Annotated in this window: 49 protein-coding genes (2 of these 49 cut by a window edge); 21 read left to right on the top strand and 28 right to left on the bottom strand. The window is 67.0% G+C overall.

Annotation, left to right across the window (positions count from 1 at the left end):
* A protein-coding gene (locus ACSQ12_RS01620) for a PP2C family protein-serine/threonine phosphatase (RefSeq protein WP_436064063.1) crosses the window boundary here: on the bottom strand, positions 1 to 924 show its 5' portion. 129 nt of this gene lie to the left of the window's left edge; 924 of the gene's 1053 nt are visible here — the first part of the coding sequence; the start codon lies at positions 922 to 924; its stop codon lies off the left edge, out of view.
* Between the two features lie 180 nt (positions 925 to 1104).
* Positions 1105 to 1758, bottom strand: a complete 654-nt coding sequence (locus tag ACSQ12_RS01615) for a hypothetical protein (protein ID WP_209747991.1) — start codon at positions 1756 to 1758, stop codon at positions 1105 to 1107.
* A gap of 129 nt (positions 1759 to 1887) precedes the next feature.
* Here ACSQ12_RS01615 and ACSQ12_RS01610 point away from each other — a divergent pair, with 129 nt between their 5' ends.
* On the top strand, positions 1888 to 2625 hold the full coding sequence (locus ACSQ12_RS01610; protein WP_436064062.1) for an ANTAR domain-containing protein: 738 nt from the start codon (positions 1888 to 1890) through the stop codon (positions 2623 to 2625).
* A gap of 42 nt (positions 2626 to 2667) precedes the next feature.
* Here ACSQ12_RS01610 and ACSQ12_RS01605 read toward each other — a convergent pair whose 3' ends face one another.
* The 7 genes from ACSQ12_RS01605 to ACSQ12_RS01575 all read right to left on the bottom strand — a co-directional run bounded on the left by ACSQ12_RS01605 (position 2668) and on the right by ACSQ12_RS01575 (position 9843).
* Complete coding sequence (locus tag ACSQ12_RS01605; protein WP_209747995.1) at positions 2668 to 3024, bottom strand: GNAT family N-acetyltransferase; 357 nt, start codon at positions 3022 to 3024, stop codon at positions 2668 to 2670.
* Complete coding sequence (locus ACSQ12_RS01600; protein WP_209747997.1) at positions 3021 to 4367, bottom strand: acyltransferase family protein; 1347 nt, start codon at positions 4365 to 4367, stop codon at positions 3021 to 3023. The genes ACSQ12_RS01605 and ACSQ12_RS01600 overlap by 4 nt, the downstream gene beginning before the upstream one ends.
* A gap of 83 nt (positions 4368 to 4450) precedes the next feature.
* A complete protein-coding gene (locus ACSQ12_RS01595) occupies positions 4451 to 4843 on the bottom strand; it encodes a DUF1304 domain-containing protein (RefSeq protein ID WP_209747998.1) in 393 nt (130 codons plus the stop codon).
* 90 nt (positions 4844 to 4933) lie between these two features.
* A complete protein-coding gene (locus tag ACSQ12_RS01590; protein WP_436064061.1) occupies positions 4934 to 5806 on the bottom strand; it encodes a class II fructose-bisphosphate aldolase in 873 nt (290 codons plus the stop codon).
* Complete coding sequence (locus tag ACSQ12_RS01585; RefSeq protein WP_209752535.1) at positions 5806 to 7224, bottom strand: GntP family transporter; 1419 nt, start codon at positions 7222 to 7224, stop codon at positions 5806 to 5808. Before ACSQ12_RS01585 ends, ACSQ12_RS01590 begins: the two co-directional genes overlap by 1 nt.
* Before the next feature lie 175 nt (positions 7225 to 7399).
* Positions 7400 to 8299, bottom strand: coding sequence for an NAD(P)-dependent oxidoreductase (locus tag ACSQ12_RS01580; protein WP_436064060.1), 900 nt, complete (start codon positions 8297 to 8299; stop codon positions 7400 to 7402).
* A gap of 35 nt (positions 8300 to 8334) precedes the next feature.
* Entirely contained in the window at positions 8335 to 9843 is a 1509-nt protein-coding gene (locus tag ACSQ12_RS01575) for a four-carbon acid sugar kinase family protein (protein ID WP_436064059.1), read from the bottom strand.
* 152 nt (positions 9844 to 9995) lie between these two features.
* Between ACSQ12_RS01575 and ACSQ12_RS01570 the strand changes: the two genes are divergently transcribed.
* Entirely contained in the window at positions 9996 to 10706 is a 711-nt protein-coding gene (locus ACSQ12_RS01570) for a FadR/GntR family transcriptional regulator (RefSeq protein WP_436064058.1), read from the top strand.
* A gap of 49 nt (positions 10707 to 10755) precedes the next feature.
* Here the strand turns inward: ACSQ12_RS01570 and ACSQ12_RS01565 are convergent, their stop codons facing one another.
* Positions 10756 to 11013 (bottom strand): metal-sensitive transcriptional regulator, encoded by a 258-nt coding sequence (locus ACSQ12_RS01565; RefSeq protein ID WP_011690141.1) that lies wholly within the window; start codon positions 11011 to 11013, stop codon positions 10756 to 10758.
* A gap of 174 nt (positions 11014 to 11187) precedes the next feature.
* Between ACSQ12_RS01565 and ACSQ12_RS01560 the strand changes: the two genes are divergently transcribed.
* Complete coding sequence (locus tag ACSQ12_RS01560; RefSeq protein WP_436066906.1) at positions 11188 to 12054, top strand: SGNH/GDSL hydrolase family protein; 867 nt, start codon at positions 11188 to 11190, stop codon at positions 12052 to 12054.
* Between the two features lie 77 nt (positions 12055 to 12131).
* Complete coding sequence (locus ACSQ12_RS01555) at positions 12132 to 12341, top strand: dodecin (protein WP_011690139.1); 210 nt, start codon at positions 12132 to 12134, stop codon at positions 12339 to 12341.
* A gap of 12 nt (positions 12342 to 12353) precedes the next feature.
* Here ACSQ12_RS01555 and ACSQ12_RS01550 read toward each other — a convergent pair whose 3' ends face one another.
* Positions 12354 to 12551, bottom strand: coding sequence for a hypothetical protein (locus ACSQ12_RS01550; protein ID WP_436064057.1), 198 nt, complete (start codon positions 12549 to 12551; stop codon positions 12354 to 12356).
* 88 nt (positions 12552 to 12639) lie between these two features.
* The gene (locus ACSQ12_RS01545; protein ID WP_436064056.1) at positions 12640 to 13536 is read right to left on the bottom strand and encodes a helix-turn-helix transcriptional regulator; all 897 of its coding nucleotides are present in this window, start codon (positions 13534 to 13536) and stop codon (positions 12640 to 12642) included.
* Positions 13537 to 13723: 187 nt separating this feature from the next.
* On the opposite strand from ACSQ12_RS01545, the gene ACSQ12_RS01540 reads away from it, so the two are divergent.
* The 8 genes from ACSQ12_RS01540 (at position 13724) to ACSQ12_RS01505 (ending at position 22146) form a co-directional block, all read left to right on the top strand.
* Positions 13724 to 14569, top strand: a complete 846-nt coding sequence (locus ACSQ12_RS01540) for an aldo/keto reductase (RefSeq protein WP_209748014.1) — start codon at positions 13724 to 13726, stop codon at positions 14567 to 14569.
* A 29-nt stretch (positions 14570 to 14598) separates the two neighbouring features.
* Positions 14599 to 15570, top strand: coding sequence for an aldo/keto reductase (locus ACSQ12_RS01535; protein WP_209748015.1), 972 nt, complete (start codon positions 14599 to 14601; stop codon positions 15568 to 15570).
* Positions 15567 to 16583 (top strand): NAD-dependent epimerase/dehydratase family protein, encoded by a 1017-nt coding sequence (locus ACSQ12_RS01530; RefSeq protein WP_436064055.1) that lies wholly within the window; start codon positions 15567 to 15569, stop codon positions 16581 to 16583. The genes ACSQ12_RS01535 and ACSQ12_RS01530 overlap by 4 nt, the downstream gene beginning before the upstream one ends.
* A 108-nt stretch (positions 16584 to 16691) precedes the next feature.
* Complete coding sequence (locus ACSQ12_RS01525) at positions 16692 to 17522, top strand: aldo/keto reductase (RefSeq protein WP_436064054.1); 831 nt, start codon at positions 16692 to 16694, stop codon at positions 17520 to 17522.
* Positions 17523 to 17655: 133 nt separating this feature from the next.
* Complete coding sequence (locus ACSQ12_RS01520) at positions 17656 to 17919, top strand: GlsB/YeaQ/YmgE family stress response membrane protein (RefSeq protein ID WP_011690132.1); 264 nt, start codon at positions 17656 to 17658, stop codon at positions 17917 to 17919.
* A gap of 105 nt (positions 17920 to 18024) precedes the next feature.
* Positions 18025 to 18570, top strand: coding sequence for a hypothetical protein (locus ACSQ12_RS01515; RefSeq protein ID WP_436064053.1), 546 nt, complete (start codon positions 18025 to 18027; stop codon positions 18568 to 18570).
* A gap of 344 nt (positions 18571 to 18914) precedes the next feature.
* A complete protein-coding gene (locus tag ACSQ12_RS01510) occupies positions 18915 to 21074 on the top strand; it encodes an amylo-alpha-1,6-glucosidase (RefSeq protein ID WP_436064052.1) in 2160 nt (719 codons plus the stop codon).
* Positions 21075 to 21087: 13 nt separating this feature from the next.
* A complete protein-coding gene (locus ACSQ12_RS01505; protein WP_436064051.1) occupies positions 21088 to 22146 on the top strand; it encodes a glycosyltransferase family 4 protein in 1059 nt (352 codons plus the stop codon).
* Between the two features lie 73 nt (positions 22147 to 22219).
* On the opposite strand, the gene ACSQ12_RS01500 is transcribed toward ACSQ12_RS01505, so the two are convergent.
* A complete protein-coding gene (locus ACSQ12_RS01500; protein ID WP_436064050.1) occupies positions 22220 to 23146 on the bottom strand; it encodes a putative protein N(5)-glutamine methyltransferase in 927 nt (308 codons plus the stop codon).
* A 216-nt stretch (positions 23147 to 23362) separates the two neighbouring features.
* Between ACSQ12_RS01500 and ACSQ12_RS01495 the strand changes: the two genes are divergently transcribed.
* Positions 23363 to 26389 (top strand): alpha-amylase family glycosyl hydrolase, encoded by a 3027-nt coding sequence (locus ACSQ12_RS01495; RefSeq protein ID WP_436066905.1) that lies wholly within the window; start codon positions 23363 to 23365, stop codon positions 26387 to 26389.
* Between the two features lie 106 nt (positions 26390 to 26495).
* Here ACSQ12_RS01495 and ACSQ12_RS01490 read toward each other — a convergent pair whose 3' ends face one another.
* The gene (locus ACSQ12_RS01490; protein ID WP_436064049.1) at positions 26496 to 27539 is read right to left on the bottom strand and encodes an NAD(P)-dependent alcohol dehydrogenase; all 1044 of its coding nucleotides are present in this window, start codon (positions 27537 to 27539) and stop codon (positions 26496 to 26498) included.
* A gap of 48 nt (positions 27540 to 27587) precedes the next feature.
* The gene (locus ACSQ12_RS01485; protein ID WP_436064048.1) at positions 27588 to 27965 is read right to left on the bottom strand and encodes a zinc-binding dehydrogenase; all 378 of its coding nucleotides are present in this window, start codon (positions 27963 to 27965) and stop codon (positions 27588 to 27590) included.
* Positions 27966 to 28098: 133 nt separating this feature from the next.
* On the opposite strand from ACSQ12_RS01485, the gene ACSQ12_RS01480 reads away from it, so the two are divergent.
* The 3 genes from ACSQ12_RS01480 to ACSQ12_RS01470 all read left to right on the top strand — a co-directional run bounded on the left by ACSQ12_RS01480 (position 28099) and on the right by ACSQ12_RS01470 (position 31657).
* Positions 28099 to 28545 (top strand): (R)-mandelonitrile lyase, encoded by a 447-nt coding sequence (locus ACSQ12_RS01480; protein ID WP_436064047.1) that lies wholly within the window; start codon positions 28099 to 28101, stop codon positions 28543 to 28545.
* 160 nt (positions 28546 to 28705) lie between these two features.
* Complete coding sequence (locus tag ACSQ12_RS01475; RefSeq protein WP_436064046.1) at positions 28706 to 30463, top strand: DUF222 domain-containing protein; 1758 nt, start codon at positions 28706 to 28708, stop codon at positions 30461 to 30463.
* Positions 30464 to 30589: 126 nt separating this feature from the next.
* The gene (locus tag ACSQ12_RS01470) at positions 30590 to 31657 is read left to right on the top strand and encodes a quercetin 2,3-dioxygenase (RefSeq protein ID WP_436064045.1); all 1068 of its coding nucleotides are present in this window, start codon (positions 30590 to 30592) and stop codon (positions 31655 to 31657) included.
* 114 nt (positions 31658 to 31771) lie between these two features.
* On the opposite strand, the gene ACSQ12_RS01465 is transcribed toward ACSQ12_RS01470, so the two are convergent.
* The 13 genes from ACSQ12_RS01465 to ACSQ12_RS01405 form a co-directional block, all read right to left on the bottom strand.
* A complete protein-coding gene (locus tag ACSQ12_RS01465; protein ID WP_436064044.1) occupies positions 31772 to 33016 on the bottom strand; it encodes a DUF3500 domain-containing protein in 1245 nt (414 codons plus the stop codon).
* Complete coding sequence (locus tag ACSQ12_RS01460; RefSeq protein WP_436064043.1) at positions 32994 to 34814, bottom strand: FAD-dependent monooxygenase; 1821 nt, start codon at positions 34812 to 34814, stop codon at positions 32994 to 32996. Before ACSQ12_RS01460 ends, ACSQ12_RS01465 begins: the two co-directional genes overlap by 23 nt.
* Positions 34814 to 35728 carry a fumarylacetoacetate hydrolase family protein gene (locus tag ACSQ12_RS01455; protein ID WP_436064042.1) on the bottom strand — a complete coding sequence of 305 codons (915 nt, stop codon included), beginning with the start codon at positions 35726 to 35728 and terminating at the stop codon, positions 34814 to 34816. Before ACSQ12_RS01455 ends, ACSQ12_RS01460 begins: the two co-directional genes overlap by 1 nt.
* A gap of 73 nt (positions 35729 to 35801) precedes the next feature.
* Entirely contained in the window at positions 35802 to 36650 is an 849-nt protein-coding gene (locus ACSQ12_RS01450) for an alpha/beta hydrolase fold domain-containing protein (protein WP_436064041.1), read from the bottom strand.
* 98 nt (positions 36651 to 36748) lie between these two features.
* Positions 36749 to 37750, bottom strand: a complete 1002-nt coding sequence (locus tag ACSQ12_RS01445) for an alpha/beta hydrolase fold domain-containing protein (RefSeq protein WP_436064040.1) — start codon at positions 37748 to 37750, stop codon at positions 36749 to 36751.
* Positions 37747 to 40374, bottom strand: a complete 2628-nt coding sequence (locus ACSQ12_RS01440) for a glycoside hydrolase family 78 protein (protein ID WP_436064039.1) — start codon at positions 40372 to 40374, stop codon at positions 37747 to 37749. Before ACSQ12_RS01440 ends, ACSQ12_RS01445 begins: the two co-directional genes overlap by 4 nt.
* Positions 40375 to 40498: 124 nt before the next feature.
* Positions 40499 to 40858: a VOC family protein gene (locus ACSQ12_RS01435; RefSeq protein ID WP_436064038.1), complete on the bottom strand. Its 360-nt coding sequence runs from the start codon at positions 40856 to 40858 to the stop codon at positions 40499 to 40501.
* Positions 40859 to 40907: 49 nt separating this feature from the next.
* Complete coding sequence (locus ACSQ12_RS01430) at positions 40908 to 41870, bottom strand: alpha/beta hydrolase fold domain-containing protein (RefSeq protein ID WP_436064037.1); 963 nt, start codon at positions 41868 to 41870, stop codon at positions 40908 to 40910.
* Complete coding sequence (locus ACSQ12_RS01425; RefSeq protein WP_436064036.1) at positions 41867 to 44608, bottom strand: family 78 glycoside hydrolase catalytic domain; 2742 nt, start codon at positions 44606 to 44608, stop codon at positions 41867 to 41869. The genes ACSQ12_RS01430 and ACSQ12_RS01425 overlap by 4 nt, the downstream gene beginning before the upstream one ends.
* Positions 44608 to 45615 (bottom strand): oligopeptide/dipeptide ABC transporter ATP-binding protein, encoded by a 1008-nt coding sequence (locus ACSQ12_RS01420; protein ID WP_436064035.1) that lies wholly within the window; start codon positions 45613 to 45615, stop codon positions 44608 to 44610. Before ACSQ12_RS01420 ends, ACSQ12_RS01425 begins: the two co-directional genes overlap by 1 nt.
* Positions 45612 to 47672, bottom strand: a complete 2061-nt coding sequence (locus ACSQ12_RS01415) for a dipeptide/oligopeptide/nickel ABC transporter permease/ATP-binding protein (RefSeq protein ID WP_436064034.1) — start codon at positions 47670 to 47672, stop codon at positions 45612 to 45614. The genes ACSQ12_RS01420 and ACSQ12_RS01415 overlap by 4 nt, the downstream gene beginning before the upstream one ends.
* Positions 47669 to 48622 (bottom strand): ABC transporter permease, encoded by a 954-nt coding sequence (locus tag ACSQ12_RS01410; protein WP_436064033.1) that lies wholly within the window; start codon positions 48620 to 48622, stop codon positions 47669 to 47671. The genes ACSQ12_RS01415 and ACSQ12_RS01410 overlap by 4 nt, the downstream gene beginning before the upstream one ends.
* A gap of 76 nt (positions 48623 to 48698) precedes the next feature.
* On the bottom strand, positions 48699 to 50252 hold the full coding sequence (locus tag ACSQ12_RS01405) for an ABC transporter substrate-binding protein (RefSeq protein WP_436064032.1): 1554 nt from the start codon (positions 50250 to 50252) through the stop codon (positions 48699 to 48701).
* Between the two features lie 294 nt (positions 50253 to 50546).
* Between ACSQ12_RS01405 and ACSQ12_RS01400 the strand changes: the two genes are divergently transcribed.
* From ACSQ12_RS01400 to ACSQ12_RS01380, 5 genes are all read left to right on the top strand, one after another.
* Entirely contained in the window at positions 50547 to 51821 is a 1275-nt protein-coding gene (locus ACSQ12_RS01400; protein ID WP_436064031.1) for a glycoside hydrolase family 1 protein, read from the top strand.
* 119 nt (positions 51822 to 51940) lie between these two features.
* Complete coding sequence (locus ACSQ12_RS01395) at positions 51941 to 52795, top strand: IclR family transcriptional regulator (RefSeq protein ID WP_436064030.1); 855 nt, start codon at positions 51941 to 51943, stop codon at positions 52793 to 52795.
* 8 nt (positions 52796 to 52803) lie between these two features.
* Positions 52804 to 54465 carry a carboxylesterase/lipase family protein gene (locus ACSQ12_RS01390; RefSeq protein WP_436064029.1) on the top strand — a complete coding sequence of 554 codons (1662 nt, stop codon included), beginning with the start codon at positions 52804 to 52806 and terminating at the stop codon, positions 54463 to 54465.
* Positions 54466 to 54518: 53 nt separating this feature from the next.
* A complete protein-coding gene (locus ACSQ12_RS01385) occupies positions 54519 to 56057 on the top strand; it encodes a family 43 glycosylhydrolase (RefSeq protein WP_436064028.1) in 1539 nt (512 codons plus the stop codon).
* A 177-nt stretch (positions 56058 to 56234) separates the two neighbouring features.
* Positions 56235 to 57671: the 5' portion of an AMP-binding protein gene (locus ACSQ12_RS01380; RefSeq protein WP_436064027.1), read on the top strand. Its footprint extends 1227 nt past the window's final position; the window shows 1437 of its 2664 coding nt (coding positions 1-1437); it begins with the start codon at positions 56235 to 56237; its stop codon lies off the right edge, out of view.

Genomic DNA, 57671 nt, shown 5'->3' with positions numbered 1-57671 from the left:
ACCGTGGCCCGCGTCCGCAAAATCCACCCTGCCGGTGGTTTCCTCGAGATGCGCCAGGAACACAGTGACGAAGATGTTGGTCCGCAGCAGGTCGCCGGTGACGATCCGGGCCATGCCGGACATCACCTGGTCCAGCCGGTAGCGGCCGTCGCGGTCACGCTCGGTCAGTTCCGATGCAGTCCGCAGTCCCGCCCGCACGGTGGCGCCCATGATGGCCGCCGCGCTGCCCTTGCCCATCACGTCCGCTACGCCCAGCGCCGTCCCGTAATCCGTCCTGGCCCAGTCATAGTAGTCCCCGCCGACGCTGAACGACGGCGTGCACGTTGCCGCCAGCACGTAGCCGGGCATGCGGGGGGTGCGGCCCGGCAGCAGGGCCTCCTGCACTTCCTTGGCCCGGGCAAGGTCGGTCCGCTCGATCAGTTCAGCCTGCGCCCAGGCTGCGAGCTCTTCGAACAGCTCAAGTTCGTCCGGTTGGAACACCCTGGGCCGGTCATCGTAGACGCAGAAGGAACCCACCACTTCGCCGTTCCTGTCCACCAGCGGTTCGCCGGCGTAGAAACGTATGTGGGCTTCCCCCGTGACCCCGGGCAGATTCCGGAACCGCCGGTCCACTGCCGCATTTTCCACGATCAGGCGTTCACCCGTGTCAGCGGTGGTGCTGCAGAAGACCTGGTTGAGCGGTACCTGGCGCCCGTCAAAGCCGTCGGCGGACTTAAACCAGGCGGTGTCGCCGTCGAAGATGGTAATGGTGGCTATGGGCGTCCGGAACATCAACCGCGCCATCCGGGTGATGCGGTCGAATCGCTCTTCCGGCGGTGTGCCAACAATGTCCAGTCCAGCCACTGCCCGGGCACGCCTGCTGAGCCGGTCCTGCGGAAGTCCCCATGCTTCCGGCCCGGATTCCACCACGTCACGCCCCAGCACGCCCGGCTGTCCCCCTGGATCCTCGTCGGTTCAGTCAGCCGCCCGGTGAGGATCCGGCTCCGGTGTGAGACCGGTGGAGCGGGAAAGGCGGACTGTCCTGAGTCAGTCCAACCTTATCTGCCCGGCACGGAAAAGGGCTAAGGCCCGGAGCGAATTGTGAACCGGAACCGCGGTGCGAGGTCAGCCGGCTGCGACTTCCTCCTGCGATGGCCCCTCGGGTTCGGTCAGGTGCCGTTGATGGAGTTCCTCGGCGGCCAGTTCGTACCACGTGTGCGCGCCGAAGGCGGGGCTGCGGGTGTCCAGGTGCCGGTACAGTGCGTCGGCCAGTTTGCCGAGGGCGTCGTCGGACAACGCCTGGACAGTTGATGCGGGATCCAGGTTCCCTTCGAGGTACTCGGACAACTCCAGTCCGTCAATGGTGCGCTGTTCCCCGGCAACTGCCGGACCGCCGTCGATGTCGAACCCGGAGGTGGCATCAGCATCCAAAAGGGCGTTGATTTCGCCGTCCAGGGTCTCTTCGCCGCCCGCAAGCCCGGCATGCTCAAGGCAGATGGGAAGTTCCGCGGGCTCGGCCAGGGTGAGCCGGAACGCTTCGGCGCCGCCGTCGGCCTTGTGGTCGGCGATGTGGCGCAGGTACATCAGGACCTCAGGGTCCAGATGGGAGGCTTTATGGAGGTCGACGGTAATGTCCTGCTCCGGCGAGAGCCGGCGCCCGCGGCGCATGATGTGCAGCAGCACGGGGTAATTCGACTGAGTCAGGCATCCGGCGACTTCCAGAGTCACCCGTCCGGGATCAACATCCACACGGACCAGCACACGCAGCTTATGGTTCAAGGGTTCTCCCAATGAGACGTCCAAGAGCCAGCTTCATAACTCACCTAAACCATACGAAATTGTTGCCCGCGCCACAAGCTGGCCTTTCGGCCAGAGTCCCACGGCCACGCCCGGATCTAGACTTGAGATATGGACGAGATCACGCTGGACACATCAGTGGCGGGACAGTTGCAGGATCTGGTCATCAACAGCCAGGACGTCAACGGATTCCTGGCCGAGTTCTGTGAGCTTTCCGCCGACTCCCTCTCACGCACCCTGGGCCAGGACGTTTCCTGCGCTGTCACCCTGAACCGGAACCACCGGACCACCACGGCGGCATGGAGCAACCCGGAGGCACGCCTCTTCGACGAGATCCAGCAGAACTACGGCGACGGCCCCTGCCTCCACGCGATGTCCACGGGTACCACGGTGCTGGTCCGGGATACGCGCGCTGACTCGCGGTGGCCGGAATACGGCCTCGCAGTTGCCTCACTGGGGCAGTTGAGCGTGCTGGGCGTCCCCCTCACCCTGGACTCCGGCGCTTCGGCGGCGCTGAACGTGTTCGCTCCGGCCCCGGACGTCTTTAGGACTGCCGCGATCCAGAAGGCTGAGCTCTTCGCTTTGCAGGCAGAGAAGGCGCTTCGCCTCGCGGTAAGGATCAGCGTCCAGCAACAACTGGCTGAGGACCTGCGCTCCGCCATGGAGTCCCGCACGGCAATAGACCTCGCGGCCGGGATCATCATGGGCCAGAACAGGTGCTCGCAGTCAGAAGCGATGGCCATCCTCACCAAGGCTTCCAGCGGCCGGAACTTGAAACTCCGGGTCGTGGCGGAAAAGCTCGTGCAATCATTCACCCCCGGGTCGCCCTCCACGCACTTCGAGGGATAGGCAGCGGGGCCACCGGGCGCAATCCTGGGAAGCGCCGCATTCCTAGGAAGCGGTAACGGGGTCCGTGGGCGGCTGCTCGGGCCAGTCGATGAACTGGCCGTAGGCGTCGTGCTTCTTCAGGTAGCCGTAAATGAAGGGGCAATGCGGGATGATCCGTTTGCCGGCGGACACCACGTCATCGAGGGCGAAATGCGCCAGCACCTTTGCCAGGCCCTGCCCCTTGAACTCCTCGGCCGTGTCGGTGTGGATGAAGTCCACGTGCCCTGGTCTGTCCACGAAACGCGACTGGACCGCCAGCTTCCCGCCGACACGCAGCTCGTAGCGGTGAAGGGCATCATTCCGGGTGGTGGTGACGTCCGGGCTGAACGTGTCTTCAGTGGATACCGTGTTCTCCGTCATGGTTCGACATTGGCACTTAAAGGTCCCGGTGGCAATGGTCCGCCGGGGGCGCCCGGCGCGCCGCCGGGACGCACCGGAATCCGGCCAAGCAGTAGCACGGCCAGCGCAAAGCATGCGGCTCCCCCGCCCAGGAGGGCGAGCGTCAGCCCGTTGATGGCCGCGTCAACCACCGGGATGAAGACCGCCACGACGGCGAGGACCACCGCGGCGGCGGGCCGGCGGCGGGAGTGGGCTGACGCCGTCGGCCGTTCTTCCAACCGCCCGAACACAGCGAGCACAGGTAGCAGGAGCGCCATGACGCCGAGCAGGACCATCGGCCGCGACCACCACCATGCGGCGGTACCGGCCGGCGGCTTGGGGAAATCGGTGAGCAGGAGCAGCCCGGACATCGCGGCCAGCAGGGGCAGGTGCCACAGGTAGATGGTCATGGCGCGCCGTCCGGCCATCCCCACCACGGTCCGGACCCACCGTGCCGAGGCCGCACCGCTGAGCACCGGCCTGGAGAGCTGGAGCGCGGCCGCCTGCGCCGCGCCCAGGAGCAACAGGCAAAGGTTGGGGGGATTCAGGTTCACCAGCATGTTGCCGCGGTACAGCCCCAGGCCCGTCACCAGGCCCAGGATGAGGTTGCTGGCAATGATGACACCCACCAGCGTGGACGCGCCGGGCTTCCCGGGCGGGGCGTCGGCGAGCAGGAACCCCAGTTGCTGGACCGCGCACCAGAGGAACAGGATGTTGGCGTAGGCCAGCAGCGGCAGGGACCCGCGGAAGCAGTCGACGGCCACCACCAGGGCGGTGAGGCCGGCGAGTGTCAGCCAGGGTGCACGGTCATGGAGTGCCGCAAGCCAGGGGATGTTCAGCTGGGCCGCCAGGTACGCGGCCAGGAACCATAGCGGCATCCCGGCGCCGGTGACGATCAGTTCCACCACCTGCGGCTTGACGCCGGAGAGCCGCGCGGCCCACAGCCCGGCGAACATCACGGCCAGCAGCGCGGCGGCGGGGCGGACAAGCCGCAGCAGCCTGGCCTGGGCGAACTCGACGCCGTTGCCGCCGCGGGACTTGAGCCGCCGCCAGGACTGCAGTCCGGTGATTCCGCCCGCCACGAAGAAGAGCGGCATCACCATGAAGATCCAGATGACGGGCTCGAACCAGTCCTGCAGGGCGAGGGTGTTTTCGGTGGTGACGGTGCCGTCGGGGTGAAGCACGGGACTGACCATCATGGTGTGGCCCACCACCACCAGGGCCAGGCAGAAGAAACGGGCAAGGTCGATCACGGCGTCGCGGTCCGGAGCGGGCAGCTCCTGCCCTGCGCCTGCCTGCGGCTTCTGCTGCTGCGGAACACCCATTGCGCTCCTACGGAGGCGGAACGATTCTCTGCGTACTGTCCATTGTCCGCCGGGCCTCCGTCAAGGGCCAGAAGCCATGCCGCTCAGGCGGTGAGCAGCCCCAGGAGGCCGAGCACGACGGCGAGAAGCGGCGTCGTGCCTTGCGTGGCGGCCGCGCGGAGGTACTTGCGTCCGCTCAGCGCCAGGACAGCGGCAGCGAGCAGCATGGAACCGCAGGACGCGAAAATGAGGGTCCAGCCCACCAAGGGCTGGCCCCAAAGGACCGCGCCGAGGCCGATCAGCGCGCCGACGGCCAGGAACAGGTTGTAGAAGCCCTGGTTGTAGGCCATCGGCCGGGTGGTCTCGGCGTCGGCCTGCGAGGCGACACCGAAGCGCTTCCACGTCGCCGGCCGGGTCCAGGTGACGGATTCCATGGTGAAGATGTAGACGTGCAGCAGGGCGGCGATGAACGCAAAAACGAGGGAGGCCGGGATCATGGCTCGATCCTAGCCTCCCCCGCCGGGAGTTTTTGTCCACTTATCGCGAGCTAATGGCCCTCCAACTCGCGATATATGGACAAAAACTCCTTACTTCGTGAGGGTGGACAGGGCCCCGCTGGCGAACTCCCTGGCCGAGGCGTTCCACTTCCCGAGCAAACCCTGGAGGTTCTCGCCGTCCGCACGGTGCGGGCCGGTTTCGGATTCCAGCGTGGCCAGCACGCCGGTGCGGAGTTCGGTGTTGAAGTTCACCTTGCCCACGTTCATGGCGGCGGCCTTGACCAGCTCCTCCGCCGGAATGCCGGAGGCACCGTGCAGCACCAGCGGGATGTGGGTGCGCACCGCGATGTCCTGCAGCACGTCCCACCGCAGCTGCGGCTCGCCCTTGTACTTGCCGTGCACGTTGCCCACGGCCACGGCCAGCAGCTGGGCGCCGGTGCGGGCCACGAAGTCCTCCACCTGGGCGGAATCGGTCAGCCCGGCGGAGCCTTGCGCGGAAGACCCTGTGGCGTCCGCGCCGAACGCGCGGTCCTCGTCACCGGCCAGCCCGCCCAGTTCCGCTTCAATCACGACGTCGGCATGGCCTTGCGCTTCCAGCACGGCGCGCGCTTCGCGCACCAGGGCAATGTTCTCCTCGTACGGCAGCGACGAACCGTCCGCAAGGACCGAATCCGCCCCCGCCGCGACGGCGTCGGCAATCACCCGGAGATCGGACGCATGGTCCAGCTGCACGGCGATCGGGACGGCGGCGGAGTCCGCCAGCCCGCGGAGCGCCGTGATAAGCCGCAGCCCGTTGGGGGTGCCGGCCGTCTTCGGGGCCACCAGCAGGATTGCGCCTCGGCCTGCTTCTTCCGCCGCCTCCACCACGGCCAGGGCGGTGGTGAAGTCGTAGCAGGTGAAGGCCGGGACGGCTGCGCCCTGCTGGAGGGCTGAAACTACCAGGTGGTCGAGTCGGGCACGCATCAGGCGCTCAGGCCTCCCACCAGGATCCAGGCGACGAAGGTCAGCGCGAAGCCGGCCAGTCCCAGGATGGTGGTGAGGACGGTCCAGGTGCGGAGGCCGTCGGACACGGACAGGCCCAGGTAGCGGGTGACGATCCAGAAGCCCGAGTCGTTGACGTGGCTGAGGCCGAAAGCGCCGAAGCCGATGGCCACCAGGATGAGTGCTGTCTGCACCGGTGAGTAGCCGCCGTCAGCCACTGAGGCAGCAAGCAGACCCGCCGTGGTGATGATGGCTACGGTGGCGGAGCCCTGTGAGGCGCGGAGGATGGCGGCGAGGATGAAGGCCATCAGGATGACCGGGAGGCCGGCAGACTGCAGTCCTTCGGCCAGGGCCTTACCGATGCCGGATACTGTCAGGACCTTGCCGAACACGCCGCCGGCGCCGGTCACGAGAATCACGATAGCGGTGGGAGCGAGCGCTGAGTCCATGACTTCACCGGTGTGCTGCGAGGACCAGCCGCGGCGGATGCCAAGGAAGTAGTAGGCCAGTCCCAGCGCCGTGAGCAGCGCGATCAGGGGTGCGCCGATGAACGCGGCGAGCTGGGACGCGAAGGAATCCTTGGGCAGCATGACCGCGCCTACCGTGCCCACCATGATCATGAGGATGGGCAGGACAATCAGGGTGATGATCATGGCCGGGCTGGGCGCCGTTTTGACGGCGGTAAGCACGGACGACTTCGACGTGCCCTGGGGCGCATCCTGTTCAACTTCCGACTTGCCGCTGCCGAAGAGGCGGAACTGCTCGGCCGTGGTGGACAGCATGCTGTATTCGCGGCGGTTCAGCTTCTTGGCCACAAAATAGCCAAGGAATCCCACCGGGATACAGATGAGCAGGCCAAAGATCGTGGCCCAGCCGATGTCTGCTTTGAGGATGCCGGCGCCACCGACGACTCCGGGGTGTGGCGGAACAACGACATGGATGGCGAGCATGATGGCGCCGACAGGAAGTCCGATCTTGACCGGGTTCACGCCAGCAGCTTTGGAGAAGCCGTAGATGATGGGAATCAGGATGATGAATCCGACGTCGAAGAACACCGGTATGGCGAGCAGGAATGCTGCTGCCGTAAGGGCCGCAATAACCCGGCGCGGGCCCAGCAGCTGGGTGAACTTTCCGGCAAGCGACTGCGCCCCGCCGGAGATTTCGATCATCTTTCCGAGCATGGCGCCGAGGCCTACCAGGATGGCCACGGAACCGAGCGTCCCGCCCATGCCTTCCGTAACCGTTTTGATGATGTCCGGAAGGGGGATTCCGGCGACGAGGGCTACGCCGACGCTGACCACGAGCAGTGCCAGGAAAGCGGGAATCTTGAACTTGATCACTGCCACGAGCAGCAGGGCCACGCCTGCTACTGCTATGGCCAGAAGAGCTAGAGCGCTCATTGTGTGTCTCCTTTGACGTCGCCGGCAACGCCCGGCGAGGTGGTTCGACGACGGCGGAGGGGGGACCGCCGTCGTCGGGCTTTAGTTAGCATGGAGTTTTTGTCCAGATAATGGCGCCAAAGAGCGTTCTAAGCCGCATTATCTGGACAAAAACTCCGGGGGAGGGAGCGGGTGGTTAGGCGGTGCGCTTCGTGGGGGCGACGACCTTGATGACGGCGGAGTCGTCGGCTGCGGCGAGGCCCTGGGCCTGGCCCAGGAGGTAGAGCTGCTCTGCTGCGGCGGCGACGGGGGCCGCCAGGCCGGCGGCACGGGTGGCCTTGCCCACGATGCCCATGTCCTTGACGAAGATGTCCAGGCGGCTCAGCACCTCGGCACCTTCCTCGTTGTAGGCCTCGAGGATGCGCGGGCCGCGGTTGGAAAGCATGAACGAACCCGCTGCACCGGCTTCGAGGGCCTTGAGCGTCTTCTCCTGGTCGAGGCCGAGCGCGTCGGCCAGGGCCAGGGCTTCGGCGGCGGCGGCGATGTGGACGCCGCAAAGGAGCTGGTTGACGGTCTTGAGCGCCTGGCCGTCGCCGGGCTTGTCGCCCACCACGGTGAGGGTGGAGGCCAGCAGCTCCAAGGCGGGGCGGGCCTTTTCCTGCGCCTCGGGCGATGCGCCCACCACGATCAGCAGATCGCCTTCGCCGGCGCGCTTGGGGCCGCCGGAAAGGGGCGCATCCACCAGTTCGACGCCGTATTCGGCCAGCCGGTCCACCGTGGCCGTGATGGCGTCGGTACCGACGGTGCTGCCGAGGATCACAACGGCGCCCGGCTTGAGCACGGAGGCCACGCCGTTCTGGCCGAAGAGGACGTCGTTGAGCTGCTCGCCGTTGCGCACTGCCAGGAGCAGGGCGTCGGCACCTTCGGAGGCTTCGCGGGCGGAGGCGAAGGTGCGGATCCCGGCTTCTTCGGCGAGCTTCAGGCGCGGCTCGGCGATGTCGAAGCCGTGGACGGTGAGCTGGCTGGCGAGCCGGGTGGCCATGGGCAGGCCCATGGCGCCAAGGCCCAGGACAGTGATGGTGTAGTTGCTGGTCATGGTGTTCTCCATTGAATCTTGCGGTGGGGGGAGGCTTAGAAGGTGTTGCTGAGCTTGCGGGTGACGTCGGCGAGGGACTGGTCGTCCCCCACATTGCCGGCGAACACGATGTACGGAATGCCTTTGGCGGGACCGTCCACCGGTTCCCACAGGCTCACGATGCCCGGGAGCATGGGGCCGCGGACGATCGCGTGGCGGATTTCCAGGCCGTGCGCAGCGACGTCCGAGGACGTGATGCCGCCCTTGGCGATCACAAAGCGCGGCGGGAAGGTCTTGAGCGTGCGGTTCACGACGGCGACGACGGCGGCGGACACCGTGCGTGCGATCCGCAGGCTTTCGGCGGCGTCGTCGGTCCTGATGAGCAGGCGGCTGGTGTGCACGATGACGTCGCCGCCACGCAGCGCCTCAACCACTTTGTCCACCATCTCGTCGAGGTAGCCGGCTGCGCTATCGCCAAGCAGCTTCTCGACGTCGATCTCCACGATGCGTGCCGCGCTGTGCTGTTCGGTGAGGGCTTTGAGCTGGCGGGTGGTGACGCCGACGTGGGAGCCGACGACGATGAGCCCGCCCGCTTCCGACGGAGTATTGCCGGCATAGGCCTCTTCGCCGCTGAGCTCGGTTCGGATCTCCTGGCCGATCCGGGCGCGGACAAACGGCGGGCCCACCCGGTACAGGAGTTTCTTGCCGCGGCGTTCGGCTTCCTCGAGGCCCAGCGAGAGGGCGCGGAGGTCGTTTTCGGAGACGATGTCGGCCACGATCGGGGTGGAGTCGGTGGCGGACTCGATCGCGTCGGCGATGGCCTTGGCGGAGATCTGAGGATCGGTAGAGGCCCGGATGATGTTCAGGTCCAGGACGATCACGGAATCCGCGGCAAAGCGTCCCTGCGACTTTTCCTCCACGTACTTGGCCATTTCGGAGTTGGCGAAGCCGAAGGAGGCGTCCTTGGCGAACTCGGTCGCGGCCACCGGTGTCAGCGTGCCGGTTTCTTCCCCCGTACCGCGCATGTAGTGCACGCCGCCGATGGTGACCCGGCCGGCATCGGGAAACGCCGGAATGATGACGACGCCGTCCGTCGCCTCGCCGCTGACAGCGGCAACGGTGGCGGCGATGACGTCCGGCTCGAGCGGGTAGTGGCCGCGGAGGGTGGAGTCGCTGCGGCTCACGAACCCGAGCCGGAGGCCGGAACCGGCGCTGCCGGCTTCCGCCTGGAATGAGCCTGCCGCGGCCAGGGCGTTGCGGACGATTTCTTCGTTCCGTGCAGCAGCCTCGGCCGCGTCCAGGCTACGGGTGTTGGTCAGCACGTAGACCGCGGGCTTCGTCTGCTTCTCGCGGATGTGGGCGAACGCCCAGGTGAAATCGGCCACGTCCCAGCGGGTGAGGACAGGCAGGTCCGCAACGGACTGGGTGCCGGTGGGATCGTCGTCGAGCACTACGAGCACTCGGGGGGAGGCTGCCGAAGACGCCGCTACAGCGTCGGCAACAAGCTCAGCGGGAATCTGGACCTCTGCCGGAAAGGCTGCCAGCACATCTGCTTCAAGGGGCACTTTGCACTCCGTTGTGTATGAAATCTCTGTTGCGGGTAGGTATTTGTAAGATGTCAGACATCTAACATTTGTATGCTAGTGTGGCACAAGGCACAGGGACGCGCAAGTAGACTTGTCGGACAAATCGTCGCTCACCGCTGAACGGGGGAAAATTGGCACGTAAATCACTGGTCGGCGTGGTGGCCGATGAGCTCCTGGACCGGATCATTGCCGGCGAGTTCCCTCCCGGCTCCAGCGTTCCCGGCGAGTTGGAACTGAGCGCGAAGCACGAGGTCAGCCGCATGACAGTGCGCGAAGCCATGAAGACCCTCGAAGCACAGCGCATCCTGAGCGTTGAGCGCGGGCGGGGCACGTTCGTCAACCCGCTCAACCGCTGGGCCTCCCTGGAAGCAGTACTCCGCGCCGCTTCAGAGGGCGTGAATGATGCCTCCGCTGCGATCCAGCTGATTGAGCTCCGCCGGATGCTGGAAACAGGGGCCTGCGAACTCGCGGCGAGCCGGATCAGCGACGCCGAAATAGGGACGCTGCACGGCTACGTGGCAGCCATGCGCAAGGCCCATGACACCGACGACTTGGCGGGCTTCGTGGAAGCCGACCTTGCCTTCCACGACGTTATCCTCCGCGCGTCGGAGAACGTTTTTGTGGCCGTACTGTTCGAGCCGCTGCACCGCGTGCTGGAAAAGCGCCGGACGCAGACGTCCAAGTTCCGCGATATCCAGGAGCACGCGATCGGGCACCACCAGGCGATTGCCGACGCCCTGGAATCGCGGGACGCCGGACGCTCGCGCAGTGCCATGGACGCGCACATGCAGCAGACCCTGGATGACCTGAAGACATACGTGCTCGAGGCGAAAACCGCCTGACGGCTTTTGCCTCCCGGCGAGGGCGCGGCCGTTAAGTCAAGGCTCGCGGCTAGGCGAGCGAAAGGAAGAGCTTCTCCAGTTCAGCCTTGTCCAGGCTGGGGTCCTCCTGCTGCAGGCATTGCTGAAGGCCCGTGGCAATGATGGAGAAACCGGCCCGGTCCAGGGCGCTGGAAACAGCGGCCAACTGGGTGACTACACTTTTGCAGTCCCGGCCCTCTTCGATCATCCGGGTTACAGCCGCGAGCTGCCCCTGCGCGCGGCGCAGGCGGTTGATGACCGGCTTCATGTCGGCGGGATCGAGTTCCATTACTTCCTCCGTGGCTCTAGGACTTCATCCATCTTATACCCCCCTTGGTATTGACTGCCGCTTGTGTAGCTGGAGTCACAATGGCCCGGGCCTTGGGATCACAGGGAATTGCGCCCTTCGACCCTGTTTCCGGGCCCGGGATGGGGCCACCATGGGAACGTGAGTACGTTCAGCATTCCTGGACCGGCGCGGACACCCTCCGCGGCGACCACTCCGGCTCCGCACCCCTGGAACCGATACGTGGCACTGGGAGATTCCTTCACTGAGGGGTACGGCGATCCGGAGCCACAAAGCCCCGGCGGTGTCCGGGGCTGGGCAGACCGGGTCGCGGAAGAGCTGAGCCTGGGCCACCAGGACTTCGCCTACGCAAACCTGGCGGTCAGGGGCCGCCTGCTTCAACAGATCATGGATGACCAACTGGGGCCCGCACTTGAACTCAGGCCCGACCTGGTCACACTTTCGGCCGGAGGCAACGACATTGTGTTCCGCGGCAGCGATCCGGACAAACTGGCGGAGAGGCTGGATCCGGCCATCGGGCTCCTCAGCGCCACCGGGGCAACCGTGGTGCTCTTCACCGGCCCGGACTGGGGGAACACTCCGGTGTTCGGCCGCATCCGCGGCAAGGTGGCCATCTACAACGAAAACCTCCGCACCCTAGCGGCCCGGCACGACGGCGTGGTGGCCGACCTGTGGACACTGCGCCAGTTGGCGGCTCCGCACATGTGGGATCCCGACCGCCTGCACTTCTCCCCGCTGGGCCACCACACCATTGCGGCAATGGTGCTGGAAACGCTCAACGTGCCCCACACCCTGAAGCCGCTGGAGCCCAAGGTGCTGCCCGCCAGCAGTTGGCGGGAGGCCAGAAGCAGTGACTTGGTCTGGGCCAAGGACTACCTTTTCCCGTGGGTGGTGCGCCGGGTCAGGCAACGTCCCGCGAACCTGGGCCTGAAAGCCAAACGACCGCAACCCGGCCCGATATTCGGTCCGGGCGTGGCGCACGGCCCCTTCCCCGCCGGCCCGCTTACCGCCGGAAAACCCTAGTCGCGCCGCGCTTCGTCCGCTAATCTGCAGGGACGGCCCGCAGTTCCGGGTGTCAATGGAGATTATGAGGAGCGAAGTTGTCGAATCACACCTACAGCATTTCTGAAATTGTCGGAACGTCAAACGAGGGTGTGGACGCTGCCGTCCGCAACGGGATCGCCGAGGCCGCCAAGACCCTCCGCAACCTGGACTGGTTCGAGGTCAAGGAAATCCGCGGCCACCTTGAAAACGGTCAGGTGGCCGACTGGCAGGTGACCATCAAACTGGGGTTCCGCCTGGAGCGCTAATACCCTGAAATATCAGCGGGACGTTTCCCGCGACGTCTTGCGCCGCCAGACAGTGGGCGAGCCGTTGTAGGACGGGAAGATGTGTCCTTCAAAGATGGTGTGGCCATCATGCGGCGCGTCCGCGGGAGCCCACAGTCCGGATGCCGGGCAGTGGGTTCCTGTGGCGCCGGCGGTGGCTACCCGCTCCCGGAGCAGTGCGATGCGCTTCATCGTTGAATCCCATCCTTGGTAGTGAAAAAATGTCTACCCCAAGGCTAGGAAAGCGGCCGGGGTTCTCCCAATGGGCGTTTGCCCAGAATCAGCCCGGTTCGTGTGGCAGCTGCACAACCGCAGCGGCCGGCCCCGACGCCAAACCTTCCATTCCGGCCCCGAAACTGCCCAGCAGGGTGAGTGAATCGGCCGATGCCGAACCCGGCTTCGCAGAAAATATCCGGAGGACCTGGTCCGGGTCCTCCGGCAGCACCAGGTTTTCGAAATCCAGCTCCAGGTCTCCAACCACCGGGTGTCGGAGCCGTACGCTGCCCGCCGACGGAGCGGCCACGCGGTGCCCGGCCCACCATTGGCGGAAGTGTTCACTATGGACCGCGAGTTCACCCACCAGCTGATTGGCCTGGGCATCGTTCGGGTGCCGCCCGATATCCACGCGCAGGGCCCCGACGGCCTCGGCTGCCACAGCCTTCCACTCGGGGAACAGTTCGCGGGCGCGCGGGTCCAGCAAGAGCCAGCGCGTGAGGTTGCGCTCCCCCGCCGGCATGGCCGGGAAATCCGCAAACAGCAGGAAGGCCAACGGGTTGCCGGCCAACACGTCGCTCCGGCGGCCCAGGACCAACGCGGGAACGTCACCCACTGCGCCCAGGAGCTGGCGAAGGGCCGGGCGGACGCCTTGGGCGGGGATCGGGGAGCGCTGCGACTCCGCGCAGTTCTCCAGAAGGTCCATCATGTGCGCCTGCTCGCTGGAATCCAGGCGCAGGGCCCGCGCCACCGAATCGAGCACGGCCCTCGACGGGTGGATGTTGCGGCCCTGCTCCAGGCGCGTGTAATAGTCCGTGCTCACATCCGCCAGCCGGGCTATCTCCTCGCGGCGCAGCCCGGGAACCCGCCGGGCGCCCGACGTTCCGGGCAGACCGGCATCCTCCGGCTTCAGCCGTGACCTCATGGCCTTCAGGAATTTTCCAAACTCGGCGCTCTGACCCATGCCTTCCATTGTGCACGGCCGGGAAGCTTCCGTTCTACAACGAACGTAGGACTGTCAGTCCTAGGAAAAACAGGAACAGGCATGGCTACTGACAGTTCGCGGCAAACTGCATAGGCTCGAAACATAGCCAGCACGAAAGCGGTTTCCCGCTTGCCCTTCGACGATCCCTCGACCGGAAGAACCGACGATGTCCCAGACGCACCAAAACACCATCCCGCAGTTGACCCTCAACAACGGAGTCCAGATCCCGCAACTCGGCTTCGGCGTGTTCCAAGTGCCGCCGGAAGAAACCCAGCGCATCGTCGAAGATGCGCTCGAAGCCGGCTACCGCCACATAGATACCGCCGCCGCCTACCGAAACGAGGCCGGAGTGGGGGCTGCCATCGCCGCTTCGGGCATTCCCCGGGAGGACATCTTCATCACCACCAAGCTTCGCAACGGGGAACAGGGCAACGCCCACGAGGCGTTCCAGAACAGCCGCAAGGCACTCGGCGTCGAGTTCGTGGACCTCTACCTGATCCACTGGCCCGTCCCCTCCCAAGGGCTCTTCACAGAAGCCTGGAAAGCGATGGAGAAGCTCTACGCCAACAGCCAGATCCGCGCCATCGGCGTCTCGAACTTCCTCGGCGAGCACCTGGACACGCTCCTCCCGGCGGCGGACGTGGTCCCGGCGGTGAATCAGTTCGAAATCCATCCCACCTTCCAGCAGCAGGAACTGGCCGCCAAGTGCAGGGAACTCGGCATTGCCGTGGAGGCGTACAGTCCCCTCGGCCAGGGCGCCGACCTGAATGCAGCGGCTGTGAAGGATCTTGCCGGCAAATACGAGGCCACTCCGGCCCAGATCGTGCTGGCCTGGCACCTCGCCCACGGCACCATCGTCATCCCCAAGTCAGCCGATTCGCAGCGCATGCGGGAGAATCTGGGTGCCGTCGCCGTCGAGCTCTCCCCCGCCGAACTGAGCGAAATCACGGCCCTGGAGTCCGGTGCCCGCGCCGGCGCCGATCCCGCCGTCGCCGCCTTCAGCCAGATGTAACCAACCACAGCCAGATAGGACATCTCAGCATGCAGTACACACACCTTGGCCGTTCGGGCCTGCAGGTTTCCCGTCTCTGCCTGGGCACCATGAACTTTGGACCCCAGACCGAAGAAGCGGCCGCGCACTCCATCATGGACTCCGCCCTGGACTCCGGCATCAACTTCTTTGACACCGCCAACGTCTACGGCGGCACCGACCACCGCGGCTGGACCGAGGAAATCATCGGCCGCTGGTTCGCCCAGGGCGGCGAGCGCCGCGAGCGCACGGTGCTGGCCACCAAGCTCTACGGCACCATGACTGACCGGCCCAACGAGTCCAAGCTGTCCGCACTGAACATCAGGCGGGCGCTGGACGCGAGCCTCAAGCGGCTCCAGACCGACTACATCGACATCTACCAGTTCCACCACATCGACCGGAACACCCCCTGGGACGAGATCTGGCAGGCCATGGAGGTGGCTGTCCAGCAGGGCAAGATCCTCTATGCGGGCAGCAGCAACTTTGCCGGCTGGCACATCGCCCAGGCGCAGGAATCCGCTGCCCGGCGCAACTTCACCGGCCTGGTCAGCGAGCAGTCCATCTATAACCTCCTGACCCGCGACCTGGAACTCGAAGTCATTCCGGCCGCGCAGCAGTACGGGCTGGGGCTGATCCCCTGGTCGCCGCTGCACGGCGGCCTGCTGGGCGGTGTACTGAAGAAGGAGCGCGACGGCGTCCGGCGCACCGAAGGACGGGCGGCCGAAACCCTGAAGAAGCACCAGGAGCAGATCCGTCAGTACGAGGACCTGGCCGACGACCTGGGCCACGAGCCCGGAGACGTTGCCCTCGCCTGGCTGCTGCACCAGCCCGCGGTCACCGCACCGATCGTCGGCCCCCGGACGCAGGAACAGCTCGACGCCGCCATCCGCGCACTGGACGTGACGCTGGACGCCGACGCGCTCAAGCGCCTCGACGACATCTTCCCCGGGCACCGCACCGCCCCGGAAGACTACGCCTGGTGAATTTTCCGGCAACCGTGGCGTCGCCGTCGGACATCCTGTTCATCGGCGGAACCGGCGTGATCAGCGCGGCGGCGGCAGAACACGCCGTCGCGCTGGGCCACCGGCTGACCATCCTCAACCGAGGGAAATCGGCCGGCCGGCCCACGCCGGAAGGCGCAGAAGTGGTCACCGCCGATATCCGGGACAGCGCGGCCGTGGGCGAGGCGCTGCGGGGCCGCACCTTCGACGCCGTGGCGGACTTCATTTCGTTCACCCCGGAGCATGCCGCGGCCGCCATCAAGCAGTTTTCCGGCAGGACCGGCCAGTACGTGTTCATCAGTTCCGCTTCCGCCTACCAGAAACCGCCCGCCCGGCTGCCGATCCTTGAGTCGACGCCGCTGCGCAACCCCTTCTGGCAGTATTCACGGGACAAAATCGCCTGCGAGGAACTGCTGATGCGGGCGTACCGCGACGACGGCTTCCCGGTCACGGTGGTCCGCCCCTCGCACACTTACGACCGCACCAAGATCGCCCTGTTGGGCGGCTGGACGGACATCCACCGGATGCGGGCGGGCCTGCCGGTGCTGGTCCACGGCGACGGTACCTCGCTGTGGACGCTGACGCACAGCAGGGACTTCGCCCAGGCCTTCGTGGGCCTGCTGGGCCGGCCGCAGGCGGTGGGTGAAAGCTACACCATCACCTCGGATGAGTTCCTCCCGTGGGACCAGGTGTACCGGCTGTTTGCCCGGGCAGCAGGCGTCGCAGAGCCGGAACTGGTGCATGTGGCTTCTGAAACCATCGCGGCCCACGACTCCGAACGCGGCCCGTGGCTGCTCGGAGACAGGGCACACTCCGTGGTGTTCGACAACTCCAAGATCAAGTCCCTGGTGCCCTCATTCCAGGCCTCCGTCCCGTTCGCGGACGGCACCCGTGAAATCGTCCGGTGGCATGATACCCACCCTGAGTTGCAGCAGGTCGACGACGGTTTCATGGAACTCAGCGACCGGCTGGTCGACTGGTCCCGCCGGCGGTAGGACGGCGTTGGCCACCTGTTCGATTTCACGGCCCTGGCCGCAAAATCGTTGGAATACCGTGCCTTTTGACATCTGTGCAAACCGACTCCGATAGGAAAGACTTTCCAAATGGCACTCTCACCAGTGATTGAGCTCAATGACGGACACTGGATTCCCCAGATCGGGCTGGGGACCTGGCCGCTGGACGATCACCAGGTGGCTGCCGCCGTCGTCGAAGCTGTGGAAGCCGGGTACCGGCACGTCGACACGGCAGTGAAATACGGCAACGAAAAAGGTGTGGGAAACGGCATCCGTTTCAGCGGCCTCGACCGATCGGAACTGTTCATCACCACCAAACTCGACGGCGAATTCCAGGGGCAGGACAGGGCCGTGGCCGGCCTGGACGGATCGCTCAAACGCCTCGGACTGGACTACGTGGACCTGCTTTTGATCCATTGGCCGCTCCCCCGGCGGGATGAATTCATCACTACGTGGAAAACTTTCGAGCGGTTGCATGCGGCCGGAAAAGTGCGGTCAATCGGCGTGTCCAACTTCAAGCCGGCGCACCTGGAGCGACTCATGTCTGCCTGCGATGTTGTACCGGCCGTCAACCAGATCCAGGTCAGTCCGGCCATCACCCGGATAGTTGATATTGCCTACAACCGGCGCCATGGAATCGTCACCGAGTCGTACAGCCCGCTGGGTGCGGGCAGCGACCTCCTGAACGCGCCAGTACTGGGAAGGATCGCCCAAAAGCATGGCAAGACGGCCAGCCAAATCGTGCTCCGCTGGCATGTTGAGCAGGGCCTTGTCGCCATCCCCAAATCGGCCAATCCACAGCGCATGAAAGAGAATCTGGACATCTTCGGTTTTGCGTTGGACGCGGACGACACATCCGCCATTGCGACGCTGGACGGAGGTGACGGGTCCGGGGTTAATTCCGACGTTCAGGGCCACTGAAAATCGGCGCTCCAAGGAATTCACAGGTCCGCCGACTGGCAGATTAATACTAAGCATGATTAGTATTAGGTAGAAGGATGTAGCGTGCCCGGGATCCGGGCACCTCCTCAATGAAAGAAGAAGGAACGATAAAATGGGTTTTTTCGCATTTCTGATTCTGGGCCTTATCGCTGGAGCAATCGCTAAGGCAATCCTCCCGGGCCGTCAGGGCGGTGGCATTTTCATCACCCTGCTCCTGGGCGTCGTAGGAGCATTCCTCGGCGGCTGGATTGGCAGCCTGCTCTTCGGTGTTGGCATCAACGAGTTCTTCTCGCTGTCCACATGGCTCCTGGCCATTGGCGGCGCGATCATCGTCCTGCTGGTTTACGGCATGATCACCAAGCGCACGGCCCGCTAAAGCGGAGTCCGGCCTGATAAACGGCCCCGGGATTTTTCCTGGGGCCGTTTTTTCATTCAGGCCCCCGTCCACGTACGGAACGTTCTCACGGAGCAGGAGTACATCATGAAAGCAAAACTTCTTTTCGGCACCGGAATGGCAGCGGGCTTCGTCCTGGGATCCAGGTCCGGCCGCGCCGCGTACGAAAAAATCAAGGCGAGGGCTGCGGCACTCTGGGACAGCAAGCCCGTTCAGGACAAAGTGGCTGCGGCAACCGAGGCGGTCAAGGAAAAGGCTCCCGAGGTTTCTGACCAGCTAACGGAAGCCGCCCGCCGCGCCGGCACGGTCATCAGTTCCGCTGTGCACCGGGACAAGCCAAGTGACAGCGCCAAGGACGCCCCGGCTACATCCGGCGTTCCCGCCGCCGAAGGCGAACTGCCCGCCGGTGACTATGTCCCGTCGCACAGCACGCATCCGGAGACCGTCAACCTGGGGACTGCGGACAGCAGCAGCACCAGCACCAGCGGCAGCGCGGACAGCTCCACCGCCAGCGGTATCCCCGACACCACCAGCGATCCTGCGCTCAACGACTCAACCGGCCAGGACTGGTCCGATGAGGGAGGCGCGACGCCCGCCGGCGCCGCCACCAACACGAATCCTGAGCGGAGCTAAAAACCCGCCGACAGCTGTGCCGACCCGTCCGGACCATTGGTTCCGGGCGGGTCGGCCCATGTCTGCCCGCATTCCCGCATTCCCGCATTCCCGCGTTCCCGCGCCTCGCCTCGCCTCGCGAGGCGAGGCGAGGCCCCGCCGGCAAGCATCTTTCCCAATGGTCCCTGGCAAGGTGGCCTGGCAAGGGTCCAAAGGACCTTGTCGGGCGCTGTGCGGAATTTTAGAATGTGGGTGGCTAAGCAGTCAGCCATTGAATCCCCGGTCCGGAGTGATTTCATGAGTTCTCGACGCCTGGCCCCCGTTCCCCCGGCACCTGCGGCGCGGCCCCTTGCCCGGCGGCGTTCATGAACGGATGGAACCTGGACACGTCCGGATCGGTCGGCCCCAATGCCGTGACCATCGTTGAGGGATCATCATTCTTCATTTCCGCCGGCAACGGTGACCTGGATCCCGGCCTGGCCCACGGCGTCTTCTACCAGGACACCAGGATCCTTTCCCGCTGGAACCTGCTGGTGAACAACCACGTGGTGGAGGGTCTCCTGGCAGTGAACCCCGAGCCGTACCGGGCCGTCTTCACGGGCCGGGCGCCCCAGCCCGACGGGGCGGCCGATCGTCCCATGGTGATTGAGCGGGACCGGCAGGTGGGGGACGGCGTCCGCGAGACTCTGACCCTGCGCAACTTCTCCAGCAGCCCGGCGCCCTGCAGCATCAAACTGGCGGTGGAGGCCGACTTCGCTGACCTGTTCGAGGTCAAAGCCGGCCGGAAGACCCGTCAGCTCCGTCCCTCCCACCGGCCGGAGGGTGACCGGCTGATCATCAGCGGCCGGCACAACGGGCGGCTGCTCGGCGTGACCATCCGCGCCCCGGGAGCGGACGTGAACCGCCACGGAGTGATGTTCAAAGTGACCATCCCCGCGAAGGGATCCTGGACCGCCACCATCGTGGTCACGCCCAGCTCCAACGGCAGCGAACCGGCGGGCCGGTTCTCTGCCAGTACACCGCAGAACGAATCGGTTCCAGCCCGGCGCCACCGGACCTGGCGCTCTGCAGCACCGGTCATCAGCATGGACAATCCCATGCTCGAAAAGATCCTCCGCCAGAGCCAGCGGGACCTGGGCTCGCTGCGGATCGCAGACCCCGCCCATCCGGACCGCACCGTGATTGCCGCCGGCGCCCCCTGGTTCATGGCACTGTTCGGCCGCGACGCCCTGCTGACCTCCCTCATGGCGCTTCCCGTGGATCCCGCCATCGCGTTGGGCACCCTGCAGACGCTCGCCGAATACCAGGGCCAAAAAATCAACAAGATCACTGAGGAACAGCCGGGACGGATCCTCCACGAAGTGCGCCTCGGCTCCGGCGCCGCCTTGTCGCTGGGCGGAGAAAAGACCTACTACGGAACGGCCGATGCCACGCCGCTGTTCGTCACGCTCCTGGGTGAAGTCAGCCGGTGGGGACTGGAGCCACGGGCAGTGCAGGAGCTCCTCCCCCACGCGGACCGCGCGCTGGAATGGATTACACACTACGGGGACCGCGACGGGGACGGCTTCGTGGAATATGAACGCGCCACCCGGCATGGCCTGCTCAACCAGGGCTGGAAGGACTCCTACGACGGGATCAATTTTGCGGACGGCACCCTCGCCGAACCGCCCATCGCCCTGTGCGAAGTGCAGGGATACGCCTACAGCGCATTCGTGGCCCGCGCACTGCTCGCCCTGGATGCCGGCGACGCCGCCCTTGCCCGCAGTTGGGGCGACCGGGCGGCCGCACTGAAGGATGAGTTCAACCGCAGGTTCTGGCTGCCGCAACGCGGCTACTTCGCGGTGGCCCTGGACAAGGACAAGCGGCCCGTGGACTCCTGTGCCTCCAACATGGGGCACTGCCTGTGGTCAGGAATCGTGGACGATGACAAGGCGCCCCTCGTGGCGCAGCGCCTGATGGAACCGGACATGTTCTCCGGCTGGGGCGTCCGCACCCTGGCGTCAAGCATGGGTGCGTACAACCCCGTGAGCTACCACAACGGCTCTGTGTGGCCGCACGACAACGCCCTGGTTGCCGCCGGCCTGATGCGGTACGGCTTCATTGAAGAAGCGCAGCGGGTGGCCATGGCCGTCTTCGACGCCGCGGAAGCGTTCGGTGGTCGGCTGCCGGAGCTCTTCTGCGGTTTCCCGCGCGAACCGGGCAGGCCCCCGGTGGCCTATCCGTCGTCGTGTTCTCCACAGGCCTGGGCCTCGGCCACTCCCATCCATCTCATCCGTGTCCTGCTGCGCCTGGATCCTTCCGCTCCCACCGGCCGGCTCTGGGTGAGCCCGGCCTTCCCTGACGGATTCGGCTATCTGAAGAAGGAACAAGTGCCGCTGGCCGGTTCCCGCCTGACCATCGAGGTGTCCGGCAACGCCGTGCACGTGACGGGGCTGCCGCCGTCCATTGAACTGCATCTGGGGACGCAGGAACCCCTGGCGGACCTCATCCGGGTCCACCACGACCCCGGTCGGAAGGCCGGCTGATGTAGGAGGCGCAATGCGTATTGGCATCCTGGCACCACCATGGATACCCGTTCCCCCGCCAAGCTATGGCGGAACGGAATCGGTGGTCCACACCCTGGCTGCGGGGCTCGCGGAGGCGGGGCACGATGTTGTGCTCGCCGCCTCGAGCGACAGCACCTGTCCCGTGCCGAGGGTTCCGGGGCTCTCGGACTCCTCGGAGGTCAGCATGGACTCGGGACGGCAGGAGATCCTGCATGTGCTCCGCGCCTATGACGCCATGGAGGACGTGGACATCATCCACGACCACACGCTGCTCGGTCCGCTGTGCCAGCGGAGCGTGCCCGGTGTTCCCCGCGCCACAACCTTGCACGGACCTTTCGACGACGAACTCACCCTGATCTACCGTGCCATGCAACGGGAGACAGCCCTCGTGGCCATCTCGCACCACCAGGCTTCCACTGCCCGCGGCGTGAAGGTGGGCGCGGTCATCCACCACGGCATCGACGTACGGGGCGTCCGGTACAGCCCCTCGCACACGGGCGGAGCGTGCTTCCTGGGACGGATGCACCCGAACAAGGGCCTCCTGCAGGCCATCATGGTGGCGCGACGGGCGGGAATCCCGTTGCGGATCGGCGCGAAGATGCGCGAACCGTTCGAACTCGACTACTTCCACGACGTGATCGAACCCCTGCTGGGCCCGGACGTTGAATACCTCGGCGAGCTGGGCACGGCGGACAAGTACAGGCTGCTCGGCGAATCCGTTGCATTGCTGAACCCGATCCAGTGGCCGGAACCGTTCGGAATGGTGATGATCGAGGCCCTGGCCGCCGGAACCCCGGTGGTGGCCACACGCCGGGGCTCGGCTCCTGAAATCATCAGCGACGGCGAAACAGGATTCCTGGCGGACAGCCTCCAGGGCCTCGCCGAGGCACTGCAGGGCTGCAGCTGGCTCCGCCGCAGTGACTGCCGGCGGTCGGCCGAGCAGCGCTTCAGTTCCCAACGGATGGTCCGGGACTACATCCGGTTCTATTCGGAGCTCCTGGAAGGGTCACCCCGCGCGTCGAAACAGGCCGCCGCCGCCGCCGGATTCTGACGCGGCCGAATCTGACGCGTCACAGATTCCGATGTGCCCGGATTCTGACGTGCACAGCGGAGCGCGAAGACCCTCAGTCCCGCCTCAGGCCGATCGCCACCGTGGCATCCAGCTCCGGGTCGTTCGCCAGCCGGGTGGCGAGTCCCGCGCTCCGCATCAGCCCGATGGTCCGCCGCGCCTGCCGACGGCTTGTCTCGATCAGCACATGGCCGCCCGGGGCAAGCCAGGCCGGCGCCTCGACAATGACCCTCCGCTGGATGTCCAGCCCGTCCGGACCGCCGTCCAGCGACATCAGCGGCTCATGCGTGCGGGCTTCCGGGGGCATGGTCCCGATCGCGGCCGTTGGCACATAGGGGGCGTTGGCTACCAGGACCGCGATGCCGCCGCGCAGCCGCGCCGGCAGGGCTTCGAAGAGGTCACCTTCATGGACATGCCCGCCAGCCGGCTCGATGTTTCCCTTGGCACATAGCACCGCAGCCGGGTCCAGGTCCGAGGCATGCAGTTCGATTCCGCCTACGCGTGCGGCCAGAGCCGCCCCCACTGCGCCGGAACCGCAGCAGAGGTCCACGACGAGGAGCCCGCCGGCGGCGCCCTTCCCGCCGTCGTGAGTACCGCCGTCGTGAGTACCGCCGTCGTGCATGGCGCGGAGCAGCAGCTCCGCCTGCCGGACGAGGAACCCGGTGCGGCGGCGCGGCACAAACACTCCTGCCGTGACACCGATGCGGAGTCCGCAGAATTCGGCCCAGCCGAGGATGTGCTCCAGCGGCAGGCCTGCGACGCGCCGCTCGATCATGGATTCCAGCTCTGCAGCGGAGGCAGCCGCGCCGCTGAGCAGGCGTGCTTCCTCCTCGGCGAAGACGCAGCCCGCGGCCCGGAGACGTTGGACCGGCTCGTCAGGGCCGGGGCCTCCCGGGCTGTCCGCAGGCACGGTCCGGCCGGGCGGCATTGGGCGTTCTGGCGGCAACGGCAGCTCCCTCAGCTCCAGGTCGGTGGGTTTCATGCTACCGAATCCGGACAGATACCAAGCAACCTTGGGATTTGCTGGAAAAAGTCGGTGCAAGCGCTTACAGTTGTGACTTGGCTCTCAGAAGCCGGTCTCCCGCGTCGTCCTTCACAGCAGCAACGTCGCTTTCCGGAAGGTTTCCTTATCGTGTTTTTCCGCAGTTCGAACCCCAAGAATCCACCCTGCAACCAGATAGGCAGGGGCCTCGCCGCGGTGGTTGCAGCGCTGGTTGCCGCAGCCGCTCTGGCAGCCCCCGCCCAGGCGGCGCCGGAGCCGAAAAGCCCGGGCGCGCCGTCGGCCCCGCACTCGCTCCGCGCCCCGGTGACGGATGAGAACTTCTACTTCGTGATGGCTGACCGCTTCAGCAACGGAAGCAGCGCGAACGACGACGGCGGACTGGGCTCCGATCCGATGGTCTCCGGCTACGACCCGACGAAGAAGGGCTTCTACAACGGCGGCGACCTCAAGGGCCTGCTGGACAAGATCGACTACATCCAGGGCCTGGGCACCACGTCCATCTGGCTGACGCCCAGCTTCAAGAACAAAGCGGTCCAGCCGGAGGACAAATCGGCCGGCTACCACGGCTACTGGGTCACCGACTTCACCCAGATCGACCCGCACCTGGGCACCAACGCCGAACTGAAGGCGCTGATCGACGAGGCCCACTCGCGCGGGATGAAGGTCTACTTCGACATCATCACCAACCACACCGCTGACGTGATCGGCTACGAGGAAGGCGCCCGCCAGCCCTACGTTTCCAAGGACACAGAGCCGTACAAGACTGCCGCCGGCGAGTTGTTCGACGACCGCGACTACGCCGGAACGGACACCTTCCCCACGCTGGATCCGGCCACTTCGTTCCCCTACACGCCGGTCCTGGAGAACGCCGAAAAGGACCTCAAGGTTCCGTCCTGGCTTAACGACCCCACGCTGTACCACAACCGCGGCGACACCACCTTCCAGGGCGAGGACTCCTTCTACGGCGACTTCTTCGGCCTGGACGACCTCTTCACCGAGAACCCCAAAGTGGTCCAGGGAATGACGAAGGTCTACGAAGACTGGATCAAGGATTTCGGTGTGGACGGCTTCCGAATCGACACCATGAAACACGTCAACGACGAGTTCTGGCAGGCGTTCGGGCCCCAGGTCCTGCAGTTCGCCAAGGAACAGGGCAAGGACGAGTTCTTTATGTTCGGCGAGGTCTTTGACACCTCCAAGAGCTTCACTTCGCAGTTCACCACCCGCAACAAGATGCAGGCCGTGCTGGACTTCCCGTTCCAGGATGCCGCCCGGAACTTCGCCTCCCGCAGCCAGTCCGCCAGCCAGTTGGAATCGTTCTTCGCCGGGGACGACTGGTACACCGATGCCGACTCCAACGTCTACGAACTCCCCACGTTCCTGGGCAACCACGACATGGGCCGGATCGGCAGCTTCATTGCCGCGGACAACCCCGGCGCGGACGACGCCGAACGCGTCTCCCGGGACCAACTGGCCCACGAACTGATGTACTTCTCGCGCGGCAACCCCGTGGTGTACTACGGCGACGAGCAGGGCTTCACCGGCCCCGGCGGGGACCAGGACGCACGCCAGACGCTCTTCGCCAGCAAGGTGCCGGAATACCTGGACGACGACCTGCTGGGCACCGATGCCACCCATGCCACGGAGAACTTCAACACCGGCCACCCGCTGTACAGCAAGATCAGCGAACTCGCGGCGCTGACCGCTGAGCACCCCGCACTGCGCAACGGCGCCCACCAGAACCGGTACGCCGCGGAGGGCCAGGGAATCTACGCGTTCTCCCGCACTGACGCGAAGGACCAGCGCGAGTACGTGGTGGCAGTCAACAACAGCGGGACCGCGCAGACCGCCGCGGTGCCCACCTACATCGCAAAGCGCAACTACACCCGGATCTACGGCGACACAGGCGAGTCCGGCGGTTCCGCCGCCGAGGTCAAGACGGCCGACGACGGCAAGCTCACCGTTACCGTCCCGCCGCTTTCCGCTGTGGTCTACGAATCGTCGGGGCGGATCCCCCGCTCCAAGGCGGCTCCCGCCGTCGGCCTCCAGGACCCTGCCACGGCGGACGGCGACAACGGCAGGATCCGGGTGGCGGCCGACGTCGACGGTTCCTCGTTCTACGAGGTCACCTTCCAGGCGCGCACAACCGGCGGGGAATGGGAACCGATCGGCACGGACGACACCGCCCCGTACCAGGTGTTCCACGACGTCACCGGACTGAACCCGGGCACCGCCGTGGAATACCGCGCCGTGGTCCTGGACAACGGCGGACACACATCGGTCAGCGCGGCCCGCACGGGCACGGTCCCCTCCCCGGTCCTCGCCATGCAGAAACCGGCAGAGGGCAGCAGCGTGGACGGCAAGGTGGAAGTCAGCGCCACGGCCAGCCCGGAGAAGGCTGACTACACGGTCACCTTCGAACGCAGCGTGGACGGCGGCGAGTGGGCTCCGATCGGTTCGGACAGTTCCTCGCCGGCGTACACCGTTTTCGATGACCTCACTGCGCTGGGGCTCGCCGACGGCACGCAGGTCCGCTACCGGGCAACCATGTCCGTCCCGGGCGCGGCGAACGTGGCCAGCGACATCCGGACCGTGGTGGCCGGTGAGATCCCGCAGCCGGACTCCGTTACCGTGGCGGGCAGCCTGAACTCCGAGATGGGCTGTCCGGACGACTGGCAGCCGGCGTGCGAAGCAGCCTTCATGACGCTGGACCCGGCGGACAAAGCCTGGCGCCTGACCGTTCCGGAACTGCCGGCGGGCACGTACGAGTTCAAGGCCGCGCTGAACGGCGGCTGGGACGAGAACTACGGCGTCGGGGGCGCCCTGAACGGCGGCAACATCGTGCTGGAGCACCCGGGCGGGGCCGTGACGTTCCGCTACGACCACACCACGCATGTGCTGAGCCCGGTCTACGCGTCACAGCAGCTTGGCGCCGTGGCCGCGGCAGGGAGCATGAACCTGGAACAGGGATGCCCTGAAGACTGGATGCCCGCCTGCGACCAGGCCCAGCTCCGGCTGGACCCCGCCGACCTGGTGTGGAAACTGTCAGTGCCCGACCTTCCGGCCGGGAACTATGAGTTCAAGGCCGCCCTGAACCGGTCCTGGGCCGAGAGCTACGGTGCCGGCGGTTCGCCGAACGGTGCCAACATCAGCCTGGCGCACGACGGCGGCCCGCTCACCATCCGGTACGACCACTTCACGCATGTGATGACGGCCGGATAGCGGCTTCCGGCTGGTGAAGCAGTAAACGCAAAAGCAGCGCCGCCCTCTCGTGGGGACGGCGCTGCTTTTGGTTGCAACAGCGTTCGGGTCGCTACCGTGTTGTGCGCTAGTTCAGCGTCGCGGTGTCGATCACGAAGCGGTACCGGACGTCGGAGGCGAGGACGCGCTCGTAGGCCTCGTTGATCTTCTCGGCCGGGATGACCTCGATTTCGGCGCCCAGGTGGTGCTCGGCGCAGAAGTCGAGCATTTCCTGGGTCTCGCGGATGCCGCCGATCATCGAGCCGGCGAAGGAGCGGCGGCCGGCGATAAGCGCGAACGCGTTCACGGGGAGCGGCTCGGCCGGTGCGCCGACGTTCACCAGGGCGCCGTCGAGGGTCAGCAGCTGCAGGTAGGAGCTGATGTCGATCGACGCGCTGACGGTGTTGATGATCAGGTCGAAGCTGCCGGCCAGGTCGCTAAAGGTGTTCTCATCGCTCGTGGCGTAGTAGTGGTCCGCGCCCAGTTTCAGGCCGTCTTCCTGCTTCTTGAGCGACTGGGACAGCACCGTAACCTCGGCGCCCATGGCGTGGGCGATCTTGACGGCCATGTGGCCCAGGCCGCCCAGCCCGACGACGGCAACCTTCTTGCCGGGGCCCGCACCCCAGTGGTGCAGCGGCGAGTAGGTGGTGATGCCGGCGCAAAGCAGCGGCGCGGCGACGTCGAGCTCGATGCCCTCGGGGATCCGCACGACGAAGTCTTCGGTCACCACGACGTGCGTGGAGTAGCCGCCCTGGGTGATGGTGCCGTCGCGGTCAACGGCGCCGTAGGTGCCGATGTTGCCTTTGAGGCAGTACTGCTCCTCGCCCTTCTGGCAGTTCACGCACTCGCGGCAGGAATTCACCATGCAGCCGACGCCGACGCGGTCGCCGACGGCGTGCTTGGTGACTTCGGAGCCAACTTCGGTGACGATTCCGGCGATTTCGTGTCCCGGAGCCAGCGGGTACTGCTGGGGTCCCCAGTCGCCGCGGACGGTGTGGATATCCGAGTGGCAGATGCCGGCGAACTTGATGTCGATCAGCACATCGTGGGGTCCGACGTCGCGGCGTTCGATGGTGGTGGGAACCAGGTCTCCGTCAGCGGACGGGGCGGCGTAAGCGTTAGCGGTAAGCAATGTTTTCTCCAATGTTGGGTGAGGGATTCACTTGGTTGGGTGGAAGTCTTATGGGCGGATCAGCACTTTGAGCGCTGTGCGGTCGGCCATGGCGTAGTAGCCGGCAGCGACATCGTCGAGGGCTACAGTCTGGTCAAACACCTGGCCGGGCTGAATTGTTCCCGAGCGGACATCCGGCATGAGTTCTTCGATGTAGGCCCGGGCCGGGGCCACGCCGCCGGTCAGGGTGATATTGCGCATCACGGTGCCGAAATTCATGGGCACATCGCTGTACTGGGCAGCTCCCACCCTACCAATGGCACCGCCGTCGCGCACGGCGCCGATCGCGGTGTCAATGGCGTCCTGTGTCCCGATACACTCCAGCACCTCATGGGTTCCATCGCCGCCGATCAACTGCTGGGCCGGCGAAGGGGTCTCTGTTGCCATGGTGGTCCTCCTTAGGACGTTTTCGCTGCCTATCCAGCAAACCGCGTCCTCTACGCGCGGGGAAGGTCCTGTTGGTACAGGTACTGGCAGGGCCTCCCAACAGCCGCGGAAGGCTCCTAGTGTTGAAGCGGGAATGCAGTCCGCGCGGCACGCCGCCGTCAACAGAGGAGAACAGTTGGAGATCCAGCCGAAAGCGCCAAGCAACAAGGGACCTGCGGAGATGTTCAGCGGCGACGTCTGGTTCGACGTCATCGCCAAGGGCGAGGCCCCCTCCCAGCTGCGCGTGAACATGGTCCGTTTCGCTCCTGGCGCGCACACTGCGTGGCACTCCCATGCGAACGGCCAAACCCTGCACGTGACCGAGGGCCGCGGCCTGGTCCAGTCCCGCGGCGGCGAGGTCATCGAGATCCGTCCGGGCGACACCATCTACACGCCTCCGGGTGAATGGCACTGGCATGGCGCTGCACCTGGGCATTTCATGAGCCACCTGGCCATGTGGGAAGCCTTGGGTGAAGGCCAGGAGGGCCCGGAAGCGACCTGGGGTGAGCACGTCACCGACGAGGAATACGGAGCCAAATAACTGGTGTGTTCCTAGCTGGACTGCCCCTAGCCGAACTGATCCGTATCTGAACTGTTCCGTATCTAAGGTGTTCGCGGGGCGAAACTGTTCGCGGGGCGGCCGGGTTACCTTGTCGGGCCGGCAAAGCTAAATTGTCACACCCCCGCGGCAGAGTTATCCCATGGAAGTTATGGGGGAACTTGCAGCAGGTGGGGCGTTGCGGTGGGCCAAGCTGCCCGCGGGCGCTTCCACCGTGTCTGGTGCTTCCCCCGCGTCTGCCCGCGGTTTGCGGAGTGTTCCCGCCGTATCCCCTCAGCCGGCGGCCACAGCGTCCGACGGCGGTGGTTCCGGTGAGCTGTCCCGGTGCCTCGCGCTGCTGGAGGCCATTAGTTCGACGGCGGTCGCGGACGCTGCGGTGTTGGGTTTCCGGGAGGCGGCTGACTTCGCCGCCAGCGTCGAGGAAGCCTCCCGGATGCTGGAATACCTTCAGGTTGTGGCTGCCGGGGCTGTGGATCGCGCGCGGCGCGAGGCCAGTGCTACTGCGTGCTCGGGTGCTGGGGTTGGCTGGAGCACCGGGTGGGGCGACGACGCTGCTGTGCATGGGCCGATCGGCTGGGCTACCAGTACTGCCGATGGAGGCCTTAGCGAGAGCGCCCGGCCGGATGGCGACCCGGGCGATGGCGGCCCAGAAACAGCCGCCACGGATCCCGTGCCAAGCCCCGGGGCGCTGGGGTCCAATGATCCGGATCCGGCCGATGACGGGTGCCGGAACACCACCGAGTTCCTGCGTATGAGACTGCGGATCGGTGCCGGGGAAGCCCGCCGCCGGCTCGCCCTGGCCGAAGCCGTGCTGCCCCGGGCCGGGATCACCGGCCACCCCCAGCCTCCGGAACGTCCCGTGCTCGCCGCGGCCGTCGCGTCCGGGACCGTCGCGTCCCGTTCCGCGACCATCATCACCCTCGCCCTGGACCGGATCCGGCACCACGCCCCCGAAGACACCATGGCCCGGATGGAACACACCCTGACCCGCACCGCGGCCGGACAGGACACCGACTTCGTCGCCCGCGTCACCCGGCAACTGGTTGAGGCGGCCGACCAAGACGGCAGCGAACCCTCCGAGGAGGAGCTCCGGCACCGGCAGGGCGTCTTCATCCGGAAACCCCGCCGCGGACTGCACCACGTGGAATTCTTCGCCACCCCGGACCAATACGAACCCCTCCTGACCGTGATGAACACCGCCACCAACCCCCGCACCCAACCAGGCGAACAGGACCTGGACCCGCGGACCCGGCCCCAGCAGCTCCTGGACGGCCTCGTCGGCGCCGCCAAAACCGCCCTCACCACCGGAAACCTCCCCGCAGCCGGCGGTCTGCGTCCCCAGGTCATGGTCACCATCGACTACCGCGACCTCCTGGACCGCCTCGACCGGCTCGACCACAACAGCGACAGGCCAACCGGCACCACGAGCGCGGGCACGCCCGGCAATGGCAGCGCAACCGGCACCGGGACCATCCCCGGCACGGGCTCGTTCACGTTCACCGGGCCCGTCACAGCCGCCACGGTCCGCAAGATCGCCTGCGACGCCGACATCATCCCCGTCCTCCTCGGCAGCCAGGGCCGCATCCTGGACATCGGCCGGACCACCAGGATCTTCCCGCCCCACATCCGCAAAGCCCTCACCGCCCGCGACCAAGGCTGCGCCTTCCCGGGCTGCACCATCCCCGCCCCCTGGTGCGAAGCCCACCACATCACTTACTGGTCACACGGCGGAACCACCAGCACCGAGAACGGCACACTGCTTTGCTCCCATCACCACCACCTGATCCACAAGGAACAGTGGCACATCCAGGTCAAAACCGGGATCCCCTGGTTCATCCCGCCACCCCACATCGACCCACACCAAAACCCCAGAAGGAACGACTACTTCAGGCCCGAGTGATGCTGCACCATGCCGGCCCGCTGAAATGTGTTTCACTCATTGGAAACTCTGACGCCGTGGCTGCGGTTTGGAGGGCATGCTGGTGACCACGCCACGGCGAAGCTCCGGACTGGAAAGAAGGAACCAATGTCCCTCAGCGTTGAGGAAATGAACACGCAACTCCCGGTGGCGAACGCGCTGCCCGGCGAGGCTGTCCCCTACTACATGGCCTCCGGGGAGGGCGCCCGATACGAGATCAACGGGCAGCTGGTCACCGTCATCGCCCGCGCTGCGGACACCGGAGGCATCTTTAGCGCCGCCTACATCTCCGGAGGCATGGGAGCCGAATCCCCCTTCGTGAGCCACAAAGTGGAGCACAAGACCCTGTACGTTTTCGACGGCATCCTGCACGTCTGGCTGCCTGGTGAGAGCCGCATCCTCACCCCGGGTGATTCGGTGGTGATCCCGCCCGGAACGCCGCACGCCTACCGCATGGCAAGCCACTACACGCGCTTCCTGAACTGGATGACCCCTGGCGGCGCCGAGGCGTACTACGAACGCGTCGGCACCCCCATCGATTCGCACGTCCCGCCCGTGCATGCGGGACACAAGCGCAGCGCCCAGGAGCAAGCCGAGGTTGGCGCGGAATTCGGCATTACGTTCCCGGACGTGGAGCGCGTGGCGCCCACGTTCCAACAGGACGCCGGCCTTCCTGCCACGCAGAGTCCGTACTTCCTCAGTGCCGGCGAGGGTGAACGCCTGGTGAGCTACCAGACGATGTTCACGTACCTCTCCCGGCCGGCGAACACCGGTTCAAACTACTTCGCGGTGCACACCAAGGGAGCCAAATCCCCGTATATCCCGCTGCATTTCCACGAACAGCACACCGAGAACTTCCTGTGCACCGAGGGGCGGATGTGGCTTTACGCCAACGGCCGCGAAGTCCTGCTCACCAAGGGCGACTTCCTGCACGCCCCGGCCGGCACTATTCACTCGTTCGCGTTCGATGCGCACAACACCCAGATGGTGGGCTTCCTGACGCCGTCGGTCTTCAACGGTTTCTTTGAGTACTTCAATAAGCCCACCGAGGACTACATGTACACCGAAGGCGGTGCGCCGTACATGGACATGGAAGGCTTCGGCCGCGCCCAGGCCGAGATGGACCTCACCGTGGTCGGTCCCCCGCCGCAGCGTCGCGCGGCACTGGATATCTGACAAGCACCAACAACAGTGGCCCGGACCTCCGAAAGGAAGTCCGGGCCATTGTCGTTGAGGTCCGAGGACCGCCGATTGCTCCTATAGTGCCCTCATCGGTGCCCGGAAGGGCGGTTAAGGACCAGCCGACGGGAATTGCCGCACCACTTCGCGGCCGTAGTCGTTGCCGTTGGGAGTGCGCAGGACCGTGTGCATGTGGAATGGCGCAGGCTCATCATTGCTGAGGAAGACGCCCGTGTGGTGGTCCAGTTCCATCAGCACCACCGGGCTCTGCAGCCGGAAGTAGAAGGCCTCCTGCCCCTCCCAGCCGCCGATCCAGCTGAACCAGCTCTCGCCGTAGTGCTCCTGTATCTCCCTGCGCCGCGCGGCCCTGGGTCCGTCCGGCAGATAGGCGATGAAATCCTCCACCACGTCATCCAGCACGGCCCGGGCCTCCGGCGGCATCGAGCTGACCGCAATGCCCTCGTAAGGAATCACCCGGTTGTCCTGGAAGCAGCCGCCCAGGTGCCGTTCGTCCCCGGGGTGGATCCGTCCCTCCGGCATGGCCGGGTCCACCATTGCGGCATAGATGGTTGCTTCGTGGCGGAACCCCTCGGGCAGGGCACCCATGAGTTTCCGGGCCAGTGCGATGCGTTCCTTGAAGACTTTCACGCCCCGGTACGGCCCGGCGTCGATGCCATCCGGTTCAGCTCCGAGGAACACGGGTGAGATGACCATCTGCGTGCCCGCCACCAGGCAGTTGAGCGCCACATGGTGGCCGAACAGCTGCCAGCCCCACGGTTCAGCCTCGGACGGCTCGCCGAAAAGGGCGAAGTTATAGCTGAACTCATTCATCAGCTGCGGAAGCTCCACCAGTTCACCCAGGAATCCGTTGATCCGCATGAGGTTCCTGGCGAGCTCGAAACCGGCCGGGCTCAGGCTCGCTTCCACCACCGCCAGGGCCGCATCGCGGAGGGGAGAATCCAGCTCGTCAAGGCGCAGCCCGGTGTCATGCTGCATGAACTCGGGGTTGGCCCAGCTTTGCCATTCGTGGGCGTCCACGGAGTAGCTCAACCGGGATGCCTGCTCCGGGGTGGCCATCTCGAGCATTTTCCGCCCGGCGGCCACCATCGCGGGCGTAGGGGCTTCCTCGCCCGCCCGCGCGGGTGCCGGCGGGTACAGCCCGGGGCGGATGACGCCGTCGTTCGTTACGCCCTTGAACGGTTCCGGGTAGAGCACCTCCCAGCCTTTGATCATGGGCCCGGCAAAGGAATCCGTCCTGGCGGCCTCTGCATAGTCCCGGGCAGTGAGGCCGCGGATTTCGGCCACCCGCGGATGGTCCGGAGCGAAGATGAAATCACGGAATGACGGCGCTGACACGGGAGTCCCTTTCGTTGTGCTGCGTCGGGTTGAGCTGCGAAGAATGTTCGGGTGCGCTGCCCCAGCCGGCGGCCACGGACAGCGCTGCGGCCGCAGCTTCCGGCACGCTGCCGCGCCAGGCCACGTGCTGGTCGGGGCGGACCAGCACCGCGTCGGCTCCCCACAGGTCCGCCATCGGCGTCCCGTCGTCGGAAGGCCCGACGGCGGTGACGGTCACCGGGATTCCCCGCCGCTCCGCGGCTTCGAGGACCGGCGCGAAGACCTGGACTCCAGGCACTCCGCCCAGGGCGGCGGCGTCGGCCAGGAGGGTGAAGTGTTGGCCGAGGAGGCTGTAGACGGACGTGGAGTCGTCCAGCCAGGCATGCGGAAGCAGCGCGCCCGGACTGGCCGAGGCGACGTACCGGATGGGGTCCTCAGCAGGAACCGGCGAGCCGTCCGGCACCACCAGGGGCGAATCCCCGTAGCTGTAGCCGAGCACCAGCCCCAGCGAATCGAACTCGCTCTGCTTCACGGCGAGCGCCTGGTAGGCCGCCTGCCGTGCCCGGAGACCGTCGTCGCCGGCGCGGCGCAGTGCCGGATCAGCGAAATGGTAGGCGAGGGCCTCGCCGTTGTTTGCGGCGTCCAGGATGGTCCGCGCAGCCACCGGACGGCGTTCCAGCCCGTAGCTGGCCAGGAGTTCCGGGCCGCCCCAGCCTGCGAGGCTGGCCGCGATCTTCCACGCCAGGTTTGCGGCGTCGCCGATGCACGTGTTGAAGCCGTGGCCGCCCCACGGAGGATTCAGGTGCGCCGCATCGCCCACCAGAAACACGCCGTCGCGGCCGTAGGAAGGTGCGAGGAGCATGCGGGCAGTCCAGGGGTCCGTGGCCACCACGTCGACGTCCACCTCTGCGCCCACCAGTTCATGGACCATGGCGACGGCGGCATCGATTTCCAGTGCGCCCGCGCCTTCTGCGTCCACCCCCTGGATGATGGCCCACCAGGTATCGGCGAGATCCATCCGGCCCACCATTCCGGCGGTTTCCCCGCCCACCACCCAGTACTGGACGGCCGGGGGCAGGGTGATCGCGGAACCCAGGTCCTTGGAGCGGAACATGATGCTGATGTTGGACAGTGCGGCGGAGCCGCCCTCGAGGCGGAGTCCCAGGCTGCGGCGCACGGCGGAGGACCCGCCGTCGGCCCCGATCACCAAGTCGGCAGCGATCGTGCGGGTACGGCCCGCGCCGTCCGCAACCACGACGGCGGTTCCGGGCACTGGGGATTCGGGCACGACGGCGGCTCCGGGCATTGGGGTTCCGGCAAGAGCAGTTTCGGGGTGAACAGCAACGTCTTCAACGTGCCACCCGGTCAGCAGGGTGACCAGCGGAGCCTCGGACACCGCCGCGCGGAGGACTTCCTCCAGGACGGGCTGCGGAACCTGCTGGCCGCATTCGGGCTGGGGGCCATAGCGGCCGGGCATCAGCTGGAAGGCGTGCTTGAAGGTCCGCAGTTCATGGGCGGCGGTGCCCGTGAGGCCGGTGCAGAAGGTCACGTCCTGGGCGTAGTCCACGGGTAGGGGTGCCGCGGCGCGGAGTGCGTCCGCCAGGCCCAGCCGGCGCAGGTGCGTCATGGTCCGGGCGTTGGTGGTCTTCGCCCTGGGCCGGGCCGGGTCCACGGTGGTCCGGGGCTCGATCACCACACTGGGAATGCCGCGGGAGGCCAGGTCCAGCGAGAGGAAGAGTCCGCTGGGGCCGCCGCCGGAGATCAGTACCTGCACCTCCTCCGGCAGCTCCTCAGGGGAGGAGGAATGCAACGTGGCCATCAGGCACGGCCACGGAGTGAGATGTCGCCGACAGGGGTGGTCAGAGTTCCCAGGCGGTCGATTTCGACCTCGACGGTGTCGCCGGGCTGGAGCAGCCACTGCGGGGTCCGGGCGTAGCCCACGCCTTCCGGGGTTCCGGTGGCGATCACGTCCCCCGGGTGGAGGGTCAACGTCTGGCTGATCAGCGAAATGATTTCCGGCACCGGGAAGATCATGTCCCGCGTGTTGCCGTTCTGGACCTCGGTGCCGTTTACCCGGGTGCGGACCTGCAGGCCGTCCCGGAGGTCGCCCACCTCATCACGGCTGACGAGCGGCCCCAGCGGACCGCTGAAGTCGCCGTTCTTGCCCAGGGTCCACTGCGAGGTGAGTTTCTGGGCCCGTCGGGACGTGATGTCGTTAAAAGTGGAGTAGCCAAAGACCGATTCGCCCGCTTCGGCCTCATCAGCTGATTCCACCCGCCGGCCGATGTACGCCGCCACTTCGCCTTCCCAGTCCAGGCCATCCTCGCCGGCGGGCACCGGGACCGGCACGTTCCCGACCGACAGCGAGGCCGTCCAGCGCCCGAACAGCGTGGGGTACGGGGGAAGGTCCTGGTCCTTGTAGCTGCCCTCCGCGGCGTGGGCCTTGTAGTTGAGGCCCACGCAAATGACCCGGGCCGATGCGGGCACCAGGGGCACCTCGGTGACGCTGCCGCGCTCAAGCCAACCGTTCTCGGACAATGAGGAGTCGGACTGTGAGACGGCGGAAGGTGAGGCGCCGGGCTGCACGGTGCCGGCCGTCAGCGAGACGGACTTGTCCTGCCAGCCGGCGGCGTCCGCCCAGAACTCGCCCACGGGCGCCAGCGGGAAGACGCGGGAATCCGCCAGGGCCGCTGCCCAGGATTCCCCGCGGTGGTTGATGCCGATGTACTGCATGTGGAGCCTTTCAGGTCTAGCCCGGGCACAAAGGAATGCCGGTCAGGCTGGGTTCAAGTCAGGAGGTGCAACGTCAGGAAGCCTGGGCTTGCCTGCGGAAAAAATCGATGGTGGCGTCCAGGACCTTCTCTGCCGCTGCCGGGCTCTTGTCCGGCAGCAGCCACATGTGGTCGGCGCCCTCAATGAGGTGAAGTTCGACGTCGGCCCCGGCAGCTTCCAGTGCCGCGGCAAACGAGGTGGACTGCGCCGGCGGAACGAACCGGTCGGCGGTACCGTGGGCCAGGAAAAACGGCGGCGCGTTTCCGCCGACGTAGCTCAGCGGGCTCGCGGCCGCTGCCTTGTCCGGGGCATCAGCCGGCTGCGCCCCGATGAGGAGTGCCTCCCGGGAACCGGGGTCGTCAGCCGTTGCGACGGCGTCGGGCAGGGCCTGCGCTCCCATTCGGACCAAATCAGTGGGCGGGTACCAGGCGGCGACGGCGGCAACCGCTCCGGCTGGGGTACCGGAACCGTCCGCACCCAGGCCCACCAGGCAGGCAAGGTGGCCGCCGGCGGAATCCCCCCACGCATAGATCCTGCCGGGGTCGACGTGGAACTCCGCCGCGTTGGCCCGCAACCATGACACTGCCGCCGTGGCGTCTTCCAGCTGGGCGGGAAACACGGCCTGCGAGGACATGCGGTAGTCCGCCGAAACCACGACGAATCCCGCCGCCGCCACACGCTCAAAGGGAGTCAGCGAAAACCCGTCCGTGACCGGGCCGAGGGATGAACGCTCACCCACCCGCCAGCCGCCGCCATGGAAATGCGCAACGGCCGGCATCGGGCCGTGGGAGGTTCCCTCCGCCGGCAGGTAAAGGTCCAGCAGCAACGGCAATCCGCCGGGACGCGAAAACTCGATCCCCTTCAGGACTTGTCCTGCAGTCATCAACGACTCCATCCGTTGCCATGGCCGGTATCAGGATCGATCCGGCGTCTCCCCTAAGCCTGCTGGACGGAATGCCCGCTGGAAACGGGAATTTTCAATCATTGGAACGGCTTAGCGGAGCCCACTTCGTCCGCCAGGAACTGCAGGCCCCGCCGGACAATTCCCAGTCCGGCCGAGTGGTTCAGGTAGCCGTGCGTGGCGCCGGGCTCCAGCCTGTGCTCCACGGGGATCCCTGCGGCCCGGAGGCCGGCAATGAACAGCTCGGCGGACTGGCGCAAGTCGTCGTATTCGGACACCAGGACGGCGGCCGGCGGCAGTCCGGCCGGATCCGCATGCCCGGGCATGGCGTAGGAGGATGCCATCAGGAGGGGTCCTCCGATGTAGTTCTCCACCATGGCGCGGCAATCGTCGGCCGTGAAGCGGAGGATCGGTGGAAGTCCGGCCATCCGGGCAGCTTCCGGTTCCCCTGATACGGGCAGCTCCGCGTGCAGGAAAGGGTAGGCCAGCACCAGCTTTGCAGGCAACTGGTGACCCGAATCCTTGAGGTACAGGGCGGCGCCGACTGCCAGGTTGCCGCCGGCGCTGGCTCCGCCCAGGCACAGTGTGCGGGGGTCAGCTCCCAGCTCCTCGGCATGCTCCACTGCCCACAGCCAGGCCGCCAGGACATCCTCATGCGGCACCGGAAAATGCACGCCGTCGCGGGCGAGCCGGTAGTCCACGGACAGCACGATTCCGCCGCTCCTGGCGGCCACTTCCCGCGCCAGCTGGTCGGCTTCCCGCATGTCCAGCCCGCCCCCGGCGAAACCGCCGCCGTGCAACCACACGAGGGCCGGAAGGCCGCCGTCAGAAGCGCCGTCTGCTGCAGCGCCGCCGTCGGAAGCGCCCGACGCCGGACCGCCGTAAATGCGGACCGGCACCGGGCCGTTGGGGCCCGGTACGTCCACGGTCCGGACCGCGACGTCGGGCGCCTGATACGGGGCCTCCCCGGCGCTGAAGGCCTCCAGCCGCTGCTGGCCCGAGGGATCTCCAAGGAGCTCGGCAAAGGAGCCGGCGCCGGCCACGTGGTGCATGAGGCCGGCCAGCTCCGGATCCAGGCTCATGGGCGTGCCGCGAGCTCGGGAGCCCTGCCAGCGCCGTCGGGCAGCGCCGCGACGCAGCTGAACGAATGCGTTCCGGAGCCTACCTCGTGTGCGCTCCCCTCAGCGTCGGGCAGCACCACAGTGGCGGTGCAACCGGCCGGCACCGTCACCTGAAGGGTGAACTCCGGGCCGGCCAGGTCCCAGCGGACCGCGGCAATCCCGTAGGGCGTCCCGTGCCGGGCCTGTGCCCAGTCCAGTCCGCAGCCGGGCCGGGGACGGACCAGGAGCTTCCGGTAGCCGGGTGCAGCCGGCGCCAGTCCGGCGAGGCTGCGGTGCATCCAGTCGGCCACCGCACCCAGGGCGTAGTGGTTGAAGGACGTCATTTCGCCCTCGTTGATGCTGCCGTCCGGAAGCATGGAATCCCAACGTTCCCAGATAGTGGTGGCGCCCATGGTCACGGGGTAGAGCCAGGACGGGCATTCCGTCTGGAGCAGCAGGCGGTAGGCCGCCGCCGTGTAGCCGTGGTCGGTCAGCGCGTCGCACACCAGCGGTGTCCCGACGAAGCCGGTGGCGATGCGGTAGCCATCGGCCTCCACTGCCGCAGCCAGCCCGGCGGCAGCCACAGCTTCCTCCCCGCCTTCCAACAGTCCGAAGCTCAACGCCACGGCATAGGCCGTCTGGGTGGGCGGGAGCAGCTCGCCGCCGTCGGCAATGTATCGCTCGCGGAACACCGCAGCAGCCCGCTGCGAAAGCTCAGCCAGGGCGGCGGAGTCCTCCCCCAGCAACTCCGCAGCCTCGCCGGCCACGCGGGCCGAGTACGCCAGATAGGCCTGCGCCACGAGCTGCCAGGGCGTCCGGGCCTCACCTGGTTCGTTCGGCGGAGCTGCCGGGTCCAGCCAGTCACCGAACTGGAAGCCCTGTTCGAACCTCAGCTCCGGTCCTGCAGCGTCCGCCGCCGCCTCCAGCCACGCGATCATTCCCGGCAGCTGGCGGCGCAGGAATTCCAGGTCGCCGGTGCGCTGGTACAGCACCCACGGAACCAGCACGGCAGCGTCACCCCACGCGGCCATCACCGGCCGGACAGGGAACGGCGGCTTGTCGAACGTCACCTCGGGAACCACCAGCGGCGGGGGCCCGTCGGTTCCCTGCTCGGCAGCCAGGTCTTTCAACCAGGAGGCGGTGAAACCAGGGATCCGGTAGAGGAAGGACGCCGTTGCCGCGAAGATCTGGAAGTCCCCGGTCCAGCCGAGCCGCTCGTTGCGCTGGGGGCAGTCCGTCGGCACATCGACGAAGTTGCCGCGCATCCCCCAGACAACATTGGAATGGAGCTGGTTCAGCATGGGGGCGGAGCATTCGAAGGTACCGGTACGTGCCAGGTCCGAATGGACGACGACGGCGGTGAACGCCTCCGGGTCCAGGTCACCGGGCCAGCCGGACACCTCCACATAACGGAAGCCGTGGATGGTGAACTCGGGCTCCCAGACTTCCTCGCGGCCGCCGCGCAGTATGTACCGGTCGGTCTGCTTGGCGACCCGCAGGGGCCTGGTGCCCAGTTCTCCGTGTTCCAGGACTTCGGCGTGGCGCAGCACCAGTTCCGTGCCGGCTTCTCCACTGACCCGGAGGCGTACGTGGCCCACCAGGTTCTGGCCGAAGTCCAGGATGGTCTTCCCGGACGGTGTGCCCAGCACGGCACTCACGGGCAGCTCCCCGGTGGCGCGCACCGGCGGACCGTCCGGGGCCACTAGCACGGACGCATCGAAGTCCTCCACGACGGCGGGGTCCAGGACCGCGACTTCGGAGCCTGCCCAGCCGCCGTCCTCCAGCCGCGCGTCATAGGTTTCGCCGTTGTAGAGATCGGCCCCGAGCACCGGGCTCCTGCCTGCCAGCCAGGAGCTGTCGGTTCCGATGACCGTGACCCGGCCGCCGTCGTCGGCAAATTCCAGTTGGGCGATCGCAGCGGTGCGGTCACCGTAGGTGTTGCGCTTGTCCTGGAACCCCAGATAGCCGCGCCACCAGCCGTCGGCGAGTTCGAGTCCGATGACATTGGTGCCGGGCTGCAGGTAGTCCGTGACGTCGTGCGTCTGGTAGCGGAGCCGGTGGTGGTAGCTGGTCCAGCCCGGCGCCAAGCGGTCGCTGCCCACGCGCTGGCCGTTGATCGACGCGACGTAAACCCCGTGGGCGCTGGCGTAGAGGCGCGCGGAAGCCACCGGGCCGGTAACGTCGAACGTCCGGCTCAGCCGGGAGGCGGGTTCCGTGTCCTTGCTCGCTTCGTCCCGGGCCGGCCGGATCATCGCCGCCTGCCAGTCCATGGGGTTCAGGAGCCCTGCTTCGACGTAGGTGACGGGTCCCCATTCGGAGGGGCCGGCGTCGTTGTTGCCCCACACGCGGACCCGTGCGGCGACGCGCTGGCGGCTCCGCAGCGGCGGTGCAGGCCAGGGCTGGAGGAGCTGTTCAGCGGACTCGGTCCGGCCGTAGCTGGCCAAGCTGTCTTCGTCGGGCCCGAGCTCCAGTTCGTAGGAGGTCTGCACCCAGTCCGGTGTTTCGGTGCTGACCTGCCACGACAGCCGCGGCCGGCTTTCACCGATGCCGAAAGGCTCCTCATGGTGCTCGAAGCGGAGGGCGGAGGGGCGGGATGGTTGAGTCAACGTCGGCTCGATTCGTTACGAAGGGGAAGTTGTAAGGCTTCCCCCAGCGTCCCGGGAACGGCCGCGGGCCCGCTAGCGGAGTTTCATTGACTGGAAACCGTGTCCCTGGAGCCCTCGAATCCGCCTAGTCCACGCAAAGACAGAAAGGGTGGCCGGCAGGATCCAGGAAAACACGGAACGTGGTGCCGGGCTGCGTCTCCGCCGTGGTGGCCCCGAGCTTGACGGCCTCCTTTTCGCCTTCGTCCAGGTCCTGCACCATCAGGTCGAGGTGCATTTGCTGGGGCACGGCCTGGCCCGGCCATTCCGGCGCCCGGTAGTCCTCGACCTGCTGGAAGGAAATGCAGTTGCTGCCGTCGTCGGGTCGGATCTCAGCCCAGTCGCCGTCATCCTTCACGTTCCAGCCAAGCAGGGCAGCGTAAAAGTCTGCCAGGGCTCGGGCGTCGGGGCAGTCAATAACTAAGCCTGGGTAGCGTGCGATAGCCATAGCGGCATGCTACCGCCCGCCGTCGGCCCTGTCTTTAAAACCCGCGGACTTAGAGCTCGCGGACGAAATAGTCCACTGCCCTGCTGAGGATTCCGTCCAGCTGGTCTTCGGCAAAGAAGAAGCAGTGGTCGCCGCCCCGGATGGTGACGAGTTCGTTGCGGACACCGGCGTCCGTCAGCGCCGCGGCCAGCAGTTCGCTCTGGGACAGCGGGACCAGGCCGTCGCTGTCGCCGTGGATCAGCAGGAATGGCGGTGCGTCGGCAGTGACGTGGCCCAGCGGGCTGGCCGCCGCCAGGAGGGCGGGATCGGCAGTTCCGCCCACCAGCATGGGACCCGGTTCCATGGTCATGCCCGGCGGCACGGCAGCCGTGAGGGCACCGGACATCAGGCCGGAGGGCATGTCCATCGGCGGCATGTCCGGCAATGAGGACACCCCGTAGAAATCGACGACGGCGCTGACGGCGCTGGAGTACCCTTGCACGCCCAGCCCGCCCTCGAGGTCCTCACGCGTCCCCGTGACGCCCAGCAAGGCAGCGAGGTGTCCGCCGGCGGACTCACCCCAGGTGCCGATGCGGTCTGGGTCGATGCCCAGGGCATCAGCGTGTGCACGGAGGTACCGGACGGCGGCTTTCAGGTCGTGCAGCTGCGCCGGGAAGGGCGCTTCCAAGGCATGGCGGTAGTCCACGGTGGCGCACGCGATCCCGGCCTCATTCAGCAGCCGGAAGACCGAATCCCTGGCAAAGGTGGGCGGCAGTTCGCGGCGATCACCGAGCTGGAAGGCTCCGCCATGGATCCACACCACCACCGGGACGGGCCCGGGGGCCAGGCGCGGCAGCCATATGTCCATGGCCAGGCGCCGGAAGCCGACGGCGATCGCGTAGCTGAGTTCGCGGTGCACCGCGGAGTGCTCCGATACTTCCTCGGGCGTTCCCGGGGCGTGGAAGGCCGGGAACGGAGGCGGTGCGGGCATCCTTGCCGGCGCCGCCGTGGTGCTTTCTGTTTCCTGGGTCATGGTGTGCTCCTTAGGAGATCCGGTGAGGTATCTGCGCTGCGCGCCGAAGCGGCGGCGAAAGTATGGATGCCGGGCCCGACGGCGGTGGCCGGCTCACCGGGCAGGCGGATGTCCGCAGTGGTTCCGGACGGTATGGTCGCGGTGAGCGTCAGCACGCCGTCGTCGATGGTCCAGCCCACGTCGATGAGGCCCTGCGGGCCCCGGTGCGAGGTGCTGGCGGAGGTCAGGCCGGCGCCCGGCCGCGGCTCGATGATGACCCGCTCCCAGCCTGCACTCCCGGGCGCCTGGCGCAGTCCGGCGGTGTGGCGGTGCAGGAACGAAACGACGGCACCCTTGCTGTAGTGGTTCAGTGAACCTTTGGCGGAGCCGTCCGGGCCGATTCCATCCCAGTCCTCCCAGATGGTGGTGGCGCCGCGGTCCACCATCACCAGCCAGGACGGAGCGGAGTCCTGCATGAGCAGCTCGTATGCCAGGTCCAGCTGTCCGTTGTCCGCGAGCGCCGGCAGCAGGTACGGCGTGGCCAGGAAGCCGGTGCCCAGGTGGGTGCCCGCGTCTCGGACCAGGCTGGCGAGTTGGTCTGTGACGGCGGGGCGGGCAGTGTCCGGCACCAGGTCAAAGGCGAGCGCCCGCACGCAGTTGGACTGCGTGCCGCCGCGCACTGTTTGGTCGGACGCTGTTTGGTCGGACACTGTTCCGTCGGCCAGCAGGTATTCGTGCTGCCAGGCCCGCCGGACGTTCTCGGACAGCTCCCGCAGCCCGCGGGCTTCCGCGTCCCGGCCCAGGACGGCGGCTACCTTGGCCATGATGGCGGAGGAGTGCCGGTAGAACGCGGTGGCCACAATGCCGTTGTCCAGCGACCGGGAGGCAAAAAGGTCCGGGGCCGGGCCACCTGGTTCCATCCATTCCCCGAAATGGAAGCCGGTATCCCAGAGGAACTGCTCGTGTTCCTCTGGGGTGGGGCGAAGCGCCGCCCTGGCGAGGTGCCGGTTCCCCTCCGCAGAGCGGCGGACGAACCCGAGCCAGCGGTTCATTGCGTCCCAGTTCTCTTCCAGGATCACCGTGTCGCCGGTGGCGAGGTGGATCTCCCAGGGCACCATGACGATCGCGTCTCCCCACCCCGCGGACCCGTTCGTGAAGGCCATGAACTCGGCGACGGTCACCCCGGTCCCGGGCGACGGCGAGATGTTGACGATCACGCCGTCCTCCCACTGGTCGGCACGGACATCATTGAGCCACTTCCGTGAAAAGCCTGCTACGTCGTAGAGGTAGGCGGCGGCGGGCACAAACAGCTGCCAGTCGCCGGTCCAGCCCGCCTTCTCGCGCTGCGGGCAGTCGGTGGGGACCTCGCATGCGTTGCCGCGGAAGCTCCAGTCCACAATCCCGTGCAGCTTGTTGAGCCGGCCGTCGCTGCAGCTGAAGGTCCCCAGGCGCTCCAGGTCGGTCTGCACCATGCAGCCCGTGATGTCCCCGGGTTCAAGCGTTTCAGCCAGGCCCCGGACGGACACGTACTGGAAGCCGTGGGCGGTGTGGCGGGGTTCGAAGAATTCGCCGGGGGTACCGGCGGAGACCACCGAATCCACCTGACCGGCGCCCAGGAACTGGCCGGGGTTCTTGAAGTCGATGGGGCGGAGGTGGTCCTGGGTGACCTCGCCGCAGGCGTCGAGAGCTTCCCCGTACACCAGCGTCACCTCCGTCCCGGCAGCGCCCAGCCGGCCGAGCCGGACCCAGCCGTTGATGTTCTGCCCCAGGTCCACGATCTGGTGGCCGGCCGGCAGCCGGGTGATGGACACGGGAGCGAGCTCTTCCACGATCCGGGTGGGCGGCGCCACCGGCCCGGTCAGGGTGGCGAAGCTGCCTTCCCTCAGGACGGCCTGGCGGGCTGGCTTACGCTGAACGGCCGCCGTCCGGAAGTCCACGCGCTGGCCTTCCATCAGGTCCGCTGCGACGATCTCCGTCGCGGAAACAAGCCACGTCTCATCGGTGCCGATGACTGACCGTCCCCCTGCGGACTCAATTTCCAGCTGCGCCAGGAACGCCGTCCGCGTGCCGTACATGTCGGCGTCGCGCGTGAACCCGAAGGAACCGCGGAACCATCCGTCAGTAAGGACGGCACTCACGGTGTTGGAGCCGGGCTGGAGCAGCGGGGCGACGTCGTAGGCCTGCACCTGCAGGGTGCTGTGGTAGCTCGTGGAACCGGGGGTGAGCTGCTGGTCCCCCACCCGCTGCCCGTTGATGAACAACTCGTAGATCCCGTGCGCCGTCGCATAGGCGCGGGCGGCATCCGGCACGGCCTCCACGGTGAAGTTGCGATGCAGGGCATAGCCGGGGCGTTGCCCCGGGGCAAGGAGATCCGGTTCATCGGGGCCGATCCACCGGGCGCTCCAGTCGCCGGGGTGCAGCAGGCCCAGCTCCACGGACATGGGCTCGGACCAGCCGGACTCCGCCTCGATGCCGTCCGGCGCCACGTTCCAGGTCCGGACTTTCCACTCGAAGCGGTCGCGGGACCCAAGGTTCGGCCCGCCGTAGGACACAAAGCCGTGCACGTCCGAGTCCACGCGCCCGGAGTCCCAGCCGTTGCTCGTGCTGATCTGGTAGGCGGCCTGCCGGAGAGTGCCGGGCGGCGGCGTCCAGCTGAACCGCGGCGCCGTGTCGGTAATGCCGAAGGCCTCTGCCAGGTGATTGGTCCGCAGGCGGGTGGGACCCGGGGATGCGCGGTGGCCAGCCAAGGCCGGGTCCATCAGGCGTAATGGCAGGCGACGTCGGAGGCGCCCACCTTGCGCAGCGCGGGCCGTTCGGAGGCGCACAGGTCCGTTGCCAGCGGACAGCGCTGGCTGAAGGGACAGCCGCCCGGCGATACCGCGACCGCGGCGGCAGTGCGCACGCCTAGGGCTTCGCGCACGGTCCGCCGTTGGGCCTGTTCCGCGGGCCTCGGCACGGGTGAGGCAGCGACGAGGGCCTGCGTAAACGGGTGCTTGGGTGCCTCCGTCACGGCGGCTGCCGGTCCGCTTTCCATGACCTGGCCGCGGTAGAGGACCACCACCCGTTGGGCGAGGAACTGCACCACCGAAATGTCGTGGGCGATGAACAGGTAGCTCAGGCCGCGTTCGTCCCGAAGGTCGGCCAGCAGGTTCAGCACCTGGGCCTGGGTGGAAAGATCCAGGGCGCTGACTGCTTCGTCGCACACCACGAGTTTGGGGTCGCAAATCAGGGCGCGCGCCACCGCGATGCGCTGGCGCTGGCCGCCGGAGAACTGGCTGGGATACCGGTCCACGGCTTCGCGGGGCAGGCCCACACGTTCCAGCATGGCTTCGGCCTTCTCCCGTGCCTCCGCGGCGGCAACTCCGCGGAGGCGGAGCGGTTCCGCAAGGGAAGCACCGACGGTCTGCCGCGGGTTCAGCGAGGAGTTGGGGTCCTGGAAAACGGCCCGCAGTTCACCGCCGAGGGCCCGGCGTTTTGCGGCACCGGCGTGGGTGATGTCCTCGCCCTGGTAGGTGATGGTGCCGCCGGCACTCTTCTGGAGGCCCAGGATCGCCTTGCCGATGGTGGACTTTCCTGAACCGGACTCCCCGACCAGGCCCACGGTCTCGCCGGGGAGGATGCTGAAACTCACCCCGTCCACTGCTGCCGGCACGGCTGCAGCCTTTCGCCCGCGGCCATAGCGGACCACCAGGTCCTTGACTTCCAGCATGGGCTGCTCCGGCGCAACTGCCGCCGTGTCCTGCCGTTCGGCCGTCTCGATGCTCATGCCAGGTCCTTTTCAACGATTTTCAGTACTCGGTGCGTGGGCACTTCGGTGGCAAGCCATTCCAGGCCTTCCACGGCCAGTTCGTCGGCTTTGACGCAGCGGACCAGCCCCTCCTCGGAGCCCGAGGCCAGCAGCGGAACCGGGGCGGCGCATGCGGATCCGGCGAACTGGCAGCGGGCCGCAAAGCGGCAGCCGGCGGGCCAGTCCTTGGGCTGCGGGACCTGTCCGCTGATGGTGGCCAGCCGTTCTGGCATGTCCGCCGCGGAGTTGGCGTGCGGGTCCGCGGCCAGGAGGGCCAGGGTGTAGGGGTGACGGGGGTTGTCCAGGATGCTGGCGGTCCGTCCGTTCTCCACCACCTGGCCGGCGTACATGACAGCGACGTTGTCGCAGATATCGGCTACTACGCCGAGATCGTGCGTAACGATCACCACCGACATGCCGGTGTCCTTCACCAGCGAGCGGAGCAGGGACAGGATTTCAGCCTGGACCGTGACATCCAGCGCGGTGGTGGGTTCATCGGCCACCAGCAGACGTGGCCGGCCCGAGAGGGCCAGGGCGATGGCCACGCGCTGGGCCATGCCGCCGCTGATCTGGTGCGGGTAGGTCTTCAGGATGCGTTCGGCATCCACAATTCCCACCTTTTCAAGCAGGCTGAGGGCTTCTTTCCGGGCCTCTGCCTTGCCCATTTTCCGGAGCCGCCGGATGGCGGCGGTGAGCTGGTAGCCCACGGTGAACATGGGGTCCAGGGCCCGCATCGGTTCCTGGGAGATCAGCGCGATTTCGCGGCCGCGAATGCCTGCCAGGTCGCGTTCCGTGGCGGCGGCCAGGTTCTTCCCGTTCCACAGGATCTGCCCGTCCGTTACCGAGACGCCGGAGGGCAGCAGCCCGAGGAGGGACAGCGCGGTCATGGTCTTGCCGCAACCTGACTCTCCCACGAGCCCCAGCACGGTTCCCTGCTCGACGTCGAAGGAGACGTCCGTGACCAGCGGAGTTCCGCCGTCGACCCCTGCACAGAGTCCGCGGACGCTCAGCCGGCCCGTGGCGGGGGCGGTGTCAGACCCCTCGGCAGCCACCGGGGCGGCGCCGACGACGGCGCCGGCTGCGGCAACAGCACGGGCACGCTGGCGGCGTGCCGCTGCCGACGGCAGGTGCGATGCCGCAGCGTTGGGTGCCTTGCCCAGGGCGTTGCCGATGGCATTGGCGGCCAGGACGGTCAGCGCGAGCACGGCGCCGGTGGGCACCATCAGCCACGGAGCGTCGTAGACGTGCTGCGAAGCGCCCTGGATCATGCCGCCCCAGCTGGGCTGCGGAATGGGCGGGCCAAAGCCGATGAACGCCAGGCCCGCCTGGATCAGCATGCCGACGGCGAAGATGAGCGCGGACTGCACCACGATGGTGTTCGTCAGGCCGGGCAGCACGTGCCGGAGGCTGATGCCCAGCGTGCTGACGCCGTCAACCTTGGCGGCGTCCACGTAGAGCTGGGACTGAAGGGACTTGGCCTGGCCCAAGATCACGCGGTAGACGCCGGCGGACATGAAGACGCCAAGGACAGCCATGATGAAAGGGATGTTGGTGCCGACGGCGCCGATGACGGCGAGGATGATGACCGTGGACGGCAGGGACATCATGATTTCCGTGCTCCGGCTGATAATGCCCTCAGCCCGGACGGAGGCGGCTGCGGCCAGGGCCAGGATGGTGCCGAGCCCGATGCCTACCAGTACCGTGATGAAGGATGTGCCCAGGGTGCCGGCGGCGGAAGCGAAGATGCGGCTGAGGATGTCCCGGCCCAGTTCGTCCGCGCCCAGCCAGTGGGCGGCGGTGGGCCCGGAGAGGACGGCCGTGAAGTCCTGGTCCTCCGTCTTGAACGGCAGCCACCAGGGGGCGGTCAGGGAGGCAACCACCAGGGCGGCCAGCCAGATCATGCCGGCAACGCCGCCGGGTGAGGAAAAGAGCCGGTGGGCGGAGACCTTGCTGAAGACAGCCCCTGGTCCGGACGCGGGCACAGCCGCGGGCTTGGCGGTGCTGTCGGCGGGGGCGGGTGCAACGTTGGGGATCATGCGGCACGCAACTTCGGGTCGAGGAACTTGGTGGCGAGTTCGAGCGCCAGGTTCACCGCAACTACCACGACGGTGGCGATCACCACCACGCCCTGGACAGCTGGAGCATCGTGGGTACTGACGGAACTCTGGGCTGCCTGGCCCAGGCCTGGCATGGCAAAGAGCTGTTCGGCGACAACTGATCCGCCGAAGAGGCCCATGAACTGCAGTGCGATTCCGGCCACAATCGGCAGGCTGGCGTAGCGCAGGGCATGGACGTAAAGGATTTTCCAGGTGGGTGTGGCTGTGGCCCGCAGGGTCCGGATGTGTTCCTGCTGCAGCGCCTCAAGCATGGAAGCCCTGGTCTGGCGGGCGATGAAAGCCGCACCGCCGACGGCCAAGGTGATCACCGGCAGGGCCAGGGACATGGCCCAGTCCTGCGGGGACACTTCGAACGGCACGTAGCCGGTGGCGGGAAAAACGGATGACTGGACGGCGAAGACGTAAACGAAAATGATGCCGATCCAGAAGGCCGGCAGTGCCACGGCGAGGCCGCAGATGCCCCCGACGATCCGGTCCGCGAGGCCGCCGCGCACGGCGGCGGTCACACCGAGCAGGATCCCCAGCACAGAACTCAGCACAGTCGCGCCGGCCGCGAGCGATGCGGTCACCGGGAGCCGGCTGGCCAGGTCAGCGGATACGGAACGGCCGTCGATGAGGGAGATTCCCAGGTCGCCCTGGACCGCGTCGCCCAGCCAGCGGACAAACTGTGTCAGGAGCGGATCAGACCAGCCGAGGCGCGCATTGACCTCGTCGATGGCTTCCTGGGAGGCCCCGGCTCCGAGCGATACCGCGCCGGGGCTGCCGGGCATTGCGTGTACCAGCAGGAATGCCAGCACCGCTACCACCAGCACGGTGGTCAACGCCATGAGCAGGCGTTTGGTGATGAATAGTGCCATGGTGACCTCCATCGGTCAGGACCGGCCAGGCTGCCCTCTGTTGCGTGGAGGACAGCCCGGCAGAGCCGGTGATTGACGGCTCGGGGTATTAGCTGGCCGGTGCGTAGGACGAGAGCAGCGGGTACGCGTTGGTGCCGGCGAACTCCACCTGCTTGATCTTCTTGGTGTTGTAGCCCTGGTTGGTGAGGGCCTCGTAGAGCGGGATCATCCAGCCGGACTCCACCAGGCGGATGTTCAGCTTGGTCAGCGCCGCCTTGCTGGCGGCGTCGTCCTTGGCTGCGGCAGCCTCGCCGGTGGCCGCGCTCAGCTGCTCATCGGTGGCCTTCTGCACATTGGTGAAACCGTTCAGGACCACGCCGTACATCACGCCCACCGGGTTGTCCCAGTTCAGCGGCGCGTAGCCCAGGGGTGTGGTGGCGACTGCGGCAAAGGCCTCGTCCGTGGAGGCGGCCATCTTGACGTTCATGGTGATTCCGACGGCGGCAAGGTCCTTCTGGACGGCCTGCAGGTCCGTCTGCGTCTGCGCGCTAGCGATGATGGTGAATTCGAAGCCGTTGGCGTAGCCGGCCTCCGCCAGCAGGCCCTTGGCCTTCTCCGGGTCGTAGGCGAACCGGGTCTCCAGCTCTTCGGTGAACCCGGCGGAGTCCTTGGGCAGGGCGTTCCACGCCGGGATGTCCCCCTTGTGCAGCGCGTCCACGAGGGCCTTGCGGTTGATGGCGTGCTGGATGGCCTGGCGGACCTTTTCGCTGGCGAAGGCGGGGGCGGTCTTGCCGGTCTTGTCGAAGGAAATCATGGTGTTGACCGTGCCGCCGATCTGGGACACGCCAACACCCTTGGACTTCGCGAAGTCCACAGTGGACGACGTGAGCATGGCCACGTCCGCCTGCCCGGAGACCAGGGCGTTGGCCCGCGCCTGGGGATCCTGGACAACGCTGAAGACAACCTTGCTGAAGGCGTATTTCGAAGCGTCCGGGCCCTTGTCGTTCTTGACCAGCACGTACTTGTTGCCCTTCACCGTGGAAGGGTCAAGAGTGTAGGGGCCGGAGCCGTCCGGGGTCGCGGCCAGGCTGGCGGCATCCGCCACGCCGGTCTTGCCCACGATCATGCCGGTGGTGGAAGCCAGGTTCTTCTCGAATCCCGGCTGCGGCTTGGCGAAGGTCAGAGACACCTGGGTGGGGCTCACAACGTCCACCGAGGCGATCTCCTGGGCGCCGCCCTTGGCGACTGCCGAGTAGGCGCTCAGCGCAGGATCGGACCGGCGGTCCAGGTTTGCCTTGACCAGGTCGGCGTCGAGCTTTGAACCGTCGGTGAACGTCACCCCGTCCTTCAGCGTCAGCGTCAGGACCGTCTTGTCTGCGTTGTAGCTGAACTCCTTCGCCAGGCCCGGGCCTGCCGAACCGTCCGGCTGGAGGGTCATCAGGCTGTCGTAGAGGCCCTCGAAGAACTGCCGCTGGGCTGCTGAAACACGGAGCGGGTCAAAGCCGAACGAGGCGGAATCGCTGTCGATGGCGAGAGTCAGGGTGCTGGTGTCCGCCTTGGCAGTCGCCTGGCTGGAGCCGCCGCAGGCGGTCAACGATCCCAGGAGGAGTGCTCCGGCCAGTACGGCGGAGCTCCCGCGTGCGGTGGAGTTCAGAAGTTTCATGTAGTGCGCCTTTGCATTCTGATGTGACAACGGAGGGAAGTAGTTATGGGGGCCAGGCGTGTGGCCGCCGGCTCCCCTCAAGCATCAGTGGGGGCTGTTTGCTGGAGACACGAGGATTTCATTGGTTGAAATACTTATGTGGTCGCCGTCACTGCGGAGGCAAATCAGGATCGGGACGCTCGGCGGCGAGTCTTCCAACTAATGAAAGTGCCGGTCCCGGACGCCGCAGTGACCACCGAGGATGGACAGTCAGCCCATGCACAGCCGCTTGGCGCTCATATCGAGAGGAACCTGATGACCGGCTCTTTCCCTTTCCCGCACGACTTCCTGTGGGGCGTCGCCACGGCAGCCCACCAGGTCGAGGGGAACAATGTCAACAGCGACACCTGGTTCCTGGAGCAGCTCCCGGGAACGATTTTTGCCGAACCGTCCGGGGATGCAGTGGACCACTACCACCGCTACCGCGAGGACATCGCCCTGATCGCTGAACTCGGCTTCACCACCTACCGCTTCTCCGTGGAGTGGGCGCGCATCGAGCCCGTGGAAGGCCAGTTCTCGATCGCGGAACTCAACCATTACCGGCGCATGCTGGAAGCCTGCCACGAGCACGGGCTCACCCCGGTAGTCACCTACCATCACTTCACGTCGCCCCGGTGGCTCCTCGAGGTGGGCGGCTGGGAGGACCCGGAGACGCCGGCGCGGTTCGCCCGGTATTGCGACCGGGTGACGCAGCACCTCGGCGATCTCATCGGCGTCGCCTGCACGTTGAACGAACCGAACCTGCCGTGGCTGCTGCGGGAGTTCGGCATCGGCGGTGAACCCGCGGAATCACGATCAGAAGTACCGCTGTGGGCCGCAGCGGCGGAGCGCCTCGGCGTCGAAGCCCGGCGCATAGCTCCGTTCCAGTTCACGGCCTCGGAGGCCGGCTTCGACGTGATGCTTGCGGCCCATCGCGCGGGCCGCGCGGCCATCAAGGCCCGGCGCCCCGAGCTGATGGTGGGGTGGACGCTCGCCAACACCGACATTCAGTCGGCCGAAGGCGGCCAGGAGCGCGCCGACCGCGTGCGCCGCACCGTCAATGAGCGCTTCCTTGAGGCGTCCCGCGGAGACGACTTCGTGGGGATCCAGACTTACGGCCGGACGGTGTTCGGAGCAGACGGGCTCGCTTCCGCGCCGGAAGGCGTGCCGACAAACCAAATGGGCGAGGAAATCTACCCCCAAGCCCTCGAAGCCACCATCAGGGAGGCCGCCCGCGTCGCCGGGATTCCCGTCATCGTGACGGAAAACGGGCTGGCGACGGACGACGACTCGCAGCGCGTGGCCTACCTCCAGGTGGCCGTTGCCGGCGTGGCATCCTGCCTGGCCGACGGCATCGACGTCCGGGGATACATCGCCTGGACGGCTTTCGACAACTTCGAATGGGTCTTCGGCTACGCTCCGAAGTTCGGCCTGATCGCAGTGGACCGGACCACCCAGGAACGGACCCCCAAGGAGAGCGCCAGGTTCCTTGGCAGCCTGGCCCGGACCAAATCGGCAGAGTCCAAGAACAAAGTAACCGAGTCCGTCTGACCCGGCGCTGGTGACGTCCGCCCTGGTGTCCCCCGGCCGGGGGACACCTACTAGGAGTTCCATTGGGTGAAACACTAGGGTGGTGGACGTCACCGGCGACGAAGAAGGAACGGTGTGAGATGACAGCAGCCCCGGACAGGGATCCGGATAGCGACGGCACCGCCACGCCCACCGCGATCCGCGGCAAGAGGCCCAAACAAGGCGAACCCGTCATCGACCGTGCACTGAGCCTTCTTGCCGTCTTCACGGACCGGCGCCGGGCACTGACTCTTTCCGAGATGGCCCGGTACGCGGATATGCCGGCGCCAACAGCGCTGAGGCTGATCGCCCGGCTGGTGGCCTGGGGTGCGCTGGAGAGGCTCGACGACGGCCGGTACGTGGTGGGCGTGCGGCTCTGGGAAGTGGCGTCGCTGTCGCCCCGCGGACACGGCGTGCGCGAAATCGCCCTGCCCTACCTCGAGGACCTCTTCGAGGTGACGCGCCACCACGTGCTGCTCGCGGTGCGCGACGGAAATGAAGCGGTCCTCATCGAGCGGCTTTCCTCCAAGGAGGCCACGGAGGTGGCCTACCGGGTGGGCGGCCGTGCACCGCTGCGGTCAACCGCCGTCGGCCTGGTTCTGCTGGCCGGTGCGGATACAGCCTTCCAGGACGCCATCATCCGGCAGCCCGCTGACGTGGAGGCCGGCGTGGACGCCATGCCGGAGGGGCAGCTCAGGCGCACCCTATCCGACGTTCGCCGCACGGGCGTGGCCATGATCCGAAGATCAGCGCCTTCCCGGACAGTGTCCGTGGCGTCGCCCATTTTCGACGCCCAGGGAGCCGTCGCCGCCACACTTTCCATTGTGGTTCCCGACGGCGCCACTCCCCCGAACGTGCTGGCTCCCGCGGTCCAGGCCACAGCCAGGGCGGTCTCCCGAAACCTCGGATTCAAGGCCGAGGTCAGTGCCGGGGTGCGGCATCTGGCGCAGGCGTGACCCCTGCCATGAGCCTCGCAACCACTCCTGACGGCGTAGTCCGCGGCACGGTCCTTGCTGCAGACGGCACGGTGGACGGCGCAGAATGCGGCCGAACCGTGCACCGCTTCCTGGGGATCCCCTACGCGGAATCACCCGCCCGGGTGCGGCGCTTCCTGCCGCCCGTTCCGGTGCGTCCCTGGGGCGGGGCCCGGGACTGCACGGTGCCGGGCGCCATGGCGCCGCAAAACCCGGACCCGTTCCTGCCGCCGTCGGACGGTTTCGCGGAACGGTGGGACGAAGACAGCTGCCTCAACCTCAACGTCTGGACCCCCGGCACGGGCGGCGCCCGGCCGGTGATGGTGTGGGTCCACGGCGGCGCGTACCTCACCGGCTCCAACAACGGCGGACTGCACGACGGCGGCAGGCTGGCTGCCGCGCTGGACGTGGTGGTGGTCGCCGTCAACTACCGGCTGGGAGCCTTGGGCTTCCTGCACTTGCCGGAACTCCTCGGTCCGGAGTACGCGGACTCGTCCAGCTCTGCCCTGCTGGACATACTCGAGGCGCTGCGCTGGGTTCGCCGCAACATCGCGGCCTTCGGCGGCGATCCTGGCAAGGTGACCCTTTTCGGCGAATCCGCAGGCGCGGCGGCCGTGGGCACGCTGTTGGGCATGCCGGCCTCGGAAGGACTGTTCCGGCGCGCCATCCTGCAGAGCGGTACCGCCGAGCGGGTCCGGACCCCCGAAGAATCGCGACGAATCACCGAGGAATTCCTGCGGTGCTGCGGCCTGGACCCGACCCGGGCCGCAGTACTGCTGACCCTGCCCGTGGACCGGTTACTGGCAGCACAGGAGGCGTTGAGCAAGGCGGCGACCGGCAGCACCTATGGCGTTGCCCTTCCGTTCCAGCCCGCCACCGGCACGCCGGCAATTCCCCAGCCGCCACTGGCCGCAATCCGAAAAGGACTCAACGCGGGGGTGGACCTCTTGGCCGGCACCAACCTGAACGAGGGTTCCTTTGCCGTGGAACTCAGGCCCGCGTCGCCGTCGGATCCGCCCGACCTCGCTGACCGCGTGGAACTGATGATGGCCGGACACAGCGGAGATCCGGCCGGGGACCGGGCCCGCTACGCGGAAGCACTCGCCGAAACCCTTGGCACCGCGCCCACCGGGAAGCAACTCCTGGAGGCATACCTGTCAGATGCCCAATACCGGCAGCCGACCACCAGGCTCCTCGAAGCCCGCAGCGGTTCCACAGGGAGGAACTTCAGCTACCTGTTCACGTGGAAGAGCCCGGCCATGGGCGGAAAGCTCGGCTCATGCCATGCGCTGGAGATTCCGTTCGTGTTCCGGCAACTGGACTCGGTCGAAGCGGCGTACCTGACCCGGGGGAAGGCGCCGGCGGACCTGGCCGAGTGGATGAGCGCGGCCTGGGCGGCCTTTGCCGGGTCCGGTGCACCCGTGGCGGCCGGGCTGCCGCCCTGGCCCGAATATCGGGAGCCCGGAGCCCTGGAGCACCGCGGGGGCCGGCCCACGATGATCCTCGACGCCGAGCCAAGGGTCGAGTCCGATCCCCGGGGCAGGCTCCGGGGGTTCTGGGCCAGTCACGGGACGCCCTTCCAACCAGTCAAAATAGGCTTTCCAACCATTGACAAGCCCGGTTCGGCAGCGGCAACCAACGACGTAGCGTAGGGACTTCCCGCCCAGCAAGGACGGGCAGTGAACACTTTGCAACGGACGGAACCATGGTGATTGACAGTGCACTTGAGCTGGCCCGGCCAGCCACATCTTCAGCCGCCACCACACCGGTCATCCCGGGCTTCTACCCGGATCCCACCATCTGCCGCGTGGGCGATGACTATTTCCTGGCAACGTCAAGCTTCGAATACTTCCCCGGAGCGCCCGTCTTCCACAGCCGTGACCTTGTCACCTGGAAGCAGATCGGCAACATCCTCACCAGGCGGAGCCAGTTCGCAGCAGGCGACCGCCGCCCGTCAGGAGGCATCTTCGGATCCACCCTCCGGCACCACAACAACAGGTTCTGGTTCGTGACCACAAACATGAGCGATTTCGGCGGCGGCCACTTGCTGGTGCACGCTGAAGACGCGGCGGGCCCGTGGAGTGACCCGGTCCAGATTCGCGGAACGCTGGGCATCGATCCGGACATCGCGTGGGACGACGACGGCGACTGCTACCTCACCTGGGTGGGCTTCGGGCCGGGTGAGAACGAGTCGGGGATCGTCCAGGCGCGGCTGGACCCTCTGGCCGGTCAGCTGCTGGAACCGCCCCGGAAGGTGTGGCAGGGAACGGGCCTCGCCTTCCCTGAGGGCCCGCACCTTTATCAGCGCGACGGCTGGTGGTACCTGGTCCTGGCCGAGGGCGGCACGGAACGGGGCCATGCCGTGTCCGTCAGCCGGAGCAAGACGCCGGCCGGCCCCTTCGAACCGCACCCGGACAACCCCGTCTTCAGCCACCGCAGCACCGCTGCCCCGGTACAGAATGCGGGCCACGCCGACCTTGTCGAAACAGCCGACGGCGACTGGGCGGCGGCCTATCTGGGCGTCCGTCCCCGCGGCGTGGTGCCCGGCTATCACGTCCTGGGCCGCGAAACCTTCATCGCCGGCATCACCTGGGACCAAGGCTGGCCCCACTTCGACGAGGACCGGTACCAGGTACCTGCCGGTGCCACGTCCTTCTCCGACGACTTTGCCCCGGACCGGCTGCACATCCGCTGGATCTCCCCCGGCAACGACCCCGCGTCCTTCACGGCCCCGGCTGACGGCGGACTCCTCATCAGCGGAGGAGAACCCGGAAAGGCCCCCGTCCTCGCCACCAGGGTGAGGGACCTTGCGTGGACCGCCCGTGCGACGTTCCGCCTTTGGGAAGGCGCGTCCGTCCGGCTCGCCCTCAGGATCGACGACTCCCACTGGTACGCGGTCGAAGCCTCCGAACACGAGGTCCGGGCCGTTGCGCAGATCGGGCCGCTGCACCAGGTTCTTGGAACTGCGCCTCGGGGTGTGTCCGGTGCGGCGTCAGCGGGCAACGTCCAGTTGGAGATCGCGTGCTCGGACGCGCCCTTTGCGGGACAGCCGGGCAAGAATACCGGCCCGGACGAGGTGTCCCTCCGCTTGCTGCAGGACGGCCGTGCAGTGACGCTGGCACGGCTGGACGGAAGATACCTGTCCACCGAAGTGGCGGGCGGTTTCACCGGACGCGTTGTCGGAGTCTCCGTCCCCAGCGGGAGCGCCGTCGTCGAGCGGTTCGACTACGACGCCGCCCCGTAAGGGGCCGGCCTCAAGCGTCGCCGCGGGCCGGCCGCGTCCTACCGGGCGGGTCGACGGCGAGGCCCCCGGGTTAGAAAATCGGCTGGAGAAATAGGACACAGAAAGTTTTCTTAATTCCGGCAATCATCGGTATTGTTTCGTGGTTAGGCCAGCCTAAGCACGAACTTGAGGACCACCATGATTCCTGCCCAACCCCTTGCGAGCCCTGACGCAGGGCCGGACCGTGGCCTGGCCTCCTTCGCTGCCAACCTCGCCCGGCACGGTGACCGTCCTGCCGTCCTGACGGGCGCGGGGTCCCTCTCCTACCGCGAACTCGCCGAGCGCGTCGATGCGGCGGCGGCCCGCCTGGGTCCCGTGCGGCGCCTCGCGTTGCTGGCCGCTCAGAACGACCTGGATTCGCTGGTTGCCTACCTGGCAGCCGTTTCCTCCGGCCACCCGCTCATCCTGGTTCCCGCGGACAAACCGGGCTCCCTTGACTCCATCGCAGCTGCCTACAGACCCGACGTAGTCCTCCGGTCCGGAGACGGCGCCGGCCGCCCGGCCGTCGAAGAAGTGCGGCCCGGCACATCGCACGAACTCCATCCCGACCTCGCCCTGCTCCTGAGCACCTCGGGATCCACCGGCTCGCCAAAACTCGTGCGCCTCTCGCACGCCAATCTGCAATCGAACGCGGAGTCCATCGCCGAATACCTGGGCATCCGTTCGGAGGACCGTGCAGCCACCACCCTGCCAATGTCCTACTGCTACGGGCTTTCCGTCATCAACAGCCACCTGGCACGCGGTGCCGCGCTGGTGCTCACGGATCTGTCCGTCGTCGACCCGTGCTTCTGGGACCTTTTTGCCGCCCGCGGTGCGACATCCTTTGCAGCAGTCCCCTACACCTTTGAGCTTTTGGACCGCGTCGGTTTCACCGGGATGGATTTGCCGCACCTGCGGTATGTGACGCAGGCCGGCGGGAGGCTCGCCCCAGAGCACGTGCGGGAGTTCTCGCGGCTGGGCCGGCGGCGGGGCTGGGACCTGTTTGTGATGTACGGCGCCACTGAAGCAACGGCCCGAATGGCGTACCTGCCTCCGGAACTGGCAGAAACCACTCCGGAAACCATCGGCATCCCCGTACCGGGCGGCGCGTTCCGGATAGAGCCGGTTCCGGGCCTGGACGACGGCGAGCTCGTGTACACCGGCCCGAACGTGATGCTCGGCTACGCAGAAAGCCCGGAGGACCTCTCAGCGGGCCGGACAGTCACCGAACTTCGGACCGGCGACCTGGCACGGCAGCATCCCACCGGCATCTACGAGATCGTGGGACGGCGGAGCCGGTTCGTCAAGGTGGTCGGGCTGCGGGTGGATCTCGGGCAGGTGGAGCGGATCCTTGCCGGGCTCGGCGTCTCCGGGGCCTGCGCGGGATCCGACGACGGCCTGGTGGTCGCCGTGGAAGGCGACCACGATGAACGGCTGCTGGGCAAGGTCCTCGCGCAACGCCTGGGCCTGCCCCGAGGGTCCGTCGACGTGCACGCCGTGGAGAACCTACCCCGGCTTGGCAGCGGAAAGGTGGACTATCCCGCCATCCTGGAGCTCGCCGCCGAGCGGGCCGCCCCTGCACCCGCAGAGAACGCG

It is taken from the genome of Arthrobacter sp. LjRoot14, from assembly GCF_964253905.1.
GTDB lineage: Bacteria > Actinomycetota > Actinomycetes > Actinomycetales > Micrococcaceae > Arthrobacter.
This window is presented reverse-complemented; position numbering and strand designations above follow the sequence as displayed.

Coding starts and splice junctions, on each gene's coding strand:
- ACSQ12_RS01610 (WP_436064062.1), top strand. CDS start 1,888: ATGGACGAGATCACGCTGGACACATCAGTGGCGGGACAGTTGCAGGAT.
- ACSQ12_RS01605 (WP_209747995.1), bottom strand. CDS start 3,024: ATGACGGAGAACACGGTATCCACTGAAGACACGTTCAGCCCGGACGTC.
- ACSQ12_RS01600 (WP_209747997.1), bottom strand. CDS start 4,367: ATGGGTGTTCCGCAGCAGCAGAAGCCGCAGGCAGGCGCAGGGCAGGAG.
- ACSQ12_RS01595 (WP_209747998.1), bottom strand. CDS start 4,843: ATGATCCCGGCCTCCCTCGTTTTTGCGTTCATCGCCGCCCTGCTGCAC.
- ACSQ12_RS01590 (WP_436064061.1), bottom strand. CDS start 5,806: ATGCGTGCCCGACTCGACCACCTGGTAGTTTCAGCCCTCCAGCAGGGC.
- ACSQ12_RS01585 (WP_209752535.1), bottom strand. CDS start 7,224: ATGAGCGCTCTAGCTCTTCTGGCCATAGCAGTAGCAGGCGTGGCCCTG.
- ACSQ12_RS01580 (WP_436064060.1), bottom strand. CDS start 8,299: ATGACCAGCAACTACACCATCACTGTCCTGGGCCTTGGCGCCATGGGC.
- ACSQ12_RS01565 (WP_011690141.1), bottom strand. CDS start 11,013: ATGGAACTCGATCCCGCCGACATGAAGCCGGTCATCAACCGCCTGCGC.
- ACSQ12_RS01550 (WP_436064057.1), bottom strand. CDS start 12,551: ATGAAGCGCATCGCACTGCTCCGGGAGCGGGTAGCCACCGCCGGCGCC.
- ACSQ12_RS01545 (WP_436064056.1), bottom strand. CDS start 13,536: ATGGGTCAGAGCGCCGAGTTTGGAAAATTCCTGAAGGCCATGAGGTCA.
- ACSQ12_RS01540 (WP_209748014.1), top strand. CDS start 13,724: ATGTCCCAGACGCACCAAAACACCATCCCGCAGTTGACCCTCAACAAC.
- ACSQ12_RS01535 (WP_209748015.1), top strand. CDS start 14,599: ATGCAGTACACACACCTTGGCCGTTCGGGCCTGCAGGTTTCCCGTCTC.
- ACSQ12_RS01525 (WP_436064054.1), top strand. CDS start 16,692: ATGGCACTCTCACCAGTGATTGAGCTCAATGACGGACACTGGATTCCC.
- ACSQ12_RS01520 (WP_011690132.1), top strand. CDS start 17,656: ATGGGTTTTTTCGCATTTCTGATTCTGGGCCTTATCGCTGGAGCAATC.
- ACSQ12_RS01515 (WP_436064053.1), top strand. CDS start 18,025: ATGAAAGCAAAACTTCTTTTCGGCACCGGAATGGCAGCGGGCTTCGTC.
- ACSQ12_RS01510 (WP_436064052.1), top strand. CDS start 18,915: ATGAACGGATGGAACCTGGACACGTCCGGATCGGTCGGCCCCAATGCC.
- ACSQ12_RS01505 (WP_436064051.1), top strand. CDS start 21,088: ATGCGTATTGGCATCCTGGCACCACCATGGATACCCGTTCCCCCGCCA.
- ACSQ12_RS01500 (WP_436064050.1), bottom strand. CDS start 23,146: ATGAAACCCACCGACCTGGAGCTGAGGGAGCTGCCGTTGCCGCCAGAA.
- ACSQ12_RS01485 (WP_436064048.1), bottom strand. CDS start 27,965: ATGGCAACAGAGACCCCTTCGCCGGCCCAGCAGTTGATCGGCGGCGAT.
- ACSQ12_RS01480 (WP_436064047.1), top strand. CDS start 28,099: ATGCAGTCCGCGCGGCACGCCGCCGTCAACAGAGGAGAACAGTTGGAG.
- ACSQ12_RS01475 (WP_436064046.1), top strand. CDS start 28,706: ATGGAAGTTATGGGGGAACTTGCAGCAGGTGGGGCGTTGCGGTGGGCC.
- ACSQ12_RS01470 (WP_436064045.1), top strand. CDS start 30,590: ATGTCCCTCAGCGTTGAGGAAATGAACACGCAACTCCCGGTGGCGAAC.
- ACSQ12_RS01460 (WP_436064043.1), bottom strand. CDS start 34,814: ATGGCCACGTTGCATTCCTCCTCCCCTGAGGAGCTGCCGGAGGAGGTG.
- ACSQ12_RS01455 (WP_436064042.1), bottom strand. CDS start 35,728: ATGCAGTACATCGGCATCAACCACCGCGGGGAATCCTGGGCAGCGGCC.
- ACSQ12_RS01450 (WP_436064041.1), bottom strand. CDS start 36,650: ATGACTGCAGGACAAGTCCTGAAGGGGATCGAGTTTTCGCGTCCCGGC.
- ACSQ12_RS01445 (WP_436064040.1), bottom strand. CDS start 37,750: ATGAGCCTGGATCCGGAGCTGGCCGGCCTCATGCACCACGTGGCCGGC.
- ACSQ12_RS01435 (WP_436064038.1), bottom strand. CDS start 40,858: ATGGCTATCGCACGCTACCCAGGCTTAGTTATTGACTGCCCCGACGCC.
- ACSQ12_RS01430 (WP_436064037.1), bottom strand. CDS start 41,870: ATGACCCAGGAAACAGAAAGCACCACGGCGGCGCCGGCAAGGATGCCC.
- ACSQ12_RS01425 (WP_436064036.1), bottom strand. CDS start 44,608: ATGGACCCGGCCTTGGCTGGCCACCGCGCATCCCCGGGTCCCACCCGC.
- ACSQ12_RS01420 (WP_436064035.1), bottom strand. CDS start 45,615: ATGAGCATCGAGACGGCCGAACGGCAGGACACGGCGGCAGTTGCGCCG.
- ACSQ12_RS01415 (WP_436064034.1), bottom strand. CDS start 47,672: ATGATCCCCAACGTTGCACCCGCCCCCGCCGACAGCACCGCCAAGCCC.
- ACSQ12_RS01410 (WP_436064033.1), bottom strand. CDS start 48,622: ATGGAGGTCACCATGGCACTATTCATCACCAAACGCCTGCTCATGGCG.
- ACSQ12_RS01405 (WP_436064032.1), bottom strand. CDS start 50,252: ATGAAACTTCTGAACTCCACCGCACGCGGGAGCTCCGCCGTACTGGCC.
- ACSQ12_RS01400 (WP_436064031.1), top strand. CDS start 50,547: ATGACCGGCTCTTTCCCTTTCCCGCACGACTTCCTGTGGGGCGTCGCC.
- ACSQ12_RS01395 (WP_436064030.1), top strand. CDS start 51,941: ATGACAGCAGCCCCGGACAGGGATCCGGATAGCGACGGCACCGCCACG.
- ACSQ12_RS01390 (WP_436064029.1), top strand. CDS start 52,804: ATGAGCCTCGCAACCACTCCTGACGGCGTAGTCCGCGGCACGGTCCTT.
- ACSQ12_RS01385 (WP_436064028.1), top strand. CDS start 54,519: ATGGTGATTGACAGTGCACTTGAGCTGGCCCGGCCAGCCACATCTTCA.